Origin of the sequence: Catellatospora chokoriensis, from assembly GCF_011297315.1 — a bacterium.
Taxonomy (GTDB): Bacteria; Actinomycetota; Actinomycetes; order Mycobacteriales; family Micromonosporaceae; genus Catellatospora; species Catellatospora citrea.
Genome location: NZ_JAAOTI010000016.1, coordinates 115,343 through 173,013, shown reverse-complemented (window position 1 = coordinate 173,013; position 57,671 = coordinate 115,343). Strand labels below are relative to the sequence as shown.

Annotated in this window: 47 protein-coding genes and 2 pseudogenes (1 of these 49 cut by a window edge); 23 read left to right on the top strand and 26 right to left on the bottom strand. The window is 69.4% G+C overall.

Annotated features, from left to right (window positions below):
- Positions 1 to 327, top strand: partial view of a RidA family protein gene (locus HAV39_RS24170; protein WP_203736760.1) — the 3' portion only. 36 nt of this gene lie to the left of the window's left edge; 327 of the gene's 363 nt are visible here — the last part of the coding sequence; its start codon lies beyond the left edge, outside the window; its stop codon occupies positions 325 to 327.
- A 259-nt stretch (positions 328 to 586) separates the two neighbouring features.
- Here the strand turns inward: HAV39_RS24170 and HAV39_RS24165 are convergent, their stop codons facing one another.
- The 3 genes from HAV39_RS24165 to HAV39_RS24155 all read right to left on the bottom strand — a co-directional run bounded on the left by HAV39_RS24165 (position 587) and on the right by HAV39_RS24155 (position 2,753).
- Entirely contained in the window at positions 587 to 877 is a 291-nt protein-coding gene (locus tag HAV39_RS24165) for a hypothetical protein (protein WP_191841437.1), read from the bottom strand.
- Positions 878 to 1,191: 314 nt separating this feature from the next.
- On the bottom strand, positions 1,192 to 2,325 hold the full coding sequence (locus tag HAV39_RS24160) for a tyrosine-type recombinase/integrase (RefSeq protein ID WP_239121063.1): 1,134 nt from the start codon (positions 2,323 to 2,325) through the stop codon (positions 1,192 to 1,194).
- A 131-nt stretch (positions 2,326 to 2,456) separates the two neighbouring features.
- Positions 2,457 to 2,753, bottom strand: a complete 297-nt coding sequence (locus HAV39_RS24155; RefSeq protein WP_191841435.1) for a helix-turn-helix domain-containing protein — start codon at positions 2,751 to 2,753, stop codon at positions 2,457 to 2,459.
- 479 nt (positions 2,754 to 3,232) lie between these two features.
- Between HAV39_RS24155 and HAV39_RS24150 the strand changes: the two genes are divergently transcribed.
- The 6 genes from HAV39_RS24150 to HAV39_RS24125 all read left to right on the top strand — a co-directional run bounded on the left by HAV39_RS24150 (position 3,233) and on the right by HAV39_RS24125 (position 10,114).
- Positions 3,233 to 4,063, top strand: a complete 831-nt coding sequence (locus HAV39_RS24150) for a hypothetical protein (protein WP_191841434.1) — start codon at positions 3,233 to 3,235, stop codon at positions 4,061 to 4,063.
- A gap of 1,112 nt (positions 4,064 to 5,175) precedes the next feature.
- Positions 5,176 to 5,886: a hypothetical protein gene (locus HAV39_RS24145; RefSeq protein ID WP_191841433.1), complete on the top strand. Its 711-nt coding sequence runs from the start codon at positions 5,176 to 5,178 to the stop codon at positions 5,884 to 5,886.
- Positions 5,828 to 6,637: an IS6 family transposase gene (locus tag HAV39_RS24140; protein WP_239120976.1), complete on the top strand. Its 810-nt coding sequence runs from the start codon at positions 5,828 to 5,830 to the stop codon at positions 6,635 to 6,637. Before HAV39_RS24145 ends, HAV39_RS24140 begins: the two co-directional genes overlap by 59 nt.
- Before the next feature lie 105 nt (positions 6,638 to 6,742).
- Positions 6,743 to 8,050 (top strand): hypothetical protein, encoded by a 1,308-nt coding sequence (locus HAV39_RS42300; RefSeq protein WP_203736679.1) that lies wholly within the window; start codon positions 6,743 to 6,745, stop codon positions 8,048 to 8,050.
- Complete coding sequence (locus HAV39_RS24130; protein WP_191841432.1) at positions 8,047 to 9,120, top strand: radical SAM protein; 1,074 nt, start codon at positions 8,047 to 8,049, stop codon at positions 9,118 to 9,120. The genes HAV39_RS42300 and HAV39_RS24130 overlap by 4 nt, the downstream gene beginning before the upstream one ends.
- Before the next feature lie 19 nt (positions 9,121 to 9,139).
- Complete coding sequence (locus tag HAV39_RS24125; RefSeq protein ID WP_191841431.1) at positions 9,140 to 10,114, top strand: alpha/beta hydrolase; 975 nt, start codon at positions 9,140 to 9,142, stop codon at positions 10,112 to 10,114.
- A 185-nt stretch (positions 10,115 to 10,299) separates the two neighbouring features.
- Here HAV39_RS24125 and HAV39_RS24120 read toward each other — a convergent pair whose 3' ends face one another.
- A complete protein-coding gene (locus tag HAV39_RS24120; protein ID WP_191841430.1) occupies positions 10,300 to 10,731 on the bottom strand; it encodes a hypothetical protein in 432 nt (143 codons plus the stop codon).
- A gap of 506 nt (positions 10,732 to 11,237) precedes the next feature.
- Here HAV39_RS24120 and HAV39_RS42815 point away from each other — a divergent pair.
- Complete coding sequence (locus tag HAV39_RS42815) at positions 11,238 to 11,606, top strand: integrase core domain-containing protein (protein WP_239120975.1); 369 nt, start codon at positions 11,238 to 11,240, stop codon at positions 11,604 to 11,606.
- Between the two features lie 289 nt (positions 11,607 to 11,895).
- On the opposite strand, the gene HAV39_RS24110 is transcribed toward HAV39_RS42815, so the two are convergent.
- The gene (locus tag HAV39_RS24110; RefSeq protein ID WP_191841429.1) at positions 11,896 to 12,561 is read right to left on the bottom strand and encodes a hypothetical protein; all 666 of its coding nucleotides are present in this window, start codon (positions 12,559 to 12,561) and stop codon (positions 11,896 to 11,898) included.
- 38 nt (positions 12,562 to 12,599) lie between these two features.
- On the opposite strand from HAV39_RS24110, the pseudogene HAV39_RS42810 reads away from it, so the two are divergent.
- Positions 12,600 to 13,200, top strand: a pseudogene (locus tag HAV39_RS42810) (IS6 family transposase); the annotation flags it as partial.
- A 163-nt stretch (positions 13,201 to 13,363) separates the two neighbouring features.
- Here the strand turns inward: HAV39_RS42810 and HAV39_RS24100 are convergent.
- Complete coding sequence (locus HAV39_RS24100) at positions 13,364 to 19,465, bottom strand: S8 family serine peptidase (protein WP_191841428.1); 6,102 nt, start codon at positions 19,463 to 19,465, stop codon at positions 13,364 to 13,366.
- Between the two features lie 253 nt (positions 19,466 to 19,718).
- Here HAV39_RS24100 and HAV39_RS43330 point away from each other — a divergent pair, with 253 nt between their 5' ends.
- Complete coding sequence (locus HAV39_RS43330; protein ID WP_191841427.1) at positions 19,719 to 22,589, top strand: alpha/beta fold hydrolase; 2,871 nt, start codon at positions 19,719 to 19,721, stop codon at positions 22,587 to 22,589.
- 71 nt (positions 22,590 to 22,660) lie between these two features.
- On the opposite strand, the gene HAV39_RS24090 is transcribed toward HAV39_RS43330, so the two are convergent.
- Positions 22,661 to 23,617 carry a hypothetical protein gene (locus HAV39_RS24090; protein WP_191841426.1) on the bottom strand — a complete coding sequence of 319 codons (957 nt, stop codon included), beginning with the start codon at positions 23,615 to 23,617 and terminating at the stop codon, positions 22,661 to 22,663.
- A gap of 180 nt (positions 23,618 to 23,797) precedes the next feature.
- Between HAV39_RS24090 and HAV39_RS24085 the strand changes: the two genes are divergently transcribed.
- From HAV39_RS24085 to HAV39_RS24040, 10 genes are all read left to right on the top strand, one after another.
- Positions 23,798 to 24,193 (top strand): MSMEG_0570 family nitrogen starvation response protein, encoded by a 396-nt coding sequence (locus HAV39_RS24085; protein ID WP_308440916.1) that lies wholly within the window; start codon positions 23,798 to 23,800, stop codon positions 24,191 to 24,193.
- Positions 24,190 to 25,497, top strand: coding sequence for an MSMEG_0569 family flavin-dependent oxidoreductase (locus HAV39_RS24080; RefSeq protein ID WP_191841424.1), 1,308 nt, complete (start codon positions 24,190 to 24,192; stop codon positions 25,495 to 25,497). Before HAV39_RS24085 ends, HAV39_RS24080 begins: the two co-directional genes overlap by 4 nt.
- 13 nt (positions 25,498 to 25,510) lie before the next feature.
- The gene (locus HAV39_RS24075) at positions 25,511 to 26,326 is read left to right on the top strand and encodes an amidohydrolase family protein (protein WP_191841423.1); all 816 of its coding nucleotides are present in this window, start codon (positions 25,511 to 25,513) and stop codon (positions 26,324 to 26,326) included.
- A gap of 29 nt (positions 26,327 to 26,355) precedes the next feature.
- A complete protein-coding gene (locus HAV39_RS24070) occupies positions 26,356 to 26,871 on the top strand; it encodes an MSMEG_0572/Sll0783 family nitrogen starvation response protein (protein WP_191841422.1) in 516 nt (171 codons plus the stop codon).
- Between the two features lie 10 nt (positions 26,872 to 26,881).
- Entirely contained in the window at positions 26,882 to 27,964 is a 1,083-nt protein-coding gene (locus HAV39_RS24065; RefSeq protein WP_239120973.1) for an MSMEG_0568 family radical SAM protein, read from the top strand.
- A gap of 5 nt (positions 27,965 to 27,969) precedes the next feature.
- Positions 27,970 to 29,415, top strand: a complete 1,446-nt coding sequence (locus HAV39_RS24060; protein WP_191841421.1) for an MSMEG_0567/sll0787 family protein — start codon at positions 27,970 to 27,972, stop codon at positions 29,413 to 29,415.
- A gap of 334 nt (positions 29,416 to 29,749) precedes the next feature.
- Positions 29,750 to 30,601: a carbon-nitrogen hydrolase family protein gene (locus HAV39_RS24055; RefSeq protein ID WP_191841420.1), complete on the top strand. Its 852-nt coding sequence runs from the start codon at positions 29,750 to 29,752 to the stop codon at positions 30,599 to 30,601.
- Positions 30,598 to 31,431: a carbon-nitrogen hydrolase family protein gene (locus HAV39_RS24050; protein ID WP_191841419.1), complete on the top strand. Its 834-nt coding sequence runs from the start codon at positions 30,598 to 30,600 to the stop codon at positions 31,429 to 31,431. Before HAV39_RS24055 ends, HAV39_RS24050 begins: the two co-directional genes overlap by 4 nt.
- Positions 31,428 to 32,570, top strand: coding sequence for an MSMEG_0565 family glycosyltransferase (locus HAV39_RS24045; RefSeq protein ID WP_191841418.1), 1,143 nt, complete (start codon positions 31,428 to 31,430; stop codon positions 32,568 to 32,570). Before HAV39_RS24050 ends, HAV39_RS24045 begins: the two co-directional genes overlap by 4 nt.
- Positions 32,571 to 32,930: 360 nt before the next feature.
- A complete protein-coding gene (locus HAV39_RS24040; protein WP_239120972.1) occupies positions 32,931 to 34,055 on the top strand; it encodes an SGNH/GDSL hydrolase family protein in 1,125 nt (374 codons plus the stop codon).
- A gap of 12 nt (positions 34,056 to 34,067) precedes the next feature.
- On the opposite strand, the gene HAV39_RS24035 is transcribed toward HAV39_RS24040, so the two are convergent.
- Entirely contained in the window at positions 34,068 to 34,292 is a 225-nt protein-coding gene (locus tag HAV39_RS24035; protein ID WP_191841417.1) for a hypothetical protein, read from the bottom strand.
- A gap of 109 nt (positions 34,293 to 34,401) precedes the next feature.
- On the opposite strand from HAV39_RS24035, the gene HAV39_RS24030 reads away from it, so the two are divergent.
- Entirely contained in the window at positions 34,402 to 36,021 is a 1,620-nt protein-coding gene (locus tag HAV39_RS24030; RefSeq protein ID WP_191841416.1) for a hypothetical protein, read from the top strand.
- Positions 36,022 to 36,459: 438 nt separating this feature from the next.
- Here HAV39_RS24030 and HAV39_RS24025 read toward each other — a convergent pair whose 3' ends face one another.
- From HAV39_RS24025 to HAV39_RS24010, 4 genes are all read right to left on the bottom strand, one after another.
- Positions 36,460 to 36,960 carry a DUF3592 domain-containing protein gene (locus HAV39_RS24025; protein WP_191841415.1) on the bottom strand — a complete coding sequence of 167 codons (501 nt, stop codon included), beginning with the start codon at positions 36,958 to 36,960 and terminating at the stop codon, positions 36,460 to 36,462.
- Positions 36,961 to 37,159: 199 nt separating this feature from the next.
- Positions 37,160 to 37,510: a hypothetical protein gene (locus HAV39_RS24020; protein WP_191841414.1), complete on the bottom strand. Its 351-nt coding sequence runs from the start codon at positions 37,508 to 37,510 to the stop codon at positions 37,160 to 37,162.
- 10 nt (positions 37,511 to 37,520) lie between these two features.
- The gene (locus HAV39_RS24015; protein WP_191841413.1) at positions 37,521 to 38,042 is read right to left on the bottom strand and encodes a hypothetical protein; all 522 of its coding nucleotides are present in this window, start codon (positions 38,040 to 38,042) and stop codon (positions 37,521 to 37,523) included.
- On the bottom strand, positions 38,039 to 38,728 hold the full coding sequence (locus HAV39_RS24010; protein ID WP_191841412.1) for a hypothetical protein: 690 nt from the start codon (positions 38,726 to 38,728) through the stop codon (positions 38,039 to 38,041). Before HAV39_RS24010 ends, HAV39_RS24015 begins: the two co-directional genes overlap by 4 nt.
- 168 nt (positions 38,729 to 38,896) lie before the next feature.
- On the opposite strand from HAV39_RS24010, the gene HAV39_RS24005 reads away from it, so the two are divergent.
- The gene (locus tag HAV39_RS24005) at positions 38,897 to 41,854 is read left to right on the top strand and encodes a BTAD domain-containing putative transcriptional regulator (RefSeq protein WP_191841411.1); all 2,958 of its coding nucleotides are present in this window, start codon (positions 38,897 to 38,899) and stop codon (positions 41,852 to 41,854) included.
- Positions 41,767 to 42,702: pseudogene (locus tag HAV39_RS24000) on the top strand (NfeD family protein); the annotation flags it as partial. The gene HAV39_RS24005 and the pseudogene HAV39_RS24000, both read left to right, overlap by 88 nt.
- 371 nt (positions 42,703 to 43,073) lie before the next feature.
- On the opposite strand, the gene HAV39_RS23995 reads toward HAV39_RS24000, so the two are convergent.
- From HAV39_RS23995 to HAV39_RS23930, 14 genes are all read right to left on the bottom strand, one after another.
- On the bottom strand, positions 43,074 to 43,568 hold the full coding sequence (locus HAV39_RS23995) for an HIT family protein (protein ID WP_191841409.1): 495 nt from the start codon (positions 43,566 to 43,568) through the stop codon (positions 43,074 to 43,076).
- 19 nt (positions 43,569 to 43,587) lie between these two features.
- The gene (locus HAV39_RS23990; RefSeq protein ID WP_191841408.1) at positions 43,588 to 44,373 is read right to left on the bottom strand and encodes a hypothetical protein; all 786 of its coding nucleotides are present in this window, start codon (positions 44,371 to 44,373) and stop codon (positions 43,588 to 43,590) included.
- Between the two features lie 1,026 nt (positions 44,374 to 45,399).
- Positions 45,400 to 45,870, bottom strand: coding sequence for an NUDIX domain-containing protein (locus HAV39_RS23985; protein ID WP_191841407.1), 471 nt, complete (start codon positions 45,868 to 45,870; stop codon positions 45,400 to 45,402).
- Between the two features lie 319 nt (positions 45,871 to 46,189).
- Positions 46,190 to 46,759 carry a hypothetical protein gene (locus tag HAV39_RS23980; protein WP_191841406.1) on the bottom strand — a complete coding sequence of 190 codons (570 nt, stop codon included), beginning with the start codon at positions 46,757 to 46,759 and terminating at the stop codon, positions 46,190 to 46,192.
- A 103-nt stretch (positions 46,760 to 46,862) separates the two neighbouring features.
- Positions 46,863 to 47,195, bottom strand: a complete 333-nt coding sequence (locus HAV39_RS23975) for a hypothetical protein (protein WP_191841405.1) — start codon at positions 47,193 to 47,195, stop codon at positions 46,863 to 46,865.
- A gap of 311 nt (positions 47,196 to 47,506) precedes the next feature.
- Complete coding sequence (locus HAV39_RS23970) at positions 47,507 to 48,820, bottom strand: hypothetical protein (protein ID WP_191841404.1); 1,314 nt, start codon at positions 48,818 to 48,820, stop codon at positions 47,507 to 47,509.
- Positions 48,821 to 49,365: 545 nt separating this feature from the next.
- Complete coding sequence (locus tag HAV39_RS23965) at positions 49,366 to 49,866, bottom strand: MauE/DoxX family redox-associated membrane protein (RefSeq protein WP_191841403.1); 501 nt, start codon at positions 49,864 to 49,866, stop codon at positions 49,366 to 49,368.
- A gap of 3 nt (positions 49,867 to 49,869) precedes the next feature.
- On the bottom strand, positions 49,870 to 50,181 hold the full coding sequence (locus HAV39_RS23960; RefSeq protein ID WP_191841402.1) for a S24/S26 family peptidase: 312 nt from the start codon (positions 50,179 to 50,181) through the stop codon (positions 49,870 to 49,872).
- On the bottom strand, positions 50,178 to 51,899 hold the full coding sequence (locus tag HAV39_RS23955) for an ABC transporter ATP-binding protein (RefSeq protein ID WP_239120873.1): 1,722 nt from the start codon (positions 51,897 to 51,899) through the stop codon (positions 50,178 to 50,180). The genes HAV39_RS23960 and HAV39_RS23955 overlap by 4 nt, the downstream gene beginning before the upstream one ends.
- 62 nt (positions 51,900 to 51,961) lie before the next feature.
- Positions 51,962 to 52,444 carry a thioredoxin domain-containing protein gene (locus tag HAV39_RS23950; protein WP_191841400.1) on the bottom strand — a complete coding sequence of 161 codons (483 nt, stop codon included), beginning with the start codon at positions 52,442 to 52,444 and terminating at the stop codon, positions 51,962 to 51,964.
- 67 nt (positions 52,445 to 52,511) lie between these two features.
- Positions 52,512 to 52,751: a hypothetical protein gene (locus tag HAV39_RS23945; protein ID WP_191841399.1), complete on the bottom strand. Its 240-nt coding sequence runs from the start codon at positions 52,749 to 52,751 to the stop codon at positions 52,512 to 52,514.
- A 70-nt stretch (positions 52,752 to 52,821) separates the two neighbouring features.
- On the bottom strand, positions 52,822 to 55,746 hold the full coding sequence (locus tag HAV39_RS23940; protein ID WP_191841398.1) for an AfsR/SARP family transcriptional regulator: 2,925 nt from the start codon (positions 55,744 to 55,746) through the stop codon (positions 52,822 to 52,824).
- Positions 55,747 to 56,017: 271 nt separating this feature from the next.
- Positions 56,018 to 56,278 (bottom strand): zinc-binding dehydrogenase, encoded by a 261-nt coding sequence (locus HAV39_RS23935; RefSeq protein WP_191841397.1) that lies wholly within the window; start codon positions 56,276 to 56,278, stop codon positions 56,018 to 56,020.
- A 51-nt stretch (positions 56,279 to 56,329) separates the two neighbouring features.
- On the bottom strand, positions 56,330 to 57,586 hold the full coding sequence (locus tag HAV39_RS23930; protein WP_203736582.1) for an MFS transporter: 1,257 nt from the start codon (positions 57,584 to 57,586) through the stop codon (positions 56,330 to 56,332).
- Positions 57,587 to 57,671: the final 85 nt, after the last annotated feature.

Here is a 57,671-nt window from a genome sequence, read left to right as displayed (position 1 = left end):
CCCTACTCGCCCGTAGTGCGCGCCGGCGACATGCTCTACGTATCCGCGCAAGCGGGCGTCGACCCCCGAACCGGCCAGGTCCCCAACGGGATCGCCGCCGAGTGCCGCCAGGCGCTCGACAACATCAGGCGAGCGCTGGAGGCGTCAGGGTCCAGCATGGTTAAGGTCGTGAAGATCACCCTGTTCTACACGCGGATCGAGGACCTTCCGGAGATCAACGCGGTGTTCAACGAGGTGTTCCCCACTGCTCCGCCAGCGAGATCTGCCGCGATCGTCGGCCTGGCCGGAGGTAGGTCAATCTCCATCGACGCCATCGCAGCTACATAGCGTGTCGCGCGCTGGGCATGGCTGCCATCCATCCACACCATGAGCGTGACCACCGTCGCCGAACTGCAGCGCCTGTTCATGCGGTCAATTCAGTAGCGATGGAAGATGCCCAGCCCTGGCGCTAGGCCCGCCGTGGTCACATCCTCGGCATCGCCGTGACAACCGCGTGGGCACTGACACTCCTAGTGGCGAAGAGTGCACAGCCGGCTCACACGACCTCAACCGCAGCCACGCCACATGACCGGACGCTGTCGCTGGGTCAGGCAGCGGCGATGCTGGTGACCCAGCCGCAGGCAGCAAGCGCGCGCAGTATCAGCGCGATGATCGGGCGGGGGCGGCCGAGTCGTACGGCGATCTGCGCCAGCGAAACGGTGCCCATGCGGTGCATCAGCTCCATGACGTTGCCCATGTCCGTGATCAGCGGAGCGGTCGGCGGCACTTCGTAGGCGGCGGAGGTCAGCAACCACACCCGCGCGGTGTCCTCGGGCGCGGGCACTGGCGGCGCGGCCGGGGCGTCGCCGTACGAGGCGAGGACGCGGTGCGCGGTCACGACCGCGGCGCACGGCCACGCCTCGCGGGCGCACCGCGCCTGATCGCATCGTCGGCCGCCGACCGCTGGACGGTGCCGGTCGAGTACGCGCCGGGCGTCGTGGTAAGTCTGATCTTGCCGCTTTGCCCAGGTCATCGGATCGCCTCCATCAACACGACAGGGACGTCCATCGACACCTGACAGCGCGGATAGATCAAGTGGATCCGGTATGCGACCGGCACCCATGCGCTCAGATGAAGGCGTCGCCGGCCCAGGGCCGCGCGAGGACTCTTCCTCGGCCCCGAGCCGACGACGCCGCTTGGCGCGTCTACTTGTTATGGATGGGTGATCCGGCCGCCTTCACCTTTGCTGTCGCCGCGGCGCCATCCGGGCCGGTGGACACGACCCGAGGCGCATTGGCGTAGGTCGGTGGCGAAGGCGACGCCTTTGCTGGCTTCCCAGCGGCGCTGGAGTGTGTCGATGATCTGCTGTTCCATGGCGGGGGTGGTATGGGTGTAGACGCCGCGGATGCCGCCGAGGCGGTGGCCGAGGCGTTTGCACTGGGCGACTTCGGGGATGTTGTCCTCTGCCATCCAGGTCTTGTGGGTGTGGCGCATGTCGTGGACGTGGATGCCCCGGATCGCCCGGTGCGAGGCGGGGGTGGTGGCGCGTTTGACGGCCTGTCGCCAGGTACGCCCGAAGGTGCTGCGTCGTTGCAGCGCGCCGCGGGAGCCGACGAACACGTGGTCGTGGTCGTGGCTGGACAGGACGGGCGTGAGCAGTTCGATGAGGAATGGTGGGAGCTTGATGTAGCGGTCGCGTGATGCGGGCGTCTTGGGGGCGCCCTTGTGGAGGTGGCCGTTGATCTCTTTCAGGGCGCCGTCGTCTTTGGGGACGAAGATCCAGCCTTCGTCGAGATTGACGTTGTCGCGGTGCAGGCCTGCCAGTTCGCCCCAGCGCATGCCGGTGTAGGCCGCGGTGATGACGAGGATCTGGTTGGTCCAGTGCGGTAGCGCGGCGGCGATGTCGATGACCTGGTCGGCGGTGGCGTGTGGGCGTTCGGTGCTGTCGGCGTGCCAGTTGACGTCCTTGCACGGGTTGCGGTTCATGCGGCCTTCGGCGACCGCTTCGTTGAGTACGAGCGAGAGGACTTTCATGACGTCTTCGACGGACTTGTCGGACAGGCGCTGGCGCAGGTCCGCGACGAACTTCTTGATCACCCGCCGGTTGATGTCGGCGAGTTCGAGCTGCCCGAGGTTGGGCAGGACGTGGCGGCGCAGGTGGCCGTCGTAGGTGTCGCGGGTCGTGGGTGCCACGCGAAGGTCGGCGGCCCATAGTGCGACCCAGTCCTGCAGTGTGATCCGGGTGGTGCGGGGATCTTGGTAGCGGCGTCGGGCGATGTCGACGTCGATCTCTTTGGCGCGTAGTTCCGCCGCGCCGGGTGTGAGGTGGACCGAGTCGGTGACCACGTGGCCGTCGATGCGGGCTCGGACCCGGAACGCTCCGTTGCGTTGCTCTACCCATGCCATCTCGGTGTACTCCCTTCATCGCGTGTGTGCGCTTGGCGCGGTGGACATGGACCCTCGATCCGGCGTGGCGATCAAGTGGAGGTCCGACGCGGTGGTGTGCGCCGCCGGCGCGGCGCGGCGGGTTGGGGCGGTCGGTGTCCGTGCTCGGCGATCGCAGCGAGGTCAGCGGACGAGAAGCGCAGTAGCCGACCGAGGAAGGTGCACGGGATGAGCCGTTTGGCTGCCCTCTTGCGCAGCCATGACTGCGTCACACGGAGGATCACCGCCGCTTCGGCCGGCGTGTAGAGCAGTTGGCCGGTGTTCGGGTCGGCGGTCACTCGGCGCGGCGCGATCGGCTCGGTGGGCAGGGTGTGGCGTTGGTAGGACATGGAGATGCTCCCGGTCTCGTAGGGGTGTCCGGACCGGATCGTCCGGGCACTCGTGGAATCCGGGTTGTCAGCGGAGGCGAACGGCTTGTGCAGCGTCCTTGCGCTGACAGGCTCGGGGACGGAGGCCTGTCAGCGGGGCTGAGGCGGTGCTAGCTGCTGAAATAGAATTCGCTGAACGATGATTTGTCAGCGATCGCGATCGTTACCATGTACTGACAGCGCCATGATCATTATCGCTGTCAGCGAACCTGGGTCGGACGGCCCGCTGACAGCTCGCATCGACCGCCAGATGCTAAGCACCCGCGTGAGCTGCGGATATTGATCTGTCAGCAAGTCTGAACCCTGCTGAGGCTCTGACGTGCGCCACTGTCAGCGCATGACCGCACGTGCTCTGACCAGTGTTGTCACTGATTGTCAGCGACCTGGCTTGTTCTGAAAGCCGATCCCCGCATCGAGCGGGGCCTCGGCAAGGAGGAGCCATGAACACCGACACCTTCCGTACCGGCATCGGTCGCGTCGCGCAGAACTCGCCGCTCGGCGAGGTGCAGCGGGCCTTCGAGGCGCTGACATCCCAGCCGTCGCCGCTGGCGCTGGACTGCCGACAGTTGCCGCCGGAGCTGGGGCTGCCGGAGCGGCACATGCCACTGGACGAGCTGCGTGACCTGCTGCTCGACCGTGCGACGTCGTACGCGGCGCGTGATGCCGTGTGGTCGCTGCTGTGCACCGCCGCGCAGCAGTGGGGCCGACACTGGATCCTCGCCGCCACCGGTGTCGCGCTTCCAGGACTCCGACGGGCTACCAAGCGGTTGTGTGCCGGCTACCGCGGTGAGCATGCCGACGTGGAATCCGAGGTCCTCATCGGGTTCCTCGAGGCGCTGCACACTGCCGACCCGTCGCGCGACCGGCTGGCCGCGCGGCTGATCTGGGCGGGCAGGCGCGCAGGCACGCAGCTGGTGTGGGCCGACGCCCGCCACGAGCAGGCCAAGGCCCAGACGGCCGAGTCGCACCTCCCTCCCCCGCTTTACGGTCATCCTGACCTGCTGCTGGGCCGGGCCGTCGCGCAGAACGTCATCTCCGCCGAGATCGCGGAGCTGATCGGTGCCACCCGCCTGGACGGCGTGTCGGTGGACAAGGTCGCTCAGCGCTTCGGCGCGACCGCGCAGATCTTGCGCATGAGACGTAGAAGGGGTGAGTTCCCACGGCGATCAGGCGTTGCGCCGCATCCTCATGTCGACCGCGCCAGGTGCCGCAGTCGACAACGGCGCTTGGGCAGTCGCATGGGCCGTGAACGCATTCACAGCGCAGAATAGTGCAGGCCCCGTCCCCGACATCGACCACTGTTACTCGAGGCACAAGGCAGCTTAACTGCGACCACGGATGTGCAGCAGGCGGGATCCCAAACGAATATGATCTTGCGCTCCCGCAATGCCCCCGCCGTAAGGAACCCAGCTGGGATGGTTCCTTACGGCGCAGTGAACGCACACGATGGACCTGCGAGTTTCCCAAGTGGATCGGGCTTCGGTTGACGGTGGCGTCCAGCCCCCCAGTCAAGTGCGCTACCAAGCTGCGCTACAGCCCGTTGCCGAGATGATCTCTCACCGCGGCAGCCCGTACAGCGTAGCGCACTCCAATCCGGGTCGCACACACGGCCCCACTGTCCGTTTCGTGTCGGTTCTGTCGGGTGGTTCAGCCCGGTATGTCTAGTCCATCCTAGGAACCTTGCCAACCAGCTGGGGCGCCTAATTCCCCACACCCGCAGTCACGTCCGAAGCGCCCTTGGCCCGAGTCCAACGGGCGGCAGGTCCGAAAGTCCATGATCAGCGCCGTTCGGTGCGCCTCGGTGCCGTTCGGTGTCCGTTCAGGGAGCGGCTCTGCTCCCAATTTTGCTCCCCGCTCCCGCACCCAGACCCGGGACCGGTGAGCCCAAGCCAGTCGAGAGGGATCATAAAGTCAAGGTCACCGACGACTCCGATCGTCCTCGAACCGGTCCATCCGGGGTCCGGGAGGTCAGTAAACAGCCACATCACTCAGTGTTACCGCGGCGCCAGCCAATTGCTCGGCTGCATTTCCCAGCGGCTGCCGATGCGACCAAGCTCGATGCGCTCACGAGAAATAGCCGTGCATGGCCGTGAGTACTGCACGCTGGGCCATGACCGCCTACACCACGCCACCGGCGACGCCCATCGGCCCCAGGCGGGCTGACACGGCCTGGCTACGTTCGCAAGAACGGGAGCCAGATGCTCGTCCGCTTGGGAGCCGCCTTGCCCGACGTCCCGGGGCGGATGTTAATGAGAACGGCTCCACTTGTTGATCACGGATTGGCTTGAATCTCTGCGCAAGGACAGATCGGTGACTCTCCGTAGAGCTGGATCAACGCGGCTTCAGGTGCCCGCTTTACCCTCGACCGACTACTCTGCGAGCCATGAGCAACGCGGCCGGGGCGAAGGCGACCCGCGAGGAAGAGATCGCGTTTCTGGCCATGGAGCAGGTGCTTGGGGTCGACATCAAACTTGCGGATGCCGGCGCTGGCGACAAGATGCCCGACGGCTCTTGGGTATACCCTGACGGCCAGGAGCGCCACGGCATCGTCGAGGTCACCTCGCCCCCGGCCGCAAACGTGATGGCGCGGTGGGCGCGCGCGAAAAAGGCAGGACTGCCCCTGACCGAGAGCGGATCGATCCCCTTGCGCTTGAACGAACTCGCGCAGGTGTGCGATGAGATGCTCGCGGCGGACTGGGCCCAGGAGAACATCGACAAGCTCCTGGCCCAGTCCGCCGATGAACGGCACCTCTTCCTCTTTGGGCGGCGTCACGAGGAAGATCACTACTTCTTCCGGCTGTCCGATCTTGATGAAGACGGGAAACCTGAGCCCGTCGATGACCTTGTCCTCCCACATGGCATCTCGGACATATGGTTCCGGGGCCGGGCACGGCTGGACCGTGACCAACCACGTGATCAACCAGTAGGCACGATGGAACTTTGGTTGGCACGGTTTCACGCAAAGTCGGGTTGGCACCGCTACATGGTCCGGATCGAGGACCGGCACCTGCCGACCCCCAATCGCCATATCGCCGATGATCGTGTTCCCGCTGGATGGCGACAACCCAAAGATCGATCGGGGCTGTTGCGTTGAGCGTTGGCAAGATCTGACGCACCCTTGGGGCGTGAAATCTTCGACCAGGTCTCGCCGGTGGCTGCCTCCGAAGTCGGCTTTCGCCAGGTTCCGGTTTCCACCGGAGGTGATCGTGGTCGCGGCGCGCTGGTACCTGCGCTACAACTTGTCCTACCGCGATGTTGAGGAGCTACTGGTCGAGCGTGGTGTCGAGGTTGACCACGTCACGGTCTACCGGTGGGTCCAGCGGTTCACCCCGCTGCTGGCCGACGCCGCGCGGTTCGCCCGGCACTCACCAGGCGACCGATGGTTCGTGAACGAGACCTACGTCAAGATCACCGGGGTGTGGTGGTACGTGTACCGGGCGGTCGACCAGCACGGGCAGGTCATCGATGTGCTCGTCTCGGCCCGCCGCGACGCCGATGCGGCCCGGCGGTTCTTCCGTCGAGCGCTGTCGACGTTGAAGGTGACACCGAGCGAGGTGGTCACCGACGCCGCTGCGGTCTACCCTGCCGTGCTGGATGAACTGGTCCCCTCGGCATGGCATCACGTCGAGCAGTACGCCAACAATCCGATCGAGGCCGATCACAGCCGGCTCAAACACCGGCTGAGGTCGATGCGCGGGGTACGAACCGCGAAGTCGGCACAGATCGTCATCGCCGGCCACGCCTTCATGCAGAACCTCCGCCGCGGACATTACGAACTCGCCATCGCCCCCCCGCACACTCGGCGGGTCGCCGCCGCGTTCAGCGAACTCGCCAAGGCGATCTGACCACCGACACGACACCGGTTCAACGCGCCCACCGACTCAGCACAACGGCGCCAGGGCAACTCCACCGGCAAAGGCGACCCATGGCTGGCCGATACCCTCGGCGAGGTGGTCGCCGAAATCTCGCGCACCAACACCTTCCTCGGCGAACGCTACCGGCGCCTGGCCCGCCGACGAGGAAAGAAACGCGCGATAGTCGCCCTCGGCAACTCGGTACTGACCATCGTCTGGCACCTGCTGTCCGACCCGAATGCCCACTACCAAGACCTCGGCCCGAACTACTACGAGTCGAAGATCAGCCAACGGCGCCGCCAACGCGACCTCATCCGCCAACTCGAACACCTCACCGGCCAGAAAGTCAACTTTCCAACCCGCCACCCGAACTACCCCCCGCGACCTAACGACGCCCTCTACATCAAGCCCGGCCCCGCAACTCGGCGCCGGGAACTTCCCCTGCCCACTCACTCACTGATTTTCGAGTCAGCATCGGCACCCGGAACGTCCATCCATTTAGCAGTGCAACGATGCCAAGAAGCGCAGCCAGTCGTGCTGGCATTCAGCCCATCCACTCTTGTCACCGATGTGCCGGAGTGCGAAGGTGGATGCACGACGACTCGGGGAGCCAACGTGCGACGACGAGACCAGCTGATTCTCAAGTACCCCGCCCTGGACGCGCAGTTGAATGGCCTCTACAAGGAAATGAGTGCCTCTCGTGCCCTGCGTGAGTCCTTCCTGCGAGATCCCTCGGGGGTGATCTGGTCACAGATCTTCAAGGGTGAGGTGGCTTCTGTTCGCTCGAACCTCTCCAGCGCCAATCGGCTCCTCTACTGCTTCCTCGCGGATCCCGGCATGCGCCGGTGGGCCGAAGACTACAGTCGCGAAATGGCTGAAAGGTTCTCCCACCTCCGGGACATCCGCGACCCTGTCGAGCGCAAGCGAGAATTCCTGCTAGCCATCGACCGTGATGAGGTGGCGCGCGACTTCGCCCGAGCACTATCGAATGTCGGTGGACTCGAGTTGCAGACTGCCATAGTGTCCAACGAGGGCAAACTGAACCCAGTTGACCCGTTGGCGGCCGTGGCCGGTCCGGTCTTCACAGTCGTCGTCGTCGTCATCGCGGCGGCCGCGCTATTCGTCGCCGTCGCGGCAGACTTCGTTGTGCACCAGCACAACGCCTTCACCGGTCCCGAAAATGGTCGCGAACCTGGTCCAGAACCCGCCCCGGAGCCAGTCCCCGCGGAGGAAATCATCGACTGGCTCGGCCTGACCCGTGCCAACCTCAGAACAGTGGCCAACGTGCTGGGGACCGCAATGTCGACTACCGCCCAGGAGCTGTACGACCAGGGTGCGCTGAGTCAAGGCTCAGAGGAACTGCAAGCGTCACTAGATCGGCTTTCAGTCGAGGGCCGCATATGAGTGCGCTGTCCCCGATCCGACAACCCCGCGTGTTGTCGATCATGCCGACTTTCAGATGCACTGCAGCCTGCACCTACTGCGGCACGTTCAGCAACCCGTCATTTCGACATGCGTCTCTCGAGCCGGACGTCGTTCGTCGGATGATCGATCAGGCCGCGGAGGCGCGCTACCGAGGGGTCGTCTTCACGGGAGGAGAGGCGACGCTTGCACTGGATGTCGTCCTTGACGGCATCGCCCAGGCCTCATCTCTCGGTCTCGGCACTCGACTGGTCACTAACGGATGGTGGGCGGAGGACGACACTGCGGCGCACGAGGTGTTGGAACGCCTGGCCGCTGCAGGTCTGGACGAGCTGAACCTGAGCACCGGCGACGAGCACGTGGGTTTCGTGCCACTCTCGTCAGTGGTGCGAGCTGCCGCTACCGCCCTAGGGCTCGGGTTTCGCGTGATCTGCGTGATGATCGAAGTTACCCGGGACGCTAGCATCCGGGCCTCAGACGTCAGCGACAATCCGATCCTCGCCGCAGCCGCAGCCGCCCACCCGGCTGCGAACGTCCAGATCCTGGAGAGTCCATGGATGCCCACTAGACCCGACCGCCAGTTGGCCTATCCGCAGGAGTACCTGCTCAACCAAGATAACCTCGCGACCAAATCGGGTTGTGACAGCTGCCTGCGCACCACTACTGTCCAAGCTGATGGCAGGATAGCTGCGTGCTGTGGGCTTGGGATCCGCACCGTCCCTGAGCTTCAGGTTGGGCATGTCGACTCCACCACGTTACGTGAGGCCGACCAGACCGCCGGGGACGATCTTCTGAAGCGTTGGATCCGAGTCGAGGGACCAGAGAAAATCCTCGCCTGGGCAGCCGCGATCGATCCCGAGATCGAGTGGGAGAACCGGTATGCTCACAAGTGTCAGTCTTGCCTGCGGCTGTATCAGGACGAACGAGTGCGCACCGTGATCAACGAACACCATCAGGAGAAGATCGCCGATATCGTCCTAGGGGAATTCCTGCTGGAACACTTCGAGCCCGAAGCGGAATCCGGGTTCCCCTCGGAGCTCCCGACGAGTTGACTTGTCGTGGTGTGCGGCGATGACCATTCCGACCGGTGCGACTTCCGTTGTATTCTCCAGCGCAGATTGCCACGTCGAGCTCGCGGGCACCTTCACCGAGCCCCAGGTAAATGGCCCATTCCCCCTGGCCGTGATGGTGCCCGGGTCCGGCGCACTCGATCGGGACGCCACGTCGTTCGGGCACCAACCGTTCGCACGCTTGGCGACGGAGCTGTGTGACCTAGGCGTCGCTACGCTGCGGTACGACAAGCGCGGCACCGGCTTGTCCGGTGGCGACCTGGCGACCGCTGGCATAGATGATCACGTTTCCGACGTCATGGCCGCAGTCGACCATGTCTGGTCCCGCCGGGGTCCGATCGGCGGTCCTGTAGGCATTATCGGGCACAGCGAGGGCGCTGCCAACGCTACGTACGCCGCTGCGCTGGGCGCCCAGGTGGACTTCCTGGTGTTGCTGGCCGGCGCTGGCGTCAGCGGCATGGACCTACTGATGGAGCAGCATCGCAGGCTTTCAACGGCTGCGGGCCTGTCGGACGAGGCCTGCGAAGAAGCCCGAGAGCTGCAAGATCACGTGTTGCGTACGGTCCGCGACATCGACGATTATATCCGCCGCGCACAGCTTCTCAAGGAGCTGCTGGCTCCGATGACGGACGGGCACGAGCTCAACACAGAGATTGAACAACTCGCCAGCCCGTGGTTCCAGGACTTCGTGCGGCGCGATCCGACGACGGCCTTAGTCCAGGTCGCGTGCCCGGTCTTGGCGATCTGGGGTGATCTGGATGTCCAGGTGCCGCCGGAGTTGCACGTGCCGGCTATCCGAGCGGTCGCACCCGGGTCGACCGTCGAAGTGTGGCCCGGCGTGAACCACCTCTTCCAGCAGGCGACGACCGGCCTGCCAGACGAGTATGCCCGACTACCCGAGGGAATGGCCGGCGTCGCCGCCCGTGTGTCGTCCTGGCTCGGTCAGATCGGCCTGCTCCGGAGGAGTACGGGGTGATCGGTAAGCTCGTCCTGGCGAACGGCCAGAGTTGCTATTGTGCCCGCCGACTTCCTGAACCCCTCAACGGCCAGATAGCGAGGGCGCTGGTCATCCGCTGCGCGGTCTTGGGCGCCACACGTCGGCACTCGGCCACGATGAACCCGGTGACCTCGGCGGTGTCCATCGCGCTCAGGTTGACCGCATCAGCGTTGCCGTGCCCAGCCAGCAGCGGACGGACCAGATCGACTCGCGCGCAGGTACTCCAGCAGCGGCGTCAACGCCTTGAACGTCCTGCCGTAGGTGTGGCCCGCGGCGCGGCGCGCGATCAGGTACTCCGCGGCAACCGCATCGGTCAATGCGCCGCAACCCATCCCCAGCCCAGCCATCCAACCGCTCAAGTGCGCGGCCAGTTGCAGCTGGATCCGGGCCGAGACCGAAGCGTAACCGATGCGAGACAACGCGGTCGCGTAGCCTGTGGGGTTCCAGAAAGGCGTCACTGTGGTTGACCTGCGATGATCTGTTGCCGTGCTGTCACGTCGGGCATCATCGTGATCTATCGCGCTGCGGTTGCTGTACCTCGTGCTCTGCCGCCTCTTCGGGTGGCTGAGGCTGCTCAGATCGACCAGCGCGGCCAAGGATGTGGAGATCCTGGTTCTGCGGCACGAGAACGCGGTGCTGCGCCGGACTCTCCGGCCTGATCCGGCTGTTGCCGCGGGCGTTGCGGGCGCATCGCCTGGTCACCCCGGCCACGGTGCTTGCCTGGCATCGGCGGCTGGTCGCCAACGCTGGGCCCATCCCCGCCGGCCGTGCCGCCCGCCGGTCGACGTCCCTGTCGCTGTCGCCCAGTTGGTCGAGCGGATGGCGCGGGACAACCCCGGCTGGGGCTACCAGTGCATCCGCGGTGAACTACGCGGCCTCGGCCACGATGTCGGGACGTCAACGATCCGCCGGATCCTCAAACGGCTGGGCGTCCCGCCGGCACCGGTGCGCCGTGACCACACGACCTGGCGGCGGTTCCTGCGCGTCCAGGCCTCGACCACGCTGGCGTGCGACTTCTTCCATGTCGATTGCGCCGTGACGCTGCAGCGCCTGTACGTGTTCTTCGTGCCGGAGGTCGGCAGCCGCTACGTCCACGTCCTGGGTGTCACGGCGAACCCCGGACGGGGCGTGGACACTGCAGCAGGCCCGCAACCTGCTCATGGACCTGGGCGAGCAGGCCGAGCGGTTCAGGTTCCTGATCCGGGACCGGGGCGGGCAGTTCACCGCCGCGTTCGACGCCGTGCTGGCCGATGCCGGCATCACCGTGTGCAAGATCCCGCCACGTAGCCACCGGGCCAACGCGTACCCGGAGCGGTTCGTCGGCACGGTCCGCGCGGAGGTCACCGACCGGATACTCATCGCCAATGAACGGCACCTACGCCGGACTCTGGACCGCTACGCCCGCCACTACAACGGACGCCGCCCGCACCGGGCGCTGCAACTGCAGCCGCACGTTCCGACCGGCCCGTGATCGACCTGACGCTGGAGCGGATCAAGCGGCGGCCGGTCCGCGGCGGACTGATCAACGAGTACGAGCGCGCCGCGTGAATTGCCCAGCTCAGGCCATGTTACGGGGTTTTGGAACCCCACACCGTAGCGGCAAACAACGAGCCGAGCTCGGCGATCCGCAGCGGCTGCCCGGCGGTGCGCAGGGTGCACGCATCCAGCGCCCATCCCAGGCCGGTGGTACGGGGGTGGTCGGTCATTCCCTCACGCCAACGTACCCACGTAGCGGATGCGAGTCTGGTGGAGCATGATGCTCAGCCGTCGTCGGGCTCCGCAAAGCCGCTCAGCGTCTCGGCCGCCCATTCGCGCGTGTGCGCATCGACTGTGTCGTCATCGGCGATCTCCGACAGCACGGCGATGAACTCGGTCTCCTCGAGATCGAGGCGGCCCAGCACGTTCACCAGCCTGGAGGCGCCGCTGGGACTGTCCTCCAGGCGCGGATCGGCCAGCAGCAGCGCCAGCACCCGGACTCGGCGCGGATCATCCGTGCGGCTCAGCGCGCTCGCCGCCACCGCACGCGCGTCGCCGTCGAGGAGGCGGTCACCGGCGAGCGCGACGAGGCGGTCGGGTCCGCGTGCGTCACCGGCCTTGGTGAGCGCGATCGCGGCGCGGACGCGGACGGCGGCGTCGAGGTCGGCGTCTGCCGCGAACGCGTCGAGCTGTTTAGCTCCGGTCGGATCGCCGTACCGTGCTAGCGCGGCGCTCACCCAGATGCGGAAGTCCAGGTCGACGGTGCCGTCGGCGGCGATCGCCGTCAGCGCCGACCGGTGGCGAGGTCCGCCGCCGTGGTCGAACGTGCCGATCATCGCCGCGGCGCTGATCCGGTCAGAGCCTTCGGTGCCAGGGTCGGTGGCGAGCGCTTCGAGTAGCGGAAGGCCTCGGGGGTCGCCGGCTTGGCCCAGCCCGTTGGCAGCGATCAACCGCGTTGCCGGATCCGCGTCGCTGTTTGGGCATGCGCCGCGAGCAGGTCGAGTTGCTGGTCGAACGCGGTATCGAGGTCGACCACGTCACGGTCTACCGATGGGTGCAGGGCTTCACGCCGCTACTGGCCGACGCGGCACGGTTCTGCCGGCACTCACCAGGTGACCGGTGGTTCGTCGACGAGACATACGTCAAGGTCGTCGCCGGCGTGTGGCGCTACGTGTACCGGGCCGTCGACCAGCACGCGCAGGTCATCGACGTGCTCGTGTCGGCCCGCCGCGACGCCGGTGCGGCCCGCAGGTTCTTCCGCCGCGCGCTGTCGATGCTGAAGGTGAACCCCACCGAGGTGGTCACCGACGCCGCCCCCGTCTACCCAGCCGTGCTCGAAGAGCTGGCCCCGCAGGCGTGGCACCACGTCGAACGACACGCCAACAACCCGGATCGAGGCCGACAACAGCCAGCTCAAACACCGGCTGAGACCGATGCGCGGGCTCCAAACCGACAGGACCGCGCAAGTGATCATCGCCGGACACGCCTTCATGCAGAACCTGCGCCGCGGTCACTACGAGATCGCGATCGACACCCCGCCCGCTCGACGGGTCGCCGCGGCGTTCGCCGAACTCGCCAAGGCGATCTGACCGGGAGACGACGCAGGTTCAACGCGTTCACCGATCCAGAAATGCAACGGCCCAGCTGAGTCCCGCCCTACCACCAGCTGATCCGGGTCGTCGGGGCTTGCCCCGGCGACCCGGACTCATCTCGGAAGCCGGCCCGGGACGGTCTTCAGTGCCCTGCCGGCGGCTACGGCACCGGCGGGCGGAACTCGATCGCCAGGCCGGTGACCGGATCGCCCCAGGTCGCGAAGGGCCGCAGCCCGACGCTGCCGGACTGGTTCTCGATCCCCACGATCTCGTAACCGCTGCGGTCGGCGGCGGCGACGTCGAGGTACTGGTACCGGACCCGCCCGTCGGCGTACAGCATCACCTGCACGGTCACCCGGCCGGAGGTGCCGGCCACCAGCGCGTCGTGCCACTCGATCACGAACCGCTGATCCGCACCCGAACCGGCGCTGCCGGTGCGCACGCTGGATGAGGCGTCGATGACGAGATCGTCGAAGTAGGCGAACAGCGCCGCGTTCGGCGCCGCGGCATCCGGCACCGAGTCGTAGTACGGCTTGCCCGCGTACGGTCCGCCGAAGGTCAGCAGCCCGTTGGTGGACACGTACACCGAGGTGTAGTCGACCCCGTAGTGGCGGAACGCGAACGGCAGCGTCACTGCGGCCGTGGCGTCGTCGCCGGTCAGCGGCACGGTGTTCGTCGCACCGGTCGTCTGCGGCGTGGTCGGGAAGCACTGCCGCCCGGTGCTGTCGGTGGTCCGGTTCGCGCTCACGTCCTTCACCACGCCGGAGGTGCCGACGTTGAGGTAGGTGTAGCCGATGTTCTGGCAGGCGCCGTACAGGATCAGCAGGTAGTCGCCGGGGATCACCTCGGGCACCTCGTAGCTGCCGTCGGCGCCGCTGACTGCGGTGTAGCCGTTGGGCCCGATGTACGGGAACAGCACCACCGTCGCCCCGCCGACCGGCTCGCCGTCGTCGTCATAGGCGAACCCGCTGACCCGCCGGTACTGCGACGGGGCGAGCGTGACGTCACGCACCACGAACCCCTCGGTCACGCCGACCGTGAACGGCACCGTCACCGGCGTGAACGCGTCGCGGTAGTAGCGGGCGGTGTAGGCGCCCGGCGCCAGCAGGATCCGGTATCGCCCGTCGGGCCCGGTGAGCACCGACTCCGCCTCGTTGGCCGTGGACACCACCACCTGCGTGTCGGCGATCGGGGCACCGGCGCCGTCGACGACCCGGCCGGTGAACACGCCGCGCATGCTGATCCGGTACGACCGCCCGGCCCGCAGCACCGGCTCGTCGCGGGAGATGCGCAGCCCTCGCACGCCCGAGGCGTCCTCCACGCCGATGGTGGCCGAGTCACCGGCCCCCCGGTCGCTGGCGGCCAGCGCGTCGTAGTGCAGCACCACGTCGCCGTTCTCGCCGAGTTCGATCGCGAACGTGACCCGCTGGTCAGGCTCGTCGGCGAACGCCACATCGCGCCACTCGACGGTGAACCGCCGGTCCGGTGCGCTGCCACTGGTGCCGGTGCGGACGCTGGCCTGGGCGTCGACCAGCAGGTCGTCCCAGAAACCGTAGACGGCGGCGTTGGGGCTGTCGTGGGACGGCACCTCGCCGTTGATCGACAGCTGGCTGGGCCGGTCGAACGAGATCATGCCGTTGGTGGAGACGTACGCGGTCGGGTAGGACTCGCTGTACAGCGGGAAGCTGAACGGCAGTGTCACCGTGGCCGTGGCGTCGTCTCCGGTCAGCGCCAGCACCGACGTGGTCGCCGGGTGCGCGGTCGCCGTGGAGGCGCAGCCGTAGCTGGGGCTGTCGGTGCGCGGCGCGGCCGCCACGGTCACCGTCTCGTCCCAGTCGACGGTCACCGCCATCGTGGTGGCGCCGGCGCAGCCGTCGCCGCCGAACCGCAGCGTGTACTGCCCGGCGGGCACGTCCCGCAGGCCGAACCAGCCCAGCCCGTCAACCTTCGCGGCGGGCAGCGGCGTGCCCACGAACGAGACGGTGCCGCCCATCGCCGGCACGGTGCCCTGCTTGACCTGGCCCTGCACCCGGTAGCGGGGCACCCGGGTGAGCTGCATGTCGCGCCGGACGCTGACGCCCTCCTGTACCTGCACCGCCACGGTGCGGTTCTGGAAACCGAACCCGGTGGCGGTGAGCTGGTAGTCGCCGATCGGCAGCGGCAGGCTGAACGAGCCGGCGGGGTCGGTCACGGCGGTGCGGGTGGTGTCGCCGCCGCTGCGGGCAGTCACCGACGCGCCGGCGACCGGCCGCCCGGCCAGGTCGGTGACGGTGCCGATGGTGGTGCCGAGCGGACCGCGCGGCACGGCGGCGACCGCCGAGTAGGCGTCGAGCCGGCCCTCACCCCACACGTTGTTGTCCCCGCCCGCGCCCGCGCAGCTGGCGTCGGGCATGTCCACGGCGGTGGCGCCCAGCAGCCGCCGGGTCTCGGCGATGTCGCCGACCAGCGACGGAGCGGCCGACCACATCAGCGCGACGGTCCCGGCCAGGTGCGGGGTCGCCATCGAGGTGCCACTGAAGGTGGCGTAGCCGTTGGACGGCACCGTCGAGCGCACCGACACCCCCGGCGCGGAGATGTCGGGCTTGACCTCGTCGTTGAACCGGGAAGGCCCACGGCTGGAGAACCCGGCGATGTGGTTGTCGACGTCGAAGGCACCGACGCTGAACGAGGAGGGATAGTCGCCGGGCGAGGACGCCGTGTCGCAGGCCGCGCCCGAGTTGCCGTTGGCGAACGCCGGGAAGATGCCCGCCTGCACCCAGGCGTTGACGATATCGGCGTAGAACGGGTCGCCGCTGCCACCGCCCCACGAGTTGTTGACGATGTTCGGGGCCAGGTCGGGTCGCGGGTTGAGCCCGGCCCCGTCGGTCGGCGCGATCACCCACTGACCCGAGCGCAGCAGCGCGCTGTCGGTGCACGAGTCGCCCTCGCAGCCCTTGGCCGCGATCCATTTCGCCCCGGGCGCGACACCAGTCTGGTTCGATGCGTCGCCGCCGACCATCGTGCCCATGGTGTGCGTGCCGTGGTCGTTGTTGTCGCAGGGCCCGTTGGTGAACTGGCCGCACACCTGCGACGGGTCGAACCAGTTGTAGTCGTGCTGGAACCCGGTCGCGGTCTTGCCGCGGTAGTGCTCCACCAGCGCCGGGTGGTCGAACTGCACCCCGGTGTCGATGTTGGCCACCACGATGCCCTCGCCTCGGGTGCCGAACTGCGACCAGACCTCGGGCGCCCGGATCCGGTCCACGCCCCACTCGACCCCGCCGACCGCGGCGGCGCGCGGTGCCGGCTGCGCCTGCTGGAGCTTCACCGTGCCCGACTCGCGGATGCGGGCGATGTCGGACCGGGCGGCCAGCGCCTGCACCAGCGGAGCGTCAGCGTCGGACACGATCACGGCATTGGTGAGCCAGAACTGCTCGAACCGGGCGTCGTGGCCGCGTAGGTAGTCGGCCAGCGGCTGCTGGCTGCGCGAGGCGGTCAGGCCGAGCTGGCGGAAGACGTACCCGGCGCGCTCGGCGTGCTGGGCGATGCCCGCGGCGGCGCTGAGGTCGGCCCTGTCGCGCATCAGCACCATCACGGTGGCCCGGCCGCTGCGGGCCAGCGCCTGGTTGACCTGCTCGTCGACGGCCGCGCTCGGGGTGGCGCCGCCCGAGCGGGGGGTGCCGTCGCGGTAGTAGACGTCGAAGTAGTCCTTGACCTCGTTGGCGGACCTGCCGGCCAGCGCGGCGGTGTCGATACCGGAGAACTCTGCTTCCAGCAGGTCGGCCAGCCGGCCCGAGCCGTGCGCCCGGTCGGCCTCGATGTACGCGTCGATCACCGAGACGGTCTCGTCGATCACCGCCTTGGTGGCGATCGAGCCGGCCCCGGCGGCGGTGCCGACTGTGGACAGCAGCGGTGCGAGGGTCTGCATCACGTGCGCGGTCTTGCGCTGCAGCACCGGATCGGCGCCCAGCAGCGCCAGCGCGTCGGCGTTGGCCTGCTGGTAGACCAGGTTGAAGTGGGCCAGGGCCGGGCTGTCGGCGTCTTCGAGCAGCTGGCGGGCCCGCAGCAGCGCCCCGGTGACCTGCTCCAGCCCGAAGCCGGAGGTGGACAGGCCGCCCAGGCCGTCGCCGTGCAGCGACATCTCGGCGAAGCAGGAGCACGAGCCCCGGGCCACCTCGGCCACGCCGTCGACGCCGACCGAGCCCCAGGCCCGCCACACCTCGTCGGCCTGCGTGGACTGCTTGCCGTACAGGTCCCAGGCCGACTGCAGGGTGGCGTTGCGGGCGTCGGTGAACCCCGACTGCGGGGCGAGGTAGATCACCAGCGCCCGGTAGAAGATCTTCGCGGCGGGCCGGATGCCGATGCGCTTGGCCAGCACGTAGAACGCCTTGTTCGGGATGCCGCTGTTGGTGTGCACACCGCCGTTGTCGAAGCAGCCGAACTCGAAGTCACGCAGGTGGTCCGGCTGGCCGTAGGCGGTCGGGTCGGCCATGTCACGGATCGTGCCCAGCGCCGAGCCGGTGCCCATCAGCCAGTTGGTCTGGCCGGTGACGTACTCCTCGAGCGCCTCGCCGAAGATGTCGGAGAAGCTCTCGTTGAGCGCCCCGGACTGCCCGTCGTAGAGCAGGTTCGCGGTGAACTGGGTGACCGCGTGGGTCCACTCGTGCCCGACGATGTCGCGGGTGGTCATGTTCTCGCCGAAGATGATGCCGTCGGTGCCGTTCCAGTACGCGTTGTTGAACGACTGCCCGACGACCTCGGTGTACCGGGTCGCCATCTGCAGCCTGGCCCCGTTGCCGTCGTAGCTGTCGCGGCCGTACTCCTGCAGGAAGTAGTGGTACCAGTCGCCGGCGTAGTCGTAGGCCTGGTTGACGTTGGCGATCGAGCTGGGCGGGCCGCCCTCGTCGCGGGCGGGCGGGTCCTGCTGGTTCGGGGTGTTGGCGGCGTCCCACACGGTGCGGTGCAGCGCGCTCTCGCTGAGCTGCTGCACCTTGACGATACGACCGCTGCCCGCGGCGTCGACGAAGTAGGCCCGGGTGCCGTGCTCGCCGCCGTCGGTCAGCACCACCCGCCAGGTCAGCGTGGTCTGCGTGGGCCGGTCCGGATGCGGCGGCTCGGGCAGGAGGTAGAGCTTCGCCGGTTCGGCCTGCGTCGCGCCGGGCATGGCCCGCAGCGCGGTGCGCACGGCGCGGGTCGAGGCCAGTTTCGGTCGGGTGTCGCCGACGGTCAGCGCGGGCTGCATGCCGTTGGTCAGGCCCCGCACGGTGCCGCCGGTGGCGTCGAGGTGCACGCCGACCCGGGCGCCGTACACGGGCACGCCCCGCACCGCCTGGTCGAACCACTGGTGCTGCTGGCCGAGCCCGTCGCGGTCGAGGCGGGTCGGCACCAGCTGGCCGGTGGGGTCGGCGACGGCGAAGACGCCGGCATGCTCGCGCAGCCAGCCGGTGACACCGCCGCGCACCGGGCTGGCCAGCGCCAGCATCGAGGGCACGCCCCGCCACGGGTCCTGGGTGGCCAGGAACCGGTCGCCGCTGGCCTGCCGCAGCGCCTCGACCGCGTCCTGCACCCCCCGGCGGAACGGGTCGCTGGGCACGGCCTCGACCACCGGGCCCGCCGCGACGGCCGGCTGGGGGGCCGGCTGCGGCCCGTTCGAGCCCACCACCGTGAACGTGGCCAGCACCGTCAGCACCGCCGCGAACACCGGTGCGAGCCGGCGTGCCCCGTCCGGGGTGCGGCGGGCCAGCACGCCGTGCAGCCAGGCACCGGCCCGGCCCGCGGCGGCGGCCCACAGCGGCGCGAACAGCAGCACCAGCAGTGGCGAGGTGCGCACCACCGCGAACCGGTCGGCCGGTCCGAGCGTCGGAGCCAGCACCGCCACCAGCGCCATCACCAGGGCGTACCCGGCGGCGCCGGCAGCCAGGACCCGGCCGGCCGGGCGGCCGCGGCGGCGCGCGTACGCCGCCGACAGCGCGCCGACGGTCAGGCCACCGGCCAGCGGCGCCAGCACGAGCAGCACCAGCGGCGAGCCGGCGAACAGCATGGCGGCGGGCCAGAACTCGCCCTCGACGCCCATGTTCGGCAGGGACCAGTGCACCGGCGCACCGGTCGCCGCGGCACCGGTCGCCACGACGGTGGCCAGGTCTCCGCCGAGCGTCCGCGCGACCAGGCCGGTCTCGCCGGTCGCGTCAGCGAGCAGGGCCAGCAGCAGCCAGCCCACCGCGACGGTGACGGCCAGCCCGCACAGGCCCAGCGCCGCCGCCGTGCGCGCGACGCGGGCAGTCTTCATCCAGGTGCGCATCCTGCAAGCCTCCCGTGAGCCGGCACCACCTTCCGATGTGGTGGATCGCCGACCAAGCCCGATGCATAGGTTCTGCGGCGGCCAGTATTTGCACTATCGGCAAATATGTCAATGACTGTTTCGACAGCTTGGACGGTCATTGACGGTCACCACGGTTGGCTATACGGTGGTCCCGCTCGGCGCCCAACGGAGGCGGTCCATTGAGGACTGACGGGTCTGCCGCGCTGCCGGGAGGCCTGTCGTGAAACGCCGCAGCCGCATGTCCGCAGTCCTGCTGCTCGTCGCGGCCGTGCTCACCGCCCCGGCCACGACCGGGCGCGCGCGGGCCGACTCCAGCCCGGTGTCGCCGCCGGCGCAGCGACACAACGTCTCGGTGGGCGGCGTGGCGACCAAGGCCGACGACAGCACCCGGGCCCATGGCTCGACGTCGTCGCAGCACACCCCGCAGTCGCCCAGCACGACGGTGGTCCCGGTCAGCAACGACATCGCCGGCGCCACCGCGCTGGCGACCGAGGCGTTCGACGGCGGCGGCCTGGTGGACGCCTCGTTCGTGACCGCTCCCCCGGCCTACGCCACCCACGGCATGGTCAAGGACCTGGGCGGCTTCCCCTCGGCCAGCGCCTACGGCGCGCTGCTGACCACCGGTGACGCCCGCTGGGCGGCCGAGGACAACGACTACGGTTCCTCAGGCCGCGACTCCGGCGGCGGCATCGTGCGCGGGGCGCGCACCTACGACGTGACGGTGCTCAAGGCGACGTTCGACGTCCCGGCCGGCATGAACTGCTTCAACATGAGCTTCCGGTTCTACTCCGAGGAGGTTCCGGAGTTCACCGGCAAGGCCTACAACGACGCGTTCATCGCTGAGATCGACACCGACAACTGGACCACCACCGCCTCGACCGTCAACGCGCCGTCGAACTTCGCCCACGACGGCTCCGGAAACCTGGTCAGCGCCAACACCAGCGGACCGCTGGGCATGTCCGCCGCGCTCGCCGCGGGCAGCACCTACGACGGCGCCACCCCGGTCCTGATCGCCACGACCTCGATCTCACCCGGCCGGCACACGCTGTACCTCAGCCTGTTCGACCAGTACGACGCCGTGTACGACTCCGCCGTCGTGGTCGACCAGATCCGCTACACCAACGTGGCGACCTGCCCCACCGGCACCGGCGCGCAGAACCGGCCGATCATCTTCGTGCCGGGCATCATGGGCAGCTTCCTGGAGGACGGCGACGGCAACGAGGTGTGGCCGAACCAGCAGTATGCCGCCGACCCGTGGGACTTCCTGCTCAAGGACCTCAAGCTCAACAACGACGGCTACACCGCCTGCTGCGGCGTCAAGCTCGGCCGGCGCGGCATGATCGCCGAAACCGCCGGCACGGACGTGTACCGGTCCACCGTCGAGCATCTGATGTCCAACGGGTACGTGCTGGACCGCAACAACAAACCCGAACCCAACGAGACCCTGTTCCTGTACCCCTTCGACTGGCGGCGCTCCGCGCAGGCCAACGCGACGGCGCTGCTGCAGCTCGTCGACCGGATCCGGGACGTCACCGGCCACGACAAGGTCAACATCCTGGCGCACTCGCAGGGCGGCCTGGTGGTGCGGGCCATGCTGAGCCTGGCCGGCTCCTACGGGCGGGTCAACCGGGTGGTCACCCTGGGTACGCCCAACCTGGGCGCGGCGCTGGCGATCTCGGTGATGAAGTACAAGCTCAGCTGCATGCCGCCGGCATCGCTGCTGGGCGGGTGCATCCTCAACCGCGACACGGTGCGCGACGTGGCGCAGAACTTCAGCGGCCTGCTGGAGCTGCTGCCCTCGGACCCGTACTACTGGGCGATCGGCTCACCCATCGTGCGCAAGTACGACGCCGACGGTGATGGCCAGATCGACGGCAGGCTCGACGAGGGGCAGGTGTTCGCCCTGTTCAACGACACGAGCCAGCACAACCCGTCGCTGATCCTCGCCGCCCAGGCCTGGCACGACAGCCACGACCTGTGGAATCCGGTCGACTCCAGCGTCGGGCTGGTGCGCGTCTTCGGCTACGACTACCTCACCCCACAGCGCATCAACCTGACCCAGGACATCGAATGCGACACCGGCGACTGGGCACCGCCGAACTGCTACGCGCTCGAGCACGCCGAGTTCGACCAGGACTACGACGGTGACGGGGTGGTGCCGAAGGGCTCGGCCACCATGGTCAACCCGGTGCACGACCTGACCGGCGGCCGCCCGTCCTACGGCGTACGCTATGGGCACAACTCGATGGTGTTGAAGAAGGACGTGATCGACTACGCGGTGGCGGTGATGCGGGTCAACGGGCCGACCAACGCCATCACCGCCGACCCGACCACGTTCGCGGTCACCGGCGCGGTCGCGCCGGCCTCGTTCACCCAGCATGTCGACCCGCCCGACGGCATCGAGATCACGGTCGCGGGCAACACGCACGGGCTGGTCACCGACGCCGACGGCTGGCGCACCGGCGTCACCGACGCCGCCACCGGCTGGACCGCCTCCGACATCCCCGGCAGCACCTACCACGAGGCACCCGCCTACGCGACCGTCGGCCTGACCACGGAGACCACCGGCACCGCCACCGGCCGATGGACCGTCACCGCCCCCGGCGACGTGCGCATCCGCGTGTACGGCTACACCGACGGCGTGAAGACCTCGCTCACCCCGTACCCCCCGATCCGAGCCGCGGCCGGTGCTGTGCTGACCCTCGCCGACCTGGCCGTCCCCATGGGCACGGCGCCCGCGGTCGCGGTGGACGACGACGGCGACGGCGACGTGGACCGCACGGTCGCGCCGATGCCGACCGTCACCGGCGCCGCCGTGACCGACCTGCTCAAGCCGGTCAGCAGTGCCTCGCTGGCACCGTTCACCGCCGGCAACGGCACCGCGCGGGTGCACGTCACCCTCACCGCCACCGACGACACCGGCGGCTGCGGCATCGGCCGCATCGAATGGCAGCACGCCGCGAGCGGCACCAGCGCCCTGTACAGCGGCACGCCGCTGGACTTGCCGCGCACCGGCACCCTCGCCGTGCGGGCCATCGACTGCGCGGGCAACGTCCAGGCCCCCTACCTGTTCGTCAACCTGGCGGCCTGAGAGGTCCAGGGCGGGCCTTGGTAGGCAAGTGATGGCGCTGTTGCATTGTCGGATCGCCGGGCGTAGGTAGTTCAGGTGCACCGCCTGGGCCCGCCGGTCACCCCGGGCAGCGGCCGACGCGGACGACATCCGGAACGCTTCGAGCCACGACTCCCAGTGTCGGCAGCGCTCCGAGAACCAGTGCACGGCGTCGGCGACCGCCATGACCTCGGCGTGCCGACCCGCAGCGCGCCGAGCCAGTTGAGGCTCTCCTGCTCCAGCCACCGTCCCGCCTCTTCGGCCGACCCCGGCCCGGCATCGGTCCCGCTCGCGGCCGGCCTGAGTGCGTGAGGTTCGCCGCCGCGGCCCGCGTACGCTGGATCGAACCAGCGGCCCGCCGCGACCGTGGTGCCGAGCAACCAGGTGACCATGTGGTCCTCGACTTCCCGCCGGTCCTCCGCCGGCTCCTCCTCCGCCAGGCGCGCCCGTGCGAACAGTCGGATCACGTCGTGGAGCCGGCACCGACCCCCGGTCACCGGCTGGAGCAGCCCGAGCTCCGCCAACTCCTCCAGCGCCGCTTCGGCCTCGCGTACGCCCAGCCCCGCCACTTCGGCGGCGAGATCGATCCCGCTGTCCGGACCGGGGATCAGCGCCAGCCGCCGGAAGATCCGCGCCGCGGCCGGCGACAGCTGCCGATAGGAGAGCATGAACGGCGCCGCGATCTGCAGATCCCCGGCGACCAGCTGGCCGATCCGCTCGTCAGAGTCGGTGAGTCGGCGCAACAGATGCGCGATGCTCCAATCCGGATGGCTGAGCAACCGGTTCCCGGCGATCCGCAGGGCCAGCGGCAGATCCCCGCACGCCTGAGCCAGCCCGACCAGAGCCGTCTCCGGTTCCGCCCCCGAACGCTGCGCGCCGATGATGCGCCGCAGCAGCGCGACCGCTTCGCCCCGGCTCAGGCCCGGCAGCGTGAGCCGGTCCACCGCCTCCAGACCGGCCAGCCCGCGGCGGCTCGTGACGATGGTCAGCGCCGGCCCGGCGCCGGGCAACAGCGGCCGGACCTGCGCCTCGCCGGCGGCGTTACCTGGAGCGGGTGCAGCAGGCGCTGCACCCGCTCCAGCGCCTGCTTGCCGGCCAGAGCCAAAAACAGCATCAGCCACTACAGAAAGTACGACTCTCGACTCCGTCGACACATGCGGTGAGGTTTGGGTAATGCTGCTTTGTTCCGGATGACGTCGATCCGTAACGGCGCGCTGCTGAAGTGTTTTCCACAAGCGGCTGCGAGGTGTCACCACCTCGGCACTTGTCCGGAGGACACCATGCCTGAGATGTATTTCCTAGTCCGATGGCCGGACGGTGCGATTCAGCGGTGTTATTCACCATCGACCGTGATCGAGGACTTCTTGGCGCCGGGCGCCGTGTATCCGCTCGCGGACTTCGTCGAGCGCAGCCGGCAGGCGCTGGGCATCGCCGGCGACAGGGTGCGTGCGAAGTACGGCTTCGCCTGCGGCTCGGCCGCCGACCAGCTCGCCCAGATCGAGGCGACGGCAGCCGGGTTCGGGTCCGTACCGGAGGCTGCGGTCACGGTGGAGGCCATCACGCGCGCGAACGGGCAAGCCCGGTGACCCTCTCCGGTGCGCACTACCCGGTCGTGGTCGTCGGTGGGGGCCAGGCCGGCCTTGCGGCCAGCTACTGCTTGCGGCAGCGAGGCATCGATCACCTGGTGCTGGAGGCCAACCGGCTCGGACACGAGTGGCGTACCCACCGTTGGGACTCCTTCTGCCTGGTGACCCCGAACTGGCAGTGCCGACTGCCCGGCTTCCCCTACCGGGGGCCGGATCCGGACGGGTTCATGGTCCGCGACGAGATCGTGCGATACCTGGAGGAGTACGCGGCCTCGTTCGGGCCGCCGCTGATCGAGGGTGTTCGCGTGAGCAGGCTACGCCGTGCGGCCACCGGAGTCTTTGAACTGTCGACCTCGCACGGCCGGCTGACCGCCGATCAGGTGGTGGTGGCCACCGGCCCCTATCACACGCCATCGGTGCCGCGGGTGGCCGAGCGGCTGCCCGCCGACATGGTGCAGCTGCATTCGGGGGACTACCGCAGCCCTGGCCAACTGCCCGACGGCGCGGTGCTGGTCGTCGGCACCGGCCAATCGGGATGCCAGATCGCGGAGGACCTGCACCTGGCTGGTCGGCCCGTGCACCTGGCCGTCGGCAGCGCACCGCGGGTCGCCCGGTTCTACCGGGGGCGCGACTGCGTGGCCTGGCTGGACGAGATGGGCCACTACCGCAAGGGCATCGACGAGTTCGCCGACGCTGACGCCGTACGGATGCGGGTCAACCATTACGTCACCGGCCGCGACGGTGGCCGGGACATCGACCTGCGCGCATTTGCCCGCGACGGCATGCGGCTCTACGGCCGACTGGCCGTCGTAGCAGGTGCGATCATGTCGTTCGCCGACGATCTGCGGGCGAACCTGGACGGTGCCGACGCGGTAGCCGAGGGCATCAAGGACGCCATCGACGCGCACATCGCCGCCCACGCCATCGACGCACCCCGGGAAGCGCGGTACACACCGGTGTGGGAGCCGTCCGCCGACCATCCGCGCTCGCTGGACCTGCGTGCGGCCGGCATCACCTCGGTGGTGTGGTCGACCGGCTTCGTCCGTGACCACCGCTGGATCGAGGTTCCCGTATTCGACGGCCGCGGCTACCCGATGCACTGGCGCGGCGCGACCAGCTGCCCGGGGCTGTACTTCCTGGGCCTGCCCTGGCAGCGCAGCTGGGGTTCGGGCCGGTTCGAAGCGGTGGGTCGCGACGCCGAGTTCCTTGCCGGGCACATCGACGCCTCCCGCCGGCTGGCCGACGTCTGCGGCACCCTCACCGGTGCGCCGCCGACGCTGTCCGTTGCGCTGCCGGTCGGTTGAGGCAGGACGCGCCATGGTTTCCGACGCTCACCGGCACATCGGTGTCCTTCCCGCATACCCCTTCTACGGCGGCCCGCCGGTCAACCCCGACACCACCGCCCGCGCCACCATCAAACAGGTGATCGCCGACCTGGATGCCGAAGGCACCGAACGGGCCCTGGTCCTGCCCAACTACGGGGTGCCCGATCCGGCGGTCGCCTTCTCCTTCAACGAGCTCGTCATCGAGGCGGCGCAGACAGACGAGCGGATCCGGGCGGGGTTGTGGGTGTCGCCGCGTCCGGCTGATGCCGAACGCACACTTCGCGCTCTGGCACTGGCGGGCGAGGAGGGAGTGCGGGCGCTGAAGCTCAGCTTCCTGCTCGGCGGCCGGGCCACGGATCCGGCCTGCCGCCCGATGCTGGACCAGATCTTCGACCATGCGCAGCGCCACGGCCTGGTGGTCCACGTGCACACCTCCCCGGGCGCCGCATCCGACATCGACGAGATCGGCAACCTCGTCGAGTGGTACGCCGACCGCGTGCCGGTGCACCTGGTGCACTTCGGCGGCGGTATGAGCGGGCACATCAAGCTGGTCGGCAGCCGGTTCTTCGACTGGATCGCGGCCGGAAAACGCGTCTACACCGACCTGTCCTGGGCCATCGGCTTCGCCCCGTACTGGCTGGCACAGGAGATCGAGCGGCGCGGCATCGGCCACGACCGGGTGCTGTTCGCCAGCGATCAGCCGTGGGGTGACTACGCGGGCGAGTACGCCCGGATGTCCGCTGCGACCGGCGGCGGTGAGCTGGCAGACCTCGTCTTCCGGGACACCTTCGCCACCCTTTACCGCTGAACACCCATCTATCCGAAGGAGAGCACGCAATGACCGTCGACCAGACCGACCTGGAGAAGCAGAGCCTGGCGGAGATCCCGCACCCGTCCCTGCCGGAGGGCTCCAGCATCTACGGCAGCACCAAAGTGTTCCCCGACTATCAGGCCGAGAACGGCGAAACATACTTCACGCTGGTGCACGGCATCGCGCACGAGTCGTCGGTGAGTTTCGTGGCGGTCCTGCAGGCCACTCGCGCGCTGCGCAAGGGATTCGAATCCGCGGTCTACTTCTACGGGCCCGGCTCCCTCAACTGCCTGGCCACTCGTGGCTTCCCGACCACCGGCACCTCGGCGTTCCCCGGCGAGCACAACATCAACAACCAGCTCAAGACGTTCATCGCCGAGGGCGGCAAGGTCTACTGCTGCCGGTTCGGGCTGTCACTGCACGGTGCGCGGGAAGAAGACCTGATCGAGGGCGTCATCCCCACCCACCCGCTCGACGTGCAGGACGCGATCATCCACTACGCCCGCAAGGGCGCCATCATCAACTCCACCTACCAGTTGTAAGGGGCCTGCCGTGAGCGTTGGCACTGGTACGACGGTGGGTGTACGGATCCTGACCCGCGCCGAGCTGGCCCTGCGAGGCGTCCGGGTGGACACCGGCGTGCGACGGCCGGACGGTGCGGGACCCAGCGGCGACGACCACGTCCTCGTTGACGGTGCCAACGCCGCGCTGCCCACCAATCCCGCGAGCCCGTACAGCGTGCGTGACGGCACGGTCTGGGTCGGCGACGAAGACACCGGTCTGACCCTGACCCCGGTGCGCCGCCCTCGGTTCTATGACCTGACCACCGCCGACGGGGTGCGCTACGAGCAGATAGCCCGGCTGCACGGCGCAAACGTGCTCGCCACCACAGTGGTGCAGACCTGTATCCGATACGCCGAGGCGGACCGGTGCCGGTTCTGCACCATCGAGGAGGCGCTGCACTCGGGCGCGACCGTCGGCGCGAAGACTCCTGCCCAACTCGCCGAGGTCGCCGAGGCGGCGGTTCGCCTGGACGGGGTCGAGCAGATGGTGATGACGACGGGCACCACGACCGGAGCCGACCGGGGCGCGCGAAATCTCGTCCGCGCGGTGCGGGCGGTGCTGGAGGCGGTTCCCGGGCTGCCGATCCAGGTGCAATGTGAACCTCCCGGCGACCTGGCGTGGATTCGGCATCTACGCGAGGCCGGGGCCACCGCCATCGGCATCCACGTCGAGTCCATGGACGAGCGGGTCCGCCGCCGCTGGATGCCGGGCAAGTCCACGGTGGCCATGGCGGACTACGAAGCCGCGTGGGATGAGGCGGTGCGGGTCTTCGGGCGCAACCGGGTGTCGACATACCTGCTGGTCGGCCTCGGCGAGAACCCCGACGAGCTGATCGCCGGGGCCACGCGGCTGATCGAACGCGGCGTATACCCGTTCATCGTCCCTTTCCGGCCGATGCACGGCACCCTGGCCGCCCGCGACGGCGTCACCGCCCCCGACCCGCACCTGCTGGCCTACGTCACCGAACAGGTTGCCGCCAAACTGCGCGCCGACGGCATGTCCGGCGCCGACCAGAAGGCCGGCTGTGCTGCCTGTGGCGCATGCAGCGTGTTGCAGACCGCGGGCGGGTGAACACCATGACACTGCTCGACGGCGGACCCACCATCCCGCAGACCTGCGAACCCATCGTCACCCCGCAGGACATCCTGCTGCTGCTCGGCGACCGCAGCACCGTGGCCCGCCAGCCGCGCTTCCACATCGAGCCGGCCGACGACGTGGCCACGGTGCGTGCGTACCGGCGGCTGCGCCGCGAGGTGTTCGTCGACGAGCAAGGTCTGTTCGAAGGCCACGACCTCGACGGCCGAGACGACGACCCGCGCACCGTCGTCCTGGTCGCCCGCGACCGGGCCGGGCTCGTACTCGGCGGCGTGCGGCTCGGCCCCGTCGACGGCGATCCCGACATCGGCTGGTGGGTCGGTGGGCGGCTGGTCGTGGCACGCGCCGCGCGCGGCCCGCAGGGCATCGGAGCGGTCTTGGTCCGGGCGGCGTGCGCCCACGCGGAAGCGCGGGGTGCGCTTCGGTTCGAAGCCACCGTGCAATCCCGCAATGAGGCGATGTTCCGCCAGCTGGGCTGGACAAGCGTGCGCCCGGTGACCGTGGCGGGCAGCCCGCACACACTGATGCGGTGGCCGATCGAGCGGACCCGGCACGCCGCGGCGGTCAAGGCGACACTTGGTCCGCTGCTCGCCGGAATCGCCCCGGGCGGCACCGGCTTCGTCGGCGACGACGGTGCGCCGGTGCCCGGGACGGATCTGGTCGCCGCGTGCGACGCGATCGTGCCGACGATGGTGGAACGCGACCCGGAGTGGGCCGGCTGGTGCTCGGTACTGGTGAACGTCAACGATCTGGCCGCGATGGGCGCCGAGCCGCTCGGCCTGCTCGACGCGCTTGCGGCCCGCGACGCCAGCCACGCGGCCCGCGTCCTGGCCGGCCTGCGCCGCGCCGCGCGGGCATACGACGTCTCGATCCTCGGCGGCCACACACAGCTGGGGGTGCCCGCCGCACTGTCGGTCACCGCCCTGGGCCGCACCCGCCACCCGGTGCCCGGTGGTGGAGGTCGGCCGGGGCATCACGTACGGCTCACGGCTGATCTCAGCGGAGCTTGGCGGCCCGGGTACCACGGTCGGCAGTGGGATTCGACCACGGGGCGCGCCACCGCGGAGCTGCGCGCGATGAGTGGTGCCGTGGCCGCCGCGCGCCCCGCCGCCGCCAAGGATGTGTCGATGGCCGGCATCGTCGGCACGCTGGGCATGCTCGCCGAGGCGAGCGGCTGCGCGGCCGTTCTGGACGTCGCCGCCGTCGCACGCCCGAGCAGCGCCACCGTGGGCGACTGGCTCACCTGCTTTCCCGGATACGCGATGCTGACCGCCGACGAGCCGGGCCGGCCGCCGCTGCCGGCCGGACCCGCGGTGGGCGCGGTGTGCGGGGAGCTGACCGAGGGTCGAGGTATCGGGCTGCGCTGGCCCGACGGAGAAGTGACCCACGCAGTCACTGGTGCGGTGACCGGGATGGGGAGAGCTTGACATCTCCCCCAGCTGAAGCAGGGGGATTCGACCCTCGCGGGTTGAACTTTCTGCTTCACAGCCCGTTGCCGACCTGGGCTACCAGCAAGGAGCGGAGTGCCGCCCATCGGTCTTACACAGGCTCCACAGACCTGACTTCCCGCCAGCCCGGCGGTAGGCCCGACCGGCTTGGTCTTCGCCGGCCAGGCCTCAACAAATTAGCACACCTGTTCCCACCTGCGACACCGGTGGATGCCGGATTCGCCCTGGCGGCGAACCGGCTTTTCCTGCCCTGCTTCGCAGGAGTTCCGTTTCCTCTCCGGCCTGAAGGCCGGAGAATCCACGGAGGTATCAGATGACCGTCCTGCGTATGGCCGCCGTCGCCGACGAGTTCGGCCGTGACCTCGACGTGGACTTCCGTACCGTCGAGCGGCTGATCGTCGCGGCGCGCGCACAGGGTGTTCAGCTGCTGGCCCTGCCCGAGGCGTGCCTGGGTGGCTACCTGCTCAGCCTCGACGGCGCCACCGAGCTGGACGCGGGCCCGCCTGCCCTGGCTCTGGACGGCCCCGAGATCCGCCGCCTGATCTCGCTCGCCGGGGAGATGACCGTGGTCGCAGGGTACTGCGAGGCGGCGGACAACACGCGGTACAACAGCGTGGTCTGCGTGAGCGGTGACGGTGTGCTCGGCAACCACCGCAAGGTGCACCAGCCGCTGAACGAGAACGCCAGCTACGCCTCGGGCGACCGGTTCCATGCCTTCGACACCCCGGTCGGCCGGATCGGCATGATGATCTGTTACGACAAGGCGTTCCCCGAGTCCGCGCGCGCCGTGGCCCTGGACGGGGCGCAGATCGGCGTCTGTGTCTCGGCCTGGCCGGGCTCCCGGACCAACCAGGCAGCAGACCTGGCCGAGGACCGCTGGAAGCGCCGCTTCGACCTGTTCGATCGTGCCCGCGCGCTGGAGAACCAGATGGTGTGGTTGTCTGCCAATCAGGCCGGGTCCTTCGGGTCGCTACGCTTCGTCGGCAGCGCCAAGGTCGTCGACCCGGGCGGCGACATCCTGGCTGAGACCGGGGTGCTGGCCGGTATGGCCATCGCCGAACTCGACGTGGCTGACGCGCTGGACACAGCTCGCCGGTCGATGGGGCACCTTCGCGACCGGCGACCGGACGCATACACGTACGCGGTGGGAGCTGCCGGCGCATGAGTACGGTCCGCATCGCGGCCGCGGCCGCGCACTTCGGCCGTAACCTGGACTTCGACGTCGCGCGGATCGGCAAGCTGATCGACGACGCCCGCAGCCAGGGCGCCGGGCTGCTCGTCCTGCCTGACGCGGCACTGGGTGGGTACCTCGCCGATCTGCGCCACCCGGATCCCGACGCGTTGCCGCCCGCGCTCAAGCCCGACGACCCGATCATCTTCGAGGTCGCCCGGCTGGCTGCCGAGATGACCGTCTGCTTCGGGTACTGCGAAGCCGACGGAGACATCCGGTACAACGCGGCGGTGTGCGTCAACGGCGACGGCGTTCTCGGCCGGCATCGCAAAGTCCACCTTCCCGCCGGTGAGGTCGCTGCCTACACGCCCGGCAACAGCTTCGACGCCTTCGACACCCCGGTAGGCCGCGTCGGCATGCTCATCGACTACGACAAGACGTTCCCGGAGTCGGCCCGCAGCCTCGCCCTCGACGGTGCGGAAATCCTGGCCTGCTTGTCCGCCTGGCCGGCCAGCATCACCAACCGTGCCCCGCGCATGGCCCAGGACCGCCAGGCCCGGCTGTTCGACCTTTACGACCAGTCCCGCGCCGCGGAGAACCAGGTCGTGCTCGCATCGTCCAACCAGACCGGAGCGATGGGCGGAATGCGGTTCCTCGGCAAGTCCAAAGTGGTCGGCCCCGGCGGGGACATTCTCGCCCGGACCTTCGGCAAGGCCGGCCTGGCGGTCGCGGGCATCGAGGTCGCCGCCGAGATCGAGCGTGCCCGCCGCGTCCTGCGGCACCTGGGCGAACTGAGGTTCGACGCCTACCGGAGCAGCCCGTGAGGATCGCGCTGCTCAGCTACTCCACCAAGCCACGCGGCGGTGTGGTCCACACGCTCGCCCTCGCTGAAGCCCTGGCCGCTGCGGGTCAGGACGTGACTGTGTGGACCCTGGGCCGCGGCGGCGACGCCGGCTTCTACCGGCCACTCGACCCGGCCGTACGCCAGCGGATCGTGCCGTTCCCGGACGGCCCACAGGACGAGACGGTCGGCACGAGGATCCTGCGTTCGATCGCCGTGCTGCGCGACGCGTTCGACCCCTCGCCGTACGACATCGTGCACGCCCAGGACTGCATCAGCGCCAACGCGGTCGACCGGTGCGTACGCACCGTCCACCACATCGACCACTTCACCACCCCGGAGCTGGCCGACTGCCACGAAAAGGCGATTATTCGGCCGTACGCTCACATCTGCGTCTCATCAGCCGTCGCCGCAGAACTCGCCCACGGCTGGGGCATCAAAGCCGACGTCATCGCGAACGGTGTCGCCTACGAACGGTTCGCTACGACCGACGCGACCGAGCGCGCCGACTGGCGGGCACAGCTGGGCCGCTACGTGCTCAGCGTCGGCGGCATCGAGCCGCGCAAGGGATCGCTGGACCTGCTCGACGCGTACGCACTGCTGCGCACCGAAATGCCCGACGTGCGACTGGTCATCGCCGGCGGCGAGACCTTGTTCGACTACCGCGACTACCGGGCGCGCTGGGACGCGCGCGCCGTCGAATTGGGCATCGCGCCGGTCGTCCTCGGCGCGGTGCCAGACAATGATCTGCCGGCGCTGGTCGCCGCGGCCGGGGCATTCGCCTTCCCATCCCTCAAGGAGGGCTTCGGCTTGGCGGCGATGGAAGCCCTCGCCGCCGGGGTGCCGTTGGTGGTACGCGACCTGCCGGTCCTGCGAGAGGTCTTCGCCCCGGTCGCCCGCTTCGCCGGCGACGCGGCGACCTTCGCCACCGAGCTTGCCGCGGTGCTCGCCGAAGACGACCCAGCCCTGCGGGCCGCGGGTCGGCAGTTTGCCGCACGGCACACATGGGCCGAGGCGGCTCACCGTCACCTCGCCTTCTACCGCGCGCTGATGTCAGACCCGAGACACGCTTCGTGGCCACCTTCGGGCCGGGAGCTGGGTTCGCAGGGGCGACTGGCCTGAGTGACCTTCGGTGACCCGTCTCATCCGGGCTTGTGGCCCGTGAACGGCCCCCGCCATGCGCCGTTGGAGCCGTCGCGGAGATCGCGAGGCGGCGTCCCTGAACTCGTGTCACCGGCCATGCAGGTTTAGAGATGAGTGCCCCGGCGAGTGCGGGCCCGATCGCTCGGGCGGTGTTCACCGGGATCGAGCTCAGGGATGCGGCGTTCGGGATGCGGCGTTCGGGATGAGCCCTGACGGCACGACGTCGGGGACGATCGCCTGGTATGCGGGCAGATGGCCGTCGCGGCGCCGAGCAGGAGCGGCAGGGTCAGCAGGAGCACCGATGTCATCTGCCCGACGGCGGTGAGCACTGTCAGCGGGATGCCGACGGCCACGTGGGTCGAGGCTCAGCCCTCCGGCGTACGGATCAGCTTCCGCACCCGCGCCACGGCCGTCGAGCTCGACGCCCTGGCCACCCGACGGACCTACGCCGGGCTGCCGCCCCGCCCGCACGGCGTCTACGACCTGCTCATCGACGGCCGCCTCACCGACCAGGGCAGCGTGCCCGGCGGCAACACCCTGCGCATCGACATGGCCACCGGAACCACTGAGCACCTGGCCGGACCCATGGGCACCGTGTCCTTCACCGGCTTGCCGGACACCGTCACGGACATCGAGATCTGGTTGCCGCACAACGAGGCCACCGAACTCGTCGCCCTGCGCACCAAAGCCCCGGTCGCGCCCTCCACCGGTGACGGCCGGAAGGTGTGGCTGCACCACGGCAGTTCGATCAGCCACGGCTCCGACGCCGCGAGCCCGTCCACCACCTGGCCGGCGCTCGCCGCCGCACGCGGCGGTGTGGAGCTGATCAACCTGGGTCTCGGCGGCAGCGCACTGCTCGACCTGTTCACCGCCCGCACCCTGCGAGACACTGCGGCCGACCTGATCAGTGTCAAGATCGGCATCAACCTGGTGAACACTGACCTGATGCGCCTGCGCGCCTTCACACCAGCCGTGCACGGTTTCCTCGACACCATCCGAGACGGGCACCCCACCACTCCCCTGCTGGTCGTCTCCCCGATCTATTGCCCGATCCACGAGGACACGCCCGGTCCCGGCGCCTTCGACCTCGACGCCCTGCGCGACGGGCAGGTCAGGTTCACGGCAACCGGCGATCCCGCCGAACACGCCGCCGGGAAGCTGACGTTGCGGGTGATCCGCAAAGAACTGGCCCGTATCGTGACGCAACGCGCCGTAAGCGATCCCCACCTTCACACCTGGACGGGCTCGACCTGTACGGCGAGGACGACTTCGCCGAGCTCCCACTGCCGGACCAGTTGCACCCCGACGCCGCCACCCATCAACGCATGGGAGAACGCTTCGCCACGCTGGTATTCGCCGATCGCGGCGATTCACATCGGAACGCTGGGTGGACCTCTCATCTACTTAGGTGATCATTTGTGCTTCGGGTGGGGCACCGCTGAGAGCGTTGACTCGAAAATGTGAGCGAGGTGCCGGTCAGGCCGTTGCGGGGTTGATCGTGACTGTGTAGCCGAGGTGCTCGAGCTGGGCGATGGCGCGGCGGCGTCGGCGGTCGGGGTCGACGTGGTTGAGGAAATGGTCGGCGCCGAGGTCGTGGTAGGTCGTCTGGCGGTCGAGGATGTGCCAGCTCGCGGTGAGCAGGGTGTGGGCGGTCGCCGGTCGCGGAAGCTGGCCAGCCGGTGGTCGACGTCCATCCAGCACTTCAACCCAAACCTATAAATTCGCTCATGATGGCTTTTTTGGGGCTAATACTCCTGAGGCCTGCGTAAATTCAGCGGCGCGGACGCAACCGTCACCACCTCCGCAACAGGTGGCTGAGCGCGACATGGAGGAAAGCATGCGCCAAGGGAAATGGGCGGCAACACTCGTCAAAGCCCGCCGGGGTAGCGCGGCGTGGATGTCGATGTTGGCATTCACCACCACCGCGGGACTCGCCGTCGCCGGGCCGGCAAGCGCCGGCTACAGGCCCGAGCACGGATCGCCATGTTCGCCGGCGACGAACGCCAGCTCGGGCACACTCGGCGGTACTGCGGGTGTCAGCGGCCTTCTCTGCGGCCAGGTCGGAAATGGAGGGTTCAGGGGCGACAAGGTGACAGGCGCCGAGGGCGACGACCGCGGCCGCGGCCGCGGCGATCACGTGAACTACAGCGTGCCGTGTTCGGCTCAGGCCCTGATCGAGGCGATCAAGAAGGCCAACAGTTCACCAGGGGCCGACATCCTCCACTTGGCCCGAAGGTGCACCTACAAGCTGACAGCGCCGGACGCAGGCAACGCCCCCAACGGTCTGCCGATCATCACCAGCGACATCACGATCGAAGGCCGCGACGCGACGATCACACGGGACTCGTCAGCCCCCGCGTTCCGCATCCTCTTCGTGGACAGCACTGGCACCCTGACCCTCAACAAGATCACCATCAGCGGCGGCAGGGCGACGACATTGGACTGCCCTCTCTTCCCCGGAGAGGGGACGTGCGGTGGCGGCATCCTCAACAACGGCAAGATGACGGTGAACCGCAGTCGGGTGATCAACAACATTTCGACGTCCGATATCTTCGCCCAGGGCGGCGGCATCGACAACAGCGGCACGGCGGCCGTGTGCGACACCGAAGTCAGCGGCAACACCGCCGAGTACACCGGCCCCGGCACCCCGTTCGCTGTCACGGGCGGCGGGATCGTCAACGACGGTCCATTGACGGTCGACCGCAGCCGCGTGCACCACAACACCGTTCGGGCCACCGCGGACACCGGCAGCCTCGCGGAGGCACCAGGCATCGCCGCTTTCGCCAACACTTTGATCAAAAACACCGTCATCAGTCATAACCAGGCCAGCGCCCCAGGCGGCACCGCGCGCGGCGCTCTGGTGAACAACGCCGCACCGCCGGCCACGATGACCGTGATCGACACAGTCATCCGCGACAACACCGCCAGCGCCCCGGGCGGCCTCGCCACCGGTGGCGGAACCACGACCAACCGCACGATGACCCTGACCCGCACCCGCATCATCGACAACCACGCCACCGCCCCCGATGGCGGCACCGTCCACGGCGGCGGGCTCACCCTCGGCCCCACCGGCCAGGTCACGCTGATCAGCAGCGCGGTGCACGGCAACACCGCCAGCGCCCCCGGCGGCGGCACCGCCCTAGGCGGCGGCGCCGCCAACCCATCCGGCGGCACGCTGACGATCGAGCAGTCGCACATCAGCAAGAACACCGCCACCGCCCCGGGAGGCGGTACCGCCCGGGGAGGCGGCGTCTTCACCGACGTGGGCTTGACGACCCTGAAACGGAGCACCGTCATCGGCAACAGCGCGGGCGACGGCGGCGGCATCTTCGAAACATCCGGCACCGTCACGCTGGACAACACCGTGGTCAAGCGCAACACGCCGAACAACTGCGCCCCGCCAAACAGCGTCCCCGGTTGCACCGGCTGAGCGAAAGCGCCGCATAGCCACCGTCGCCGGGCAGCCCTGAAGGCTGCCCGGCGACGGTGAGTGCCGCTGGGCGACAGTGACTATGGTCGGCACAGCCGACCGGTCATAGCCCAGAAGTGTGAATCGGTGGGAGGCGGTCCAGCCGCGGCAGCCGCCGACCGGCGGATGACCGGCAAGGGAGGGGTCACCGCCGCGCTGGCAGGTGGGTGCGGATGAAGCCTTCCAACCCGCTGCCGGGCCGGCAGTAGACATGGTGAGCGGCGCTGCGGATCTGGTGCAAGTTCATTGTGTCTACGCTCTTGCGGCTCAGAGTGAGGCAGACGCCGCTGGCACCCTGGCTGACCGCAGCATCGGGCACGATCGGGCACGACAACGTCACTCCCGGAAACGATCGAGAGCGAGGCAGCGGCCCGCCGAATGCGATCCGCGGACCGGGCGTCAGCGCACGAAGTCGCTCTCGCGGTATGGCTGGTTGACAGCGTCGCCGATCCGCCGGTGCAGTGTCATGTCGCGCCACGCGTAACCGAGCAAGACGACGATGCCGCAGACCGCGCCGAAGATGGTGGCCCACATGCGCCCAGCCGACGCGGGTCGAACACGATCCAGGTCTTTCGGGTCGTAACGCACCTCGATCCGGTCGCCGACACGAACCGGACGCTTTCGGTTCAGGTTCACCTCGACCTCCCGCCCGTCGAGGGCCGGCAGCCGCACGGTCACATCATTACGGTCGCGCGTCGAGACGGCGCTCACCGTGCCGGTCGTGAGCACCCCACGTGCTTGCGTAATCACGTCGTCGTAGACGACGAACGGCACGACCACCAGACTCGCCAGTACCGTCAGCAGCGCGATCAGCGCACCGACGGTGAGGCGCCAGGGGCTGTCGAGGTCGCCTGTCAGCGGTGCGTGCGTGAAGAGCAGCGAGTGGTCGGCCTTGTTCACGGGACCGAGTATGACAGCACCGTCAATTCGCTGACCTGGGCATCTGTCCGCACGGCGTACCTGCCCCTGCCACATACGGCTCACGCAAGTCAAGTGGCCGGTCTCGGGTGGTGTCGGCGCAGGTCCGCGGCGATGACCCGGCGCCGAGAGGCTGGGCGGTCCAGCGGGCGGCCCGGGAGTGCCGGACCGCCCGTGCTCGCTAGGTGCGGATGCTGGGGAGGTTGACCCCGCAGGCGCGTTCGACGAACTCGCCCACCTTGACCGTGATCTCCTGGAACTCCTCGGCCGAGACGTGTGAGTGCGGCTCGGACTCGGGGACCAGATCGTCGACGAGCACGTGCATCTCGTCGCGCAGCGCCGGCGGCGAGGACTTCTCCATGGCGCGGGCGGCGTCGAGGCGTTGCTCGCCGCTGATCTGGTCTTGCCGCGACACCTCGAACAGGCTCGCGTTGGCGCAGAAGCTGGCCTTGTCCGGCCACTGCGTCGGCAGGTCCTCCGGCCACAGCAGCCAGGCACCGACCGCGGCGAGCACCGTTGCTGTCGCGCCCACGAGCAGGCGCCTAGACGTACTGGTTGACGGCATCGATGTCATGGGTGTCGAAGTATCTGGGCCAGATCTCCTCGCGCATGCAGGAGTTGTCGTTGCTGTCGGAGCTGTGCGACCGGTGCCCGAGCCCGCCCGTGTGCCCGAGTTCGTGGCAGCCCAGGCTCTGCCAGTAGCCGGTGCTCTTGCCGCTCATCGTCCTGGTGTTGAACTTGACGTCCATGTGGTCGCACTTGCCGTTGAGCCAGTTGCGGTCGGTGCACGAGGTCTGGCCGTACCAGGACGAGGAGTAGGACGCGTCGTAGACGTGGATGTCGGATCCGCCGACGCTGGTGGTGATGTCCGTCCGGTCCAGTTGCGCCCGGCCTTGCGCGACGGCCGCCTTGCCCGCCGTGGTCAGCGAGTTCGACTGGACGTCCTGCTGGGCGTTGTCCGGCGGCCCGGCGTTGGCCTTGTTGCCGTGGCCGGCCGAGGCCGGGCTCGCAGCGACGGCGACCATCAGGATCGCGGCCGCGACGGCGATGACGGTTCTTCTCATTCGCCTGGTCCTTCCACGGATTCGGGCTGGTCGCCGATCGTGCCGGCCGCGCCGAGCGTGCCGGCGGCATAGGACTGGCTGGCGTTGTAGACCTTGACCGCGAACATGTCGGGCTGGATCGCGGCGATCTGCCCGGCCAGGTCACGGTCGGTGTTGCTCGGCTGCAGCGCCCCGTCCTTGGCGAGCACCCGGCCGTCGGAGCTGGTCAGCTCGTACGCGTTGGCGTTGCCGACGGCGCGGCGCAGGAAGAAGTATCCGGTGTCGCCGACCTGGCTCCACGCGACGCCGTTGACGATGTAGCCGCGGCCCTGCGAGTCCCAGCCCTCCTCCTCCAGCACGATGCTCGGCGGCACGAGCGAGAGCTTCGGGTTGTGCATCACGTCCCAGACGTCGATCGTCACGCTGCGCAGCCGGACCTGGCTGGTCGTCGTGCCGTCCTCGTCCGCGCCGGTGAACCGGCCCTGCCCGACCGCGGTGACGGTGCCGTAGACGACCAGGTGCGAGGTCGCGACCATGCTGTCGACGCTGCTGAAGATGTACATCTCCTTGCTGTGCGCGACCGACTCGGGCTGGGCGTCGTACTGCACCTGCTGCTGCCCGCCGAATCCGACGGTCAGCGCCAGTACGGCGGCGGCCGCCACGCCGGCGCCGGGCAGGCGCCACCGCCGCCATGTACTCAGTCTCATGTGGAATCCCTTCTTGCCCCGCACGGGGTGATCACGAAAGACTGCTCGGCGGCGCTGTCATATAGTCGGCACGCTGCCGACGGACAGCCGAGGGGACATCGCCCTAATGGACGGCACGGTCGCGGTCGGCTGGTACGGGTTCGGTACGGGCATGACCGGGGAGGGCGAGTGCAGGACGGGCCGTCTGCGGTGGGCCGGTACATCCGCGAGCGCCGCCGGCGTGCCGGGCTCAGCCAGTCCGAACTCGCCATCCGTGCCGGCACGGGCCTGGCCGGACTGCGTGATCTCGAACAGGGCCGGGTGCGCCGTCCCCGGCCGGGCACGCTGCGCAGGCTGGCCGCGGCGCTGGATCTGTCCGCGGCGCAGATCGCCACCCTGGTCGGGCTGGCCCATGACGACACCGACGCCACCGGCCTGCGGATACACGTCCTGGGACCGCTGCTGGTCACGGCCGCCCCGTCCGCGGTCGACCTGGGCTCACCCAAGCGGCGGGAGCTGCTGGGCTTGCTCGCGCTGTCACCCAACCTGGCGGTCTCCGCAGATGAGCTCGTCGATCTGCTGTGGGGCACCCCGAACGGGGCGCAACTGCTGACGACGCACGTGTCCCGGCTCCGGGCGCGGCTGGGGCCGTCCTCGGCGCGGATCGTCGCGGCCGGTGGCGGATACCGGCTGGACGCGACCGCCGACCAGCTCGACCTGCTGGACTTCCGCCGGTCCCTGAGCCGCGCACGCGAGCTGGTGACCGACGGTCGGCCGGAGGCGGCGGTGCCGCACTACCGGGCAGCCGTCGCGCTGTGGCGCGGCGAGCCCCTGGCCGACCTGCCGGGGCTGCACAGCCATCCGGCGCTCATCGCGCTTGCGCGCGACCGGCGCGCCTGCGTCATCGAATACGCCGACGCGGGCGCACCGCACGACGACGCGCTGGCGGCCCTGCACCCCCTCGCCGAGGCCGACCCCTTCGACGAAGCCCTGTGGCAGCGCCTGATCACGGCGCTGGCCGGCACCGGGCAGCGCGCCGCTGCGCTCGCCGCTTTCCACACGCTGCGGCGCAGGCTGCGCGAGGAGCTCGGCGTCGATCCGGCACCCGAGCTGCAGCGGGTGTACCGCGACCTGCTCAGCGAGACCGCCGGGTCGCGGCCGCCGGTCCCGCAGCAACTGCCACCCGCACGGCACGGGTTCACCGGCCGCGCGGCCGACCTCGCCGCACTGGACCGGCTGCTCGCCGACTGGGCCGGCGCCACGCCGCTGATCTGCGCGATCTCGGGCATGGCCGGCGTCGGCAAATCGACGCTGGCAGTCCACTGGGCCCATACCGTGCAGTCGTCGTTTCCCGATGGGCAGCTGTACGTCGACCTGCGCGGCTTCGATCCCGGCCGCCCCGCCGCGACCGCCGACGAGGTGGTGCGCCTCTTCCTGGAGGCGCTGCAACCCGGCGGTCAGCTCCCGTCGACCGCGCACGCCCAGGTCGCCCGGTATCGCAGCCTGCTGGCCGGCCGGCGGATGCTCATCGTGCTCGACAACGCCCGCGACGCCGAACAGGTGCGGCCCGTCCTGCCCGGCGCACCGGGCTGCACCGTGCTGGTAACCAGCCGCGACCGGCTCACCGGGCTGGTCGCGACCGAAGGCGCGCACCCGCTCGACCTCGCGGTGTTCGACGCCGACGACGCCCGCTCCTTCCTTTCGGCCCGGTTGGGCGCGCGCCGGGTGGCCGGAGAAGAGCACGCGACCGCGGAAATCGTCGAACGCTGCGGGCGGCTGCCGCTCGCGCTCGCCGTCGTCGCCGCCCGCGCCGCGGCGCACCCGGGGTTCGCGCTGGCCGCGCTGGCCGCCGAACTACACGGAGCACACGGCACCCTGTCCGCACTGGAAGTCGGCGACCCGACCGCCGACGTCCGCTCCGTGTTCGCACACTCCTACCGCGACCTGGGCCCGGACAGCGCCCGGATGTTCCGGCGGCTCGCGCTGCACCCCGGCCCGGAGATCTCCGTCGCCGCCGCCGCGGCACTCGCCGCGACACCCCCGGCGCCGGCCCGCCGCCAGCTGCGCGAGCTGGCCGGCGCGCACCTGCTGGAGGAACCGGCACCCGGCCGGTTCCGCCTGCACGACCTCCTGCGGGAGTACGCACACGAGCTGGTGCGGGCCGACGAAGGCGACGACGGGTGCGCCGCGGCCGCCGGGCGCCTGTCCGGCCATTACCTGCACACCGCGGCCGGCGCCGCACTGCTGCTAGCGCCCCGCCGGGATCCGATCACGCTGGCCGCCGGCACCGCCGGGGAAACACTGGCCGGGCACCGGGAGGCCCTGGCATGGTTCGGGGTCGAATATCCGGTGCTGCTGGCGATGGTCGACATCGCCGACGACCCGTACCTGTGGCAGCTGGGCTGGGCGCTGACCACCTACCAGGACCGCACCGGGCGCTGGCAGGACTGGGTCGACGTGCAGGACAAGGCGCTGCGTGCCGCACAGCGCGCACAAGACCCGGTCGGGCTCGCGCACAGCCAGCGCGGGTACGGGCGGGCGCTGACGTGGCTCGGCCACGGTGACGCCGCACGGCTGGCCCTGTGCCGGGCCGTCGAACTGTTCACCGAGCTCGGCGAACTCGCCGCGCTCGGCCATCTCGAACTGGACCTGGCTCAGGTCGACGAGCAGAGCGGCCACCCGGACCGGGCGATGGACCACGCCGAGCGCGGCGCGGCGTACTACGAGCGCGCCGGCCACCAGGCCGGCCTCGCCAACGCACTGAACATGATCTGTGTCCAGCTCGCCGCCATGGAACGGTTCGAGCAGGGTGTCACCTACGGGCAGCGGGCCCTGGCACTGCTGCGGCAGCTCGGCGACCGCCGGGGTGAGGCCGCCACGCTCGACAGTCTGGGCGTCATCCAACTGCGGCTGGGCGAGCACGCGCGGGCCTCGGCGAGCCTGGCCGCCGCGCACCGGCTGTTCGAGGAGATCGGGGACCGCCCGGGATGCGCCGACGTGCTCCTGCACGCCGGGGACTGCCATCATGCGGCGGGATCTGCGCATGAGGCCGTGGCGGCATGGCAGGCGGCGCTGGCGATCCTGGAGGAACTGGGTCTGCAGGACGCGGACAAGGCACGCCGGCGCCTGGGCTTGCTCGTCGCCTGACCCGCGCCAGATCCGGCAGCCTGCTGCCAGTACGAGCACCGGGTGGCCGGCTGAGTGCCCGGACCGGATCGGCCGGCTCCGGCTGCTCGACGCGGCGCTGCTCCGCCATGCCACGAATTGCGGCAAGGCCCTGGCTCGGCCAGCGTGATCGACCAAGTGCGCGCCGAACCGCCGACACGGGCTCAAAGAGCCCGCGCAACGTGCTGAGCGGTGCCGCATCGGCCCACGGGGCGGGCGTCGCCGACGTCCCTTGCCGCTGCCATAGCGCCGGATTGCCACGTTCGACCCTGGATGTGGAGGCGGCCCGGGCGCTCATCACGTTCGCCGCCCACGTCGCGGCCATGGCTCCCGGAAGCACCATCGGCGCGGCTACCCCCGTCGATGCGCAGACCGGGCAGAAGGCCAGCGACAAGGTCATCATCGATGCCGCCGCCTTCGCCGAATCGGTGGCGGCCCAGCGCAGCAGAGACACCGGATTCGCGATCGACACGGTGTGCCAGGGCCGAGCCGTGCCCGCGACCGAGGCTGTGCGCCTCGGCGCGGTGGACCTGATCGCCTCGGACCACGTGGCGCTGCTGAAGTCGCTCGACGGCCGCACGGTCACCCTCGCCGACAGCAGCACGGTGACGTTGCGGACCGCCGATGCGGCGGTCACCGAGTACAAGCCCGGGTGGGCGCGCCGGCTGTTGGGCGTGCTCGCCGACCCGACGCTGGCGTTTCTGTTCCTGTCGCTGGGCACCCTCGCCGCCATGTACGAGCTGGCCGCTCCCGGGCATGGGTTCAGCGGTGCCATCGGCGTGATCCTGCTGATCCTCGGGTTCTTCGCGCTCGGCGTGCTGCCCGTGTCGGTGGCCGGGCTCGCGCACCATGCCAGCCACCACGGCCTTGCCGAGGTTGTGCCACAGGTGCCAGCGGTCGGCGACCTGCACGGCGTCGGGCAGCGCGCGGCGGACAGTTTCGGCTGTGTATACGGCCAGCGGCTGCGCCGCAGTCCGGCCAGGGGATCGTCTCTGCTTTGGTAGGTGCCCGGATCCTGATCCACGCACCCTCGTCCGTGACCTCCTCCACGACCAGCGGCAACAACCCAGCGAACACCACGCTTACAACTCGATCAAGCTCGCATTCGAGCGAGTATCCAACATGGATGAGCACCACCCAGGGTCACCACCGGTAGCGCGCCTGAGCCGTTTGTCACATAGTCCCATGCAAGGCGCCCTGCTCAGCTTGCCCATGCGCGGATGCGGCCGGCTAGCGTCGTTACAACTGTCTGCAGTTTCTCTTCGGAAAGCCGAGTCCGGGCCCGGCTGTCGACTGGCCCGTTGCCGGTCTCGCCGAGCGGCAGTCGCAGCCTTGTGTACCAGTCACCAGGCTCGGGCAAGTCGCCCTTCCATCGGGGGATGACGTGCAGGTGGAGGTGGCAGACGGTCTGTCCGGCATCCTGGCCGTCCTGGATTATCCAGTCGAAGCCAGTGGCGCTGAACTCAGCGAGCAGGAACCGCGTGACGTGGCGGGCGAAGCCGAAGAAGCCCGCTTGCCTGCTCGGATCGAGATCGAGAAGGCTCGTCAGATGTTCTCTTGGCACGACGAGCGAATGTCCTGGCACGATGGGGGCGACGTTATAGATGGCGGCGAAGTGGTCTGTGCCCGCGAACTCCGATGATCGAATTGCTTCTGCGTCGAAGGGACAGTCGTTGTCTCGATCCCGAGTATCCATCGGTCGGCAGAGCCCCCCTTCAGATCGTCTCGTTTAGGCGAGCAAGCAGCTCGGCCGGGGTGACGGGTTCTGCATGCTGCGACCAGGTGACGTCGAATTCTTCGCGGAAGGCATCGTACCAAGGGTTGACGCGTGCCAGCCGGAACACCGGCCGGCCTCGGCCCACCAGGGTCCGGGTCAGCGTGAGTTGCACATCCAGGAGCGATCGAGTGTCGTCGGCCTTCTCGACGTATAGGAGACTGAAGGGCGGGTCGTGCTTGATCAGCCGGATGGTGACAGCCCGACCGCTGCCATCCGCATTAACGGTGTCATTGAGCTCGCGCAGAAAGGTGGCCGTCTGAAATAGATTGCGGTGGAAGCGAGCATAGTTGTCCGCATATAGGTGCCGGGCGGCTGCGCAGGCGGGGTCGACGAGCAATATCCGGATCTCGCAACCCTCGTGGATCAATCTGCGAAGTACGTCACTGTATCCGGTGACCAGGTTGACTGCAGTACGTGCCAGGATGGACAGCCGCGTGACGTCCTTCGCCACGTGTCCGAACGCGTGCTGGGGGCTGTCAATCAATGCCAAGAACTCTGGCGGAGGACTGACCGACCGCCGGTACGCGGTGATTGCGAGCCTCACCAACGCGATGAAAACCAAGGCCACACCTGTGGCGCCGAGAACCAGTCGCCACGGACCGTTCTCCGGAATCCGAACGGATGCGATGCCGACAGAGAATTCCTCAGAGATCCCGATGAGCAGTAGTGCAAGTCCAACCACCCCGACTAGCCCGGTCCTGGAGAACATCTTGAGCGTCTCCATGGCGGGCCTCCCGGCGGGGCATCGGTTCACAGCAGAGACGTCGGCACGGCAGCTGACACGGCCGACCGGATATCGATAGCCCGTTATCTTATGGCATCCGTCAAGGTGACAGGTTCGACAGGCACATGACCGCCGTCAGCCGTCCGGCGGTGACGAGACGAAGTCATTCCTCGAGCACTACGCCAACCCACCGCGATGCTGCACTGCCCAGGCCAACCACGGCTGGCGAACTCGTCAGCGACCTGCGCGTACCTGCCCTCCTGTGCGAACACCGACCATCCCCCATCCGGTGTTCGGCAGGGCCTCCATCGATGGCTATCTCATTGTGCCCCAGCGTAGGTTCTGGATAAGGCGTGCCCGGCAATGATCACCTAGGCGGTCTCGTCGGCCCGAAGCCTGCGCATCGGGCTTAGCCAGCGTTTGAGCTGGCTGCGATCAGAGCCGCCCGGTGTTGATCATGGTTCGGTGCTCCCATTTCGTCCCACCGGTCGACCGCCAGCTCTCGCCGCTCGCTCGTGAGAGCCAGTTCCCGACCTCGCCGGCGCGTTGGCCAGGGATCTGAGTTACCAGTACCTTCTGAGCCGAATCCACTTCGTCGTCGACGACGGGAACATCGGTGCCCGCTGGGGATAGGCGCCGCTGGCGGACCACACAGCATCGATCAGACCCCTTCGCGTCGAGGCGCAGATCAAGGGGCGATCGTCTATACGGAGAACGATCACGTTGTCCTGTTCATATGCAGGACAACGCGATCAAGGCTCACAACTCGTGGGCCAGCCGGGCCTTGAAGTGCCAGGCGTCCCAACTGATATTGATCACAAGCTCGTTCATCGAGTGGTGTTCTCAGCGATGCTTCGTCTGGGACTGTGCTCGCCGTCCTGCACTGGAAGCGCCTCGTCCCGAAGGAAGTGTGCATCAGCGAGCGGATCAACACGTGAACGACGCCTGGGGGCGAACGTCCAACAAGAGCAGCCAAGGGTGCCACCACCCGAGACCCGGAACCAGCACATGGATCGTGGCAGGTATCTACGACTCCAGACCGCGCTCGGCGTAGATGCAACGGTGCTCGGATTTCGCACGGAGGGCGAGCCGCAGCCGATTGACAAGGCGGGCTGGCAGGTGGTCGGCGAGACTATTTGCATCGACAAATCGCGCGTCGACGATTTCGCCATCAGCGAAGGTCATCGTGGATAAGTCCGCCTCACTCAGTTCACCGCCATCGAAGATGATGAGCATCTTGTCGCCCTCATCCGGGGCAGGCGACCAGTCTAGGACGAGCGGCTGCGGTGCGACCGTCAGATCCTTTCCCAGTTCTTCGATGATCTCGCGGCGGCAGGCGGTGAGCGGCGCTTCGCCTTCGTGGACATAGCCGCCGGGGATTTCCCAACCCGGCTTGTAGCTCGGTTTGACCAGGAGCGGGCGGCCCGTCGCATCGACGAAGAGCGCCCCTGCAGCTAGCCGCGGGGTGGCGAACGAGTTGGTTTCAGGCGCGGCCACGGGGCCAGTCTAGTAACTACTCACTGCGTCAGGTTCATTCGCTTGGCAAGCGCCAGGAGTGTCGGGATGGGCTTGGCTCGGCCACGGTGCAGCCAGCCGATGACGAGCTGGCGGCCGAGGACTGCGCTGTCGTTCGGCTGGCCGAGACCATGCTGCTGACCGCCATGGTCGCCGTCCAGGCGATGCTGCTGGCCCGAGGATACCTCTGTAAAGATCGCCCCACCAGCGGCGTGCCCGGTTGTCCCAGATCCGGTAACCGCCGGGCACCCCCCGAGCCACATACCGCCGCCTGCTCACCGCACGTTCCGTCTGAGCCGCGTCACGTGACGGCCCCGGATGTGGAACGGGACTGCTCGCCGTCAAGTCGCCGACGGCGCACGGCCTGCAGCACCTGCACGATCTCGTCAGCGCGACCCGTACGTTGCTGCAGCACCTGTTTGACGTCGCCGTCGAAGTTGCTCAGCGCGAACCGCACCGTCTGCTCGCCAGCCGGCAGGACCACGCCCACATACCGCTCGCAGAGCCACTTGGTCTCCAATACGTCGCCGTCGCCGACGCCCCACGAGTGCTGCCGCCAAAGCCCTTCGAACAGCGCGTAGCCGGTGCCGATGACGTCGATCTTGCCGTCGATCCACAGCTTGGCGACGTTGCCGTGGCAGTCCCCGCCCGACGACACGACCCTCACCTGCGGACCGTGCTCCATGCCGTCGGCGAGCAGCCAGTCCAGGTCCGGCTCGGGCCGCAGCGGCGGCACCACCAGTTCACCGCCGTAGGCGAGCACCATCCGGCACCATGCCGACCAGCGGTCACGGAAGCCGTCGTCAGCGTCTTGGTAGGCGGCGACGCGCTCGCGGTACATCCGGAGCAGGCGATCACGGTCACTCAGCACGCCAGCACCCTAACGAGTTCGCCATCTGCGCGCAGCCGCCTAACCCACCTCACGACCCGTATAGATCGAACTCGCCGGAGACAAGGTCAGCGCCAACGCCGTCCTACGCCAGATCCAAAAGGTGCATGGCGCCACCGCGGATCATCCAGTCGTCCCAGTAGCCGAGCCGCCCACACGCGACACATCGGCTCGTGATGGCGAGGGCGCGGATCCCACCGCTGTCGGTGTAGAGCGAGAAGCCCACCGCGACGTTGAAGGCCTCTTCGTCGCCATCACCGTCGCACTCGCAGACCATGACCGCTGTTTGGGTGTCGTCCCAGTACTCGCCGCTGTCAGCGATGAAATGCTCTGCTCCGCAGCCGTGGCAGACCCGCTTGGCGGCGTGTTCCTCCAGGTCACCGTATATGCCGTAGAACTGACCCCGCAGGCCGCGCACCGGCACAGCCGTACTTCATGCACCTGATAGCCCTCGGCGCCCTGGGCCATCGCGTACGCCGCGAGGTCGTCGAGGTTCTTCCCCACCGGCCAGCCGCCGATTTCGCTGATCACCATCGCAGCCATCTCACCTTCGTCAGGAACGCCCTGGGTTCGACCCCGCCAGTCATCCGGTGCGCCGTCGGCGAAGAGGCCACGTTGCGGGCCCGGTGGGAACCCGGCGATGTGATCTGGCCCGCCGGGGTGCGGCTTCGTGGCCCGACGGCGACGCTCTTGGCCACAGTGTCGTAGGCGCCACCGTGCGGCATTCGGTCACGACGCCAATGTCGGCTCGCACGGTGTGCGCCATCGTCGCAGCACCAGCCCGTCGGCGGACGCGAGCTCGCCGGCGCGTGGATGGTGGCGGGTCGGCACGAAACCGGGCACAGCGCCGGTGCGCTCGCCCGTGGCCGGATCCCACACCTCCAGGCCCGTGGCCGCGGCCGCGTACAGCCGTCGCCCGTCGGCGAACAAGGCCCCGGTCGGGCCCGCGAACGCCGCTGTCTCCCGTCCGGTCTCGGCGTCGAAAACACGCACACCGGCCAGCATGGCCTCCTCGTCGCCGCCGATGCCGGCGACCACCAGACGCTGGTCATCGAGCCAGCACATGGGGTTGTTCCAGTAATAGGCGCGCTGGGCGAGCCCGCGCAGACTCCGGCCGTCCTCGGACTCCCACACGTTGTCCTCCAACCACCGGTGGACACTCCAGACGTGGGGTATGCCGACCGGTGACCACACCCAGCCGTCGTCGAGCACGTACCGTCCCGTCGGGGACAGGCACAGGGCACCGTGGAAGTAGTCGAGGTAGTGCTCGGGTCGGGGCCCACCATTGGTGTAGGAGGTCGGTTCCCGAGCCGTGAGCAGTTCACCGGTGGCGGCGTCAGAGATGTCGAGCCGGTTCCACGCCGTTCGGTGCATCACCATCACGCGGCCTTGATACTCGAGCATCGCCAGAGAGAGCGGGACGGTGTCGGGCCGGTGGTCGCCGCCGTTCAGCACCAGCGTCACCGCTCCTGAGCGCAGGTCGAGCACCTGCCCATGGCGGCCGAAGTCGTTGACCACCGCTACGAACCGGCCGTCAGCGCCGGCATGCAGGCGGCGGCGCAGCTCGTGCCCAGCCCACGGCTCATGGTCTGGCTCTGCGGGCACGGATGTCTCGGCCAGCACGGTCCAGATGCCCGTGTCCGCGTCGAACCTACCGATGCGCCCGTCGCGGTCCAGCAGCAACCATGCCAAGCCGCTGTCCGCCACCGGGACGAAGTCGACGACGTCGACCGGCAGCGGTGTCTCCCGCACCGTCGTGTCGAACGGCTCGGGACGCTGTCCGATACCTGGTGTACCGCGCCACCCGACAATGCTCCAGTCGGTCTCTGCGCACCGGGACACGCAGCCCTCGCAGGCGACCAGCAGGTCCACCGGATGCCCCTGGTCAGCACCCTTGTCGCAGGCCTGGCAGCACATGTCGTACTCGAGCCCGCGACCGGTCAACAGCCGTACGTGGTCCTCGTCGCTGTCGTCGCCGAGCAGGTGCCGGCACATCCGACCGGGTCCGGCGTAGGCTGCGTGACCGCAGGGCAACAGATCCACGGCGGCATCGTGCCAGACTTCAGGACTACGCCCGCAACCCGGTTTCCTTCGGGCACAGAGCTCTCGCCGACCGATGCCACCGGAACGGACTATCAACGGCCCCCACAAACCATGATCAGCGCCGTTCGGCATCTGTTCAGGGAGTGGCTCTGCTCGCATTTTTGCTCCCCGCTCCCCCGGCACCCCGTCGACGCGGACGGCCACGAAGCGCGGGTCGGCCGAATGGACCTGGACGTGAGAAGTGCAAGACCGTCCGGCGGTCCTGCACCTCTCAAAGTTGGTGTGGTGGTTCGGAACCGACCTCGCCCCGCTGCGGGTCTGCTTGGCTGCCAGGGCGTTGACGGTGAGGGTGAAGCCGGGCCGCCGTTGACGTCCCGGCGGGACGGTGCCGTCGCGTTGTGGAATCGCAGACGTGTCGAAGCCCGGGTCCCGTCGGTGGTCTGATCGCCTTGGCAAGTTCGGCCGACGTCGTACCGGCCCGCCAAGACGGCCGAGGCCCCCGGCCGAGACGCCCGCATCCGCCCGGGCCTCGGCGGGGACCCGGGTCAGGTCCGCCGCGGCATGAACAGATACCTGAGGTCGTCCAGCATGACGATCAGCGCCCCGGCCACCAGTCCGCACCCGACGGCCAGCGCCGCTGCCTCGACCCGCACCGGTCCGGTCGGCGCGAATGCACCGACGGCCGCACAGCCGATGAGCAGTGCGTTGCGCCAGACGTGGTGGTGCCCCAGTGGCACGGCGGTGCGGCCGAAGCAGCGGCAGGTCGCGGTGCCGGCTCGGCGCAGGCCGGCGACGATGGCGGCGGCGAAGGCCAGCAGCAACAGTGCCGCCAGGGCGAACCCCGCCGGGCGGTACAGCAGAACCAGCGCGACCGTGGCCGACTCGGCGGCGACCACCAGGGCGGCGAGCGGACCGGCGGGCCGGAAGCCCATCTCGCGCACCGAACCCGTGAACGCGCGGTAGGTGGCCCGGCTGGAGATCTTGCCGACGACCGCGGCGAGAAACACCAGGCCGAGCAGAGCCTGGGCGCCGATGGTGAGATACATGTGTCAACGCCTCCGTCTGGCCACGCCGAGCACGGACCCGCGCGGCACCGCACCGAAGTGCCGCGAGTCCTGGCTGTCGGCAGCGTCGCCGCGTACGGTCACGGAACCGTCGGGTTCGACGCGTTGGACTCGTTTGACCATCCACGTGACGTCGGCCTGGGGCACGACGTCGCCGGCGCGGAAGACCACGAGGTCGCCGACGGCGGGTGCGCGTCCGACTCGGACGATGAGCCGGTCACCGTCGTGCAGGGCAGGCCGCATGCTGTTTCCGCGTACGGTGATCAGGCGCCAGCGGCGCCGCAGCCAGCCGGTCATGGCGCCACCGCCAGCTGGTAGCCGCCGGCCTGCAGCCGGAACAGGCGGGCGTATGCGCCGTCGGTGGCCATGAGCGCGTCGTGGGTGCCTGACTCGGTGACCCGGCCGGCGTCGAGTACGACGATCTGCTGCGCGTCGCGCAGGGTGGCGAGCCGGTGGGAGATCAGCAGGCCGGTGCGTCCGTGGCGGATCCGAGCCAGTGAGGCGTGCACGCGGGCCTCCGCGGCGGCGTCGAGGCCGGAGCTGGGCTCGTCGAGGATGAGCAGGTCGGCGTCGGCGCGCATCAGGGATCTGGCCAGTGCGACGCGTTGCCACTGCCCGCCGGACAGGGTCACCCCTGCCTGGCCGTCCTCGTCGGCGAAGGTGCGGCTGAGCAGGGTCGCGTACCCGTGCGGCAGGGTGCGGAGTCGATCGTGGATCTCGGCTTGCGCGGCGGCGTGGGCGACCTGCGCCGGTGTGTGCGGCAACCGCCCGATGCCGACGTTCTCCTGGGCGGTCAGGTCGTAGCACATGAAGTCCTGGAACACCGCGCCCATGCGCTCGCGCAGCGTGGCGGCCTGCAGCTCGCGCAGGTCCACGCCGTCCCAGGTGATACGGCCGCGGTCGGGGTCGTAGAACCGGCACAGCAGCTTGACCAGCGTGCTCTTGCCGGCTCCGTTCAGGCCGACGATGCCCACCGCCTGGCCGGCGGGGATCACGAGGTTGACGCCCTGCAGGACCCAGGGTCCGTCGGCGTCGTAGCGGAACCAGACGTCGTCGAATCTGATCCCGGTGTGCAGCGGCGACGCCGGCACCAGCCCGTCGGCCAGGTCGGCCGGGCTGCTGAGGACGGCGACGTAGTGCCGGAACAACCGCATCGCCGTGCCGACCTCGCCGAGCTGCCCGGCGATGGCGGACAGGCCGCTCTGCAGCGAAGCGAGCGCGGCGAGCAGGACGGTGAGGTCACCGAGGCTGAGCGTGCCGTGCAGGGCGGCGTTCACGGCGATCGCGGTCACGGTGAGGGTGACCACGGCGGCGGCCAGCGCCCAGACGGCCTGGACGATTGCCACATGCCGGTGGGCGTGCAGTTCGATGCGGCCGGCGGTGCGCATCGCGCCGGTGAGCCGGTCGTGGAAGAACGTGCTCAGGCGGTAGAGGCGCACTTCACGGGCCGCGCGCAGGTCGGTGAGCAGGCTCTGGAAGAGGAAGCGGGCGCGGAACAGCCCCGCGCTGTTCTCGGCGGCCTGCGCGCTGCGGCGGGACAGCCGCAGCTGCAGGAGCAGTTCGGGCACCGCCACGGCAAGTAGGAGCAGTCCGGCGGGCGGCCACACCGACACCAGGATCCAGCTGAAGCCGCCGAGGGTGATGATGTTCTGGGCCAGCTGGACGGCGAACATGACGACGGCGTAGGGCGCCTGGTCGGCCGCCTGCTGGGCGAGCGCCAGCCGGTCGCGGAACGCGGGCTGTTCGAACGGGCCGAGGCCGAGGAACGTGTTGATTCTGTGGTACAGCTGCACGCCGGCGGCGATCGCGATCGCGTTCTGCACGGCCGCGGTGAAGTAGCCTGCCAGGCGACTGGTGATGGTGACCAGCGTCAGCAGCACGGTGACCGCTACGGCGTAGCCGAGCGCGGCCCGCGGGTCGGCCGCGGGGCCTTTGCTGATCTCGTCGAACAGCAGCTTGGTGAACCAGGCGGCGCCGACCGGCGGCACGGCGCCCACGAGGATCAACGCGATCATGGCCGTGAGCGCGGCCGGTGCAGCGGCTCCCAACCGCAGGGCAGTCCGTAGCGCCGCCATGGTCAGACCAGGACCGGCAGCTCGTGGCTGGAGCCGACCACGATGCCGTCGTGCACCGACAGCACGGCGGGGAATCCTTTGACCTTGAACGCGGTCTCGGCAAGGTGCTCCGAGACCGCCACGGTGTCGTAGCCGGCCAGGCGCTCGGCCATGGCGGCGGTCTCGGCCGGTGTGCCGATCATCAAGATGAGCGCGTCGCGGCGGTAGCGGCCGGCGTCGGCGGTCAGCGTGTCGAGCAGTGTCTGGCACGGCGGGCAGGTGGGCGTGAGCATGACGACGGTGCGGCGGCCGGTGGACAGGTCGGCGTGGGCGAAGCCGCCGACGTTCAGACCGGGTGCGGGCAGCACCTCGGGGATCGGTTCGCCGCCGTGGTCGTGGCTGCTTTCCACGGCACGCAGCCGGCGCACGAGTGCCAGAGTGAGGACGAGGTTGAGCACGGCGACGGCGCCGATGACGGCGAGGGCGGCATTGGCGATACCCGGCATGAGAGCTCCTTGGCGAGTCATGACGGGGCCGCGCCAGTCGGCGCGGCCCCTGGCGGATGGCGCCAGGTCAGCAGACGCCGACCTTCTTGGTGTAGCAGATCGGCCGCGAGGTCGACGTCGTGCAGGCTCCGGTGCAGCTGATGTAGCCCTGCCGGTAGTAGCGGAAGTAGCTGCCGCCCGAGCAGTAGCCGTTGGACGCGACGCAGGTGCAGGCCTGGCCCTGCTCCGGCACGCAGGCACCGGCCTGTTCGCTGCCGAGCAGCTTGGCGAGCATGGCGTCGCCGACGCGGGTGATGGCCCTGGTCATGAGCGAACCTCCTTGGATGGTGGTGGTTGCCCTTCACTGTCGCGGTGGCCGCTGCGGGTGCGCTGCGCCGTCACTGCGCGGCGACTGCGCTTGTCCACAGCGCCAGCCGTCGGCGCAGGTCGTGGACGTACTCGGCGTCGAAGTGCTCGAAGGTGCGCAGCGCCTCCCGGCCCAGTTCGATGGCTTGGTCGTAGCGGTGCAGCGCGGCCCGCGCCTGCGCCAGCAGGCTCAGCGAGTTGGCCAGCGGGAAAGGCTGCCCGATCGTCCTCAGCATGCCCACCGAGTGTTCGAGCTCGCGCACGGCCGCGGCGAGGTCGCCGTCTTCGAGGTGCACCTTTCCCAGCAGCCGCCGTGAGATCGCCTCGCCCCACCCGTGGCGCATGCCGTGGAAAGCCGGCACGGTGCGGTTCAGCAGCCGCCGGGCCGATTCGCGATCTCCGGCGGCCAGGTGCGTTGCGGCCAGTGCCTGCTCGGCGGTGGCCACGCCGAGCCGGTCGCCGAGCCGACGCGCGGCAGAAACCGCATCGCTGAGGTGGCGCACCGCCTGCGGCCACTGCTGCGCATGCCGGTGCAGCAGCCCCAGGCTCTCGCGCGCCAGCGCGGCGCCCCACAGGTCGCCGTCGCCGTCGAACAGCTGCTCGGCGCCTGCCAGCGCGGCGTAGGCGAGTTCGGAAGAGTGCTGGTATTGCCCGTAGTGCATGCCCAGGGTGAGCAGCGCGTGCGCGCCGACCGGGCCGACCGGCCAATGCCCGGCGCACAGCCGCACCATCAATTCCAGGGCCGCGTCGGCTTCGCGCACGCGGCCCAGATGACGACAGCACAGCGAATAGCTCTGCAGGGCGGCGACCCGCACCGGCACCGACACGGCGCGGCTGTCGCGGTGGACCGCGCGCAGCAGCGGCAGCGCCTCGAGGTGCCGGTCCAGAACGCGGTAGGTCGTGCCGAGACACAGCCGCACCGCCAGCCGGGTCGGCCCGCTCAGCTCGGCGTCCCGGTCCAGCACGGCACGCAGGCAGTCGGCGAACTCGGGCAGATGCTCGCTGCGCATCAGGGCGAAGTTCGCCATCGTGCAGGACACCCGCCCGGCCAGGTCCACCGCGTCCAGCCGCAGCAGGTCCTGCACGGCCGCGACGATGTTCTCCCGCTCCGTCTCGAACCAGCTCACCGCGGCCCAGGCGTCCATCGCCGCCACAGGCTCCGGCACGGGGTATGCCTGGCACGGCAGCGCGGCACCGGCCCGTGCGGCGTACGCATGCAACCGTGCGTACCAGCCGAGCAGCTCGCCCGTGCCGGGTTCGGCACGTTCCCGGGCACAGAGCCGGATCAGCTCGTGCATCCGCACCCGCCCACCGGGGTCCGCGATCAGCAGCTGCGCCCGGCACAGCTGCTCGAGCAGCACCTCGGTCTGCTCGTCCCACATGCCGAAGGTGCGCAGCGACGTACGGCTCAGCACGGCGAGCAGACCCGCGGCCGGCGGCGGCAGCCGCTCGAACCCGACGGCGAAGCTGCTGCGCACGTCCAGCTCGCCCAGCGACAGCTCGTCGAGGCGCCGGCGCTCGTCGTGCAGCCGGTCGCGCAGCCGCGCCACGGTCATCGCCTCCCGCTCGGCCAGCCGCACACCGGCGATGCGCAACGCCAGCGGCAGTCCACCGCACAGCTCGACGACCTGTGCCGCGGCCGCGGCCTCCTGGTTGATCCGCTCGGCGCCGGCCAGCCCGGCCAGTAGGTCCATCCCGTCCTCGGCGGGCAGCACGTCCAGCGCGACGACGGAGACTCCGGCCAGCCCGTGCAGGTCGGCGGTGCTGGTGATGATCGCGCCGCTCGGGCCCGGCGGCAGCAGCGGCCGCGCCTGAGCCGCGCCTGCCGCGCCGTCCAGCATGATCAGCATGGTGCGGTCGGCGAGCACGGAACGGTACAGCGCCGCGCGTTCTTCGACGTCGTCGGGGATGGCCTTGCCGGTCACCCCGAGCGCGCGCAGAAAGGCGCCGAGCACCGCACCAGGCAGCGCCGGATCGCCGGAGTTGCCACGCAGGTCCGCGTACAGGCATCCGTCGGGAAAGCGGTGCCGCTGCTCGTGCGCGGCGCGCAGCGCGAGCGCCGTCTTGCCCGTGCCTGCCAGCCCGGTCACCGCGACCAACCGTGCGGCTCCGGCTACCTGGGGCGGGTGGACGAGCAGTGACCGCAGCAGCCCCAGCTCCTTCTCCCGGCCGACGAAGTCGCGCGCGGTGCCCGGCAGCTGGTTGGGCCGGACCAAGGCGCGCACCCCGTCGTCCTGCTGCTCGCTGGCGAGGATCTCCTGGTGCAGCCGCTGCAGCCGGGGGCCGGGGTCGATACCGTGCTCCTCGGCCAGCAGGCGGGCTCCGGCGCGGTACACCGCCAGCGCCTCGGCATGCCGGCCGCTGCGCTGCAACGCGACCATCAGCTGGCCGCGCAGCCGTTCCCGCAGCGGCCGGTCGCGGACCAGGGTGGTCAGTTCCGGCACGAGTTCGTGGTGCATGCCCATCGACAGCTGCGCCTCGGCACGCAGTTCGACGGCGTGCGCACGCAGCTCCTGCAGCCGGTCACGCTCGAAGTCGACCATGGTCGAGCTGACGTCGACGAAGGCGTCATCCCGCCAGCGCGCCAGCGCCCGGTCGAGCAGTTGCACCGCGTGCCGGTCGTCGGTGGCTGCAGCCGCGGCCCGTACGTCGTCGGCGAAGTCGACGCTGTCCATGTCGGCCGACGGGCCGAGCTGATAGCCGGGTGATCTGGTCACGACCAGTTCCCTGCCCCCGGCCCGCCGGACCGACACCACCAGCGCCTGTACCCGGTTGCGCGCTCCGCCGGGCTGCCCGGACTGCCACAGCCCGTCGATCAGGCGGTCGACGGGCACGATACGTCCACGGTGGGCGCTCAATATCGCGACGAATGTCCGCTCCAGCGGGGTGAGCGCAACGTCATGCCCGTCTACCTTCAGCTCCACCCGGCCCAACACGTTGATCCAGTTTCTACTCACCGCGCAAAGGTAGTTCCTCCCGATCTACGACCCAGCCGGGTCTGTCGCATTGAGCGTTGGTTCGCCGACGGACGATGCCGTGCCGTCGCCCCACCCGCTGGACCAAGCTGCCATCGCGTCGCCAACCGCCATGGTGAAACGCGGCGTGACAACGGGCCTGACAGGGACGGGTCCGGCACGTCACCGCGCGCCGGACCCGCCGCCACCAACGAAATCCCGGCCTGCGTCGGCGCCGACGACGACTGACGGTCGCGGTCCGGCGCCATCGGCGTCAGACCGAGACCACGATCTTGCCGCGTACGCCGCCGTCCTCCAGTGCCTGGTGCGCGCCCGCGATGGCGGCCAGCGGGAAGACCCGGTCCACGACCGGCCGCACGGCACCCCGCGCCACCAGCGCAGCGAGCCGGTCCAGGTCGGCGCGGCGCGGATTGCCGCTGAAGAACCGCACCCGCCGGGACCCGTGCACCGCCGAGGCGGCCACGTATCCCAGTGCCGCGACCACCCGATCGATGTCGAACGAGACAGCGACCATCCTGCCGCCCCGGCCCCGCACGGGCCGATCCGGCTGAGCGGCCGGCCGGGCTCAGACGGCCTGCCGCAGCGAGCGCGACATGGCGGCCAGACCGAGCACCGCCAGCATTGCCAGCACGCTCGGGATGAGGAACACCAGTGGCAGGCCGACCGTCGCAGCGCCGAGTCCTCCGGCGAGCCCGCCGAGTGCGGAACTCAACGCGGTCGAGCTCAGGAAGATCGCCGACGCGGTGGCGACGGCGGTGGGCAGCAGCCGCTGGGCGACGATGATGCCCAGCGTGGCGAACACGCCCCAGACACCGCCCATCAGGATCTGCCCGGCGAACAGCCCGGCCGCCGTGCCGGTCAGGGCGAAGCACAGGTTGGCGGCCACCCCGAACGCGGCGCCCAGGACCATCAGCCGCAGCATGCCGGTCCGGCGGGCGACGACGACGGCCAGCGGCATCAGCACGAGCTCGACCAGCGGTTGGATCCCGATGACCGCGCCGCTGAGCCCGGAACTGAACCCCAGCTCGTCGTTCATGTACATCGGCAGGTAGGCGTACTTGATCGACTCTCCCGCGTAGACGAGGACGTACAGGCCGGTGAAGGCCAGCAGGGGCAGCATCATCCGTACCCCTGGGCGGTGAGCCGCGGAACCCGGTGCCGACGCGGTCGCGGTGACCACCTGCGGCGTGCGCATCATCCCGAGCGGAACGACCTGGGCGAGGGTGAGCATCGCCGTCACCAGCAGCGTGAAGCGCAGCGAGGTGTGCCCGGCCAGGAAGGCACCGGCGACCGGGCCGACGACCCAGCCCGCGGTCAGCGCCATCCGCACGATGGCCACGACGCCATCGTTGCGCGGGTCGGGGCGCGCGCTCATCTCGTCGTGCAGGGCGGCGAACAGCTGCGACGTGGCCGCTCCGGCGAAGGCGAGCACCACAGCGCTCACCACGTACGGCATCCACAGCTGCGTCGAGTACGCGATGCCCGCCCAGCCGGCGAATCCGGCCACCGCGCAGACCCGGAACAGCCCCAGCCGACGCCCGGTGCGGTCCGACCGCGACCCGACCAGGTAGCCCGCCACTGGCGCGGTGAGATTCGTCAGGTAGAACAGGCCCGCCGCGGTCAGCGACCCACCCAGGTCGTGGACCAGGAACGACGCGATCTGCGGCGCGGCGGCCGAGAACCCGAGTCCGGACAGGAACATCGCGACGGCGGCACCCCGGTACAGCGGGGAAGCCCACGTCAGCCGCACTGCCGAGGACCGCGCAGCGGGCTGCTCCGTCGCCTTGCCGGTAGGGCGCCGATCCGTTGTCAAACTGTCCACGCGCTCTCCTGACCCATCTGCGAAGCGCGTCCGCCGGTAGCAGACGGCCACCTCGGAACGCAGCTGTTCCAGACGCCAGCGGTGG

Coding starts and splice junctions, on each gene's coding strand:
- HAV39_RS23950 (WP_191841400.1), bottom strand. CDS start 52,444: ATGCCGGGTATCGCCAATGCCGCCCTCGCCGTCATCGGCGCCGTCGCC.
- HAV39_RS24125 (WP_191841431.1), top strand. CDS start 9,140: ATGACCATTCCGACCGGTGCGACTTCCGTTGTATTCTCCAGCGCAGAT.
- HAV39_RS24010 (WP_191841412.1), bottom strand. CDS start 38,728: ATGAGACTGAGTACATGGCGGCGGTGGCGCCTGCCCGGCGCCGGCGTG.
- HAV39_RS23960 (WP_191841402.1), bottom strand. CDS start 50,181: ATGACCGGCTGGCTGCGGCGCCGCTGGCGCCTGATCACCGTACGCGGA.
- HAV39_RS23945 (WP_191841399.1), bottom strand. CDS start 52,751: ATGACCAGGGCCATCACCCGCGTCGGCGACGCCATGCTCGCCAAGCTG.
- HAV39_RS24015 (WP_191841413.1), bottom strand. CDS start 38,042: ATGAGAAGAACCGTCATCGCCGTCGCGGCCGCGATCCTGATGGTCGCC.
- HAV39_RS24075 (WP_191841423.1), top strand. CDS start 25,511: ATGGTTTCCGACGCTCACCGGCACATCGGTGTCCTTCCCGCATACCCC.
- HAV39_RS24060 (WP_191841421.1), top strand. CDS start 27,970: ATGACACTGCTCGACGGCGGACCCACCATCCCGCAGACCTGCGAACCC.
- HAV39_RS24130 (WP_191841432.1), top strand. CDS start 8,047: ATGAGTGCGCTGTCCCCGATCCGACAACCCCGCGTGTTGTCGATCATG.
- HAV39_RS24055 (WP_191841420.1), top strand. CDS start 29,750: ATGACCGTCCTGCGTATGGCCGCCGTCGCCGACGAGTTCGGCCGTGAC.
- HAV39_RS23965 (WP_191841403.1), bottom strand. CDS start 49,866: ATGTATCTCACCATCGGCGCCCAGGCTCTGCTCGGCCTGGTGTTTCTC.
- HAV39_RS24100 (WP_191841428.1), bottom strand. CDS start 19,465: ATGAAGACTGCCCGCGTCGCGCGCACGGCGGCGGCGCTGGGCCTGTGC.
- HAV39_RS24040 (WP_239120972.1), top strand. CDS start 32,931: ATGCCGACGGCCACGTGGGTCGAGGCTCAGCCCTCCGGCGTACGGATC.
- HAV39_RS24070 (WP_191841422.1), top strand. CDS start 26,356: ATGACCGTCGACCAGACCGACCTGGAGAAGCAGAGCCTGGCGGAGATC.
- HAV39_RS24150 (WP_191841434.1), top strand. CDS start 3,233: ATGAACACCGACACCTTCCGTACCGGCATCGGTCGCGTCGCGCAGAAC.
- HAV39_RS24085 (WP_308440916.1), top strand. CDS start 23,798: ATGACGTCGATCCGTAACGGCGCGCTGCTGAAGTGTTTTCCACAAGCG.
- HAV39_RS23990 (WP_191841408.1), bottom strand. CDS start 44,373: ATGGAGACGCTCAAGATGTTCTCCAGGACCGGGCTAGTCGGGGTGGTT.
- HAV39_RS23955 (WP_239120873.1), bottom strand. CDS start 51,899: ATGATCGCGTTGATCCTCGTGGGCGCCGTGCCGCCGGTCGGCGCCGCC.
- HAV39_RS24140 (WP_239120976.1), top strand. CDS start 5,828: ATGATCGTGTTCCCGCTGGATGGCGACAACCCAAAGATCGATCGGGGC.
- HAV39_RS23935 (WP_191841397.1), bottom strand. CDS start 56,278: ATGGTCGCTGTCTCGTTCGACATCGATCGGGTGGTCGCGGCACTGGGA.
- HAV39_RS23995 (WP_191841409.1), bottom strand. CDS start 43,568: ATGGATACTCGGGATCGAGACAACGACTGTCCCTTCGACGCAGAAGCA.
- HAV39_RS24145 (WP_191841433.1), top strand. CDS start 5,176: ATGAGCAACGCGGCCGGGGCGAAGGCGACCCGCGAGGAAGAGATCGCG.
- HAV39_RS24050 (WP_191841419.1), top strand. CDS start 30,598: ATGAGTACGGTCCGCATCGCGGCCGCGGCCGCGCACTTCGGCCGTAAC.
- HAV39_RS24155 (WP_191841435.1), bottom strand. CDS start 2,753: ATGTCCTACCAACGCCACACCCTGCCCACCGAGCCGATCGCGCCGCGC.